Source organism: Azospirillum sp. (assembly GCF_035628975.1).
GTDB lineage: Bacteria > Pseudomonadota > Alphaproteobacteria > Azospirillales > Azospirillaceae > Azospirillum.
Window position 1 is genome coordinate 1 of record NZ_DASPIS010000060.1, and the last position, 57,671, is coordinate 57,671.

The following is a 57,671-nucleotide window of genomic DNA, read 5'->3' on the forward strand; positions in this document are numbered from 1 at the left end:
CCGAATGCAACGCCATGGAATCGATCGCATTTTCGCAATGTTTATCAAGAGGGAGTAACGATTTGTAACGAAGCTTGAGCCATAAGGGGACGCCCACTATGGTGGGATGGCCTCATTCCGCGGATCTGCATGACACCTTCCCCGGGCGCCAAGACCGTTGTTCGACCCCTGAACAATAAGGCGCAGCAAACCAAAAGACAGCCGAACCAGAACAGCCGCCGGTTTTCGCTGCGTTCCGTTCTGCTTTGGATTCTTTTGTTGCTGTCGGCCGGTTTGTTTCTTGCGCTCGCCGCGTTGCCCGTCGGAAGATTTGCCAGCGCCGCGATTTCGGTCGGCGTCGTGGCGGCGGCCTTCGTGCTGGGGCGCTTCGCCCGGCGCTTCTGGCATGCCCGCACGCTGACCGTCCTGCTGCTGGCCTTCGTCACCTTCCGCTATTTCTTCTGGCGGCTGACCGGCACGCTGCCGCCGGTGGACGATCTGGTGAACTTCGTTCCCGGCGTCACCCTGTTCGCGGCCGAAGCGCTGTCCTTCGTGCTGTTCCTGACCTCGCTGTTCGTCATCATCGATCCCGTCGCCCGCGAACCGTCGGAGCCGACGGGCGATCCCGCCTTCTGGCCCAGCGTCGACGTCTACATCCCCTCCTACAACGAGGAGCCGGAACTGCTGGAGACGACGCTGGCCGCCGCGGTCTGCATCGACTATCCGCGCGACAAGCTGCGCGTCTATCTGCTGGACGACGGCGGCACCGACCAGAAGCTGGCCCATGCCAACCCGGAGCAGGCCGCCGCCGCTTCGGCCCGGCGCGAGACGCTGACGGCGCTGTGCGAACGGCTGCAGGTCACCTACATGACCCGGCCGCGCAACGAGCATGCGAAGGCCGGCAACATCAACCACGCCTTCCAGAAGACGTCGGGCGACCTGGTGCTGATCCTCGACGCCGACCATGTGCCGACGGTGGGCATCCTCAAGGCGACGGTGGGTTTTTTCCAGCAGGACCCCGGCCTGTTCCTGGTCCAGACCCCGCATTTCTTCGTCAATCCCGACCCGGTCGAATACAACCTCGGCACCTTCGAACGGATGCCGAGCGAGAACGAGATGTTCTACTACTCGATCCAGCCGGGGCTGGACCGCTGGAACGGCTCCTTCTTCTGCGGGTCCGCCGCCATCCTGCGCCGCGCGGCGCTGGAGGAGGTCGGCGGCTTCAGCGGCGACACGGTGACGGAGGATTGCGAAACCGCGCTGGAGCTGCATTCGCGCGGCTGGCGCAGCGTCTACCTGCCGCGCCCGCTGATCGCCGGGCTGCAGCCGGAAACCTTCGACAGCTTCATCGCCCAGCGTTCGCGCTGGACCCAGGGCATGATCCAGCTGTTCCTGTTGAAGAACCCGCTGTTCAAGCGCGGCCTGACCATCGCGCAGCGGCTCTGCTACACCAGCACGATGCTGTACTGGTTCTTTTGGTTCTGGCGGCCGATCTTCCTGCTGTCGCCGCTGTGCTACGCCCTGTTCGGGCTGGAGATCTACCGCATCAACCTGCCGGACTTCGCCTGCTTCGTCATCCCGCACGTCTTCGCCGCCGCCTTCCTGTCGCAGTTCCTGCACGGGCGGATGCGCTGGCCGCTGTTCTCGGAATTGTACGAGTATCTGCAGTCCTTCCACGTCTCCCGCGCGGCGCTGGCCACCATGATCCGGCCGCGCGACCCGGTCTTCAAGGTCACCGCCAAGGGCCAGTCGGTGGACGAGGACGGCTTCTCCCCGCTGGCCACGCCCTTCATCGTCACCACCCTGCTGCTGGCGGCCGGGCTGGCGGCTTGCGCCTGGCGCTATTCCATCTTCCCGGAACACCGCGCCGCCATCGTTCCGGTGGCGGTCTGGTGTTCGCTCAGCTTCCTGCTGGCTCTCGGCGGTCTCGCCGTCGTCTATGAACGCAAGCGCGTCCGCCGCCAGGAACGCTTCACCGTCGACCGCCCGGCCGTGCTGAATCTCGCGGATGGGACCAGCATCGACCTGACCGTCGCCGACGTGTCGGCCGGCGGCGTAGGCCTGCTGGTCGATCCGAAATGGCGCGAGGACATCTCCCGGCCGGACCAGACCCCGGTCCTCACCATCACCGCGACGGAGACGGAGGCGGCGACCACCACCGGCGTGCGCATCTCCCGCATCGAAATGCGCAGCGGCGAACTGGCGGTCGGCGCCGGTTTCGCCCCGCGCGACCGCCAGGACATCGTGGAGATGGCGCGTTTCGTCTTCGGCAACAGCGTCGGCTGGGACGTCTTCCTCGACCGCAAGCGCGTGGCCGCCCCGACCTTCTTCGGCGGGCTGCTGTTCTTCGCCACGCGGGTGGTGCCGCGGCTGGGGCATGTCCTGCTGGCATTGCCGCGCGCCTTGCGGCGCATACTGAGCTTCCAGGCTCCGTGACGGCCATGGCGGGCATGCGACATCATACCGGCGTCGGCCGGTCCGGCTGGTTCCTGCTGGCTCTGCTGTCCCTGTGGATCGGCTTTGCGGCGCCCTTGCTGGCGGCCGACAAGCGGGTGATCCCGTTGTCGAACCTGCGCGACGGCCAGCCGGAGGTCACCTTGCATGGCGAGACGGAGACGGTGGCCCTGCGCGCCGTCCTGCCGCCCGTGGTCGGCCTGTCCTCCGTCGTGCTGGCGCTGACCTACGAGAACGGCATCGACATCCTGCCCGAAAAGGGATCGATGTCGGTCTACATCAACGGCTCCCCGGTGGCCGACCTGCCGCTGTCCGCCTTCAAGGGTCCGGTCAACGCCTCGATCACCCTGCCGGCCAGCCTGATGCGGCCGGGCGAGAATCAGATCGTCTTCCAGACCAACGCGCAGCACCGCGCCATCTGCACGGTCCGCGGCACCTACGATTTGTGGGCGCGGGTGAATCTCGCTGCCTCGTCGTTGACGCTGGTGTCGGACGGCGGCGTTCCCCAGCCCGACCTCGCCATGATGCGGCAACTGCTGGTCGCCGCCGACCGCGCGCGCGAACCGCTGGCCATCCTCCATCCCGGCAGCGAGATCGATGCCGATCATCTCGGCTGGGGCGCGATGGCGGCGCAGTCCTACGGCCTGCTGCTGGGCGACCAGACCCCGCAGGTGACGGCGGTGCCGGCCCAACCGCCCGCCAAGCCCGCCGCCAAGCCTGGAGCCTCCGGCGCGCCGTCGCTCGAAACCCTTCCGCTGCCGGGCGGCAAGAACGTGCTGATCGGCACCCGCGACCGCATCGCCCCGCTGCTGGGCGAGGCGCGTGCCGCCGCCATCACCGGCCCCTTCCTGGCGGTCTATCCGCTCCCCGCTTCCGGCGGCGGGGCTTTCGTCGCCGTCGCCTCCGGCCGCACGCAGCAGGAGGTCGATCTGGCGGTGATGCGGCTGGCCGACGTTTCCCGGCCGCTGCCGACCCAATCCGCCATGATCGTCACCGACGCGGGCCCGCCGGCACCCCTGCCGCATCCGCCGGTACAGGCGGAGGGACGCTACCGCCTGTCGGAGCTGGGCTTCCAGACCGTCCAGCACAGCGGCTACCGTTATGCCGGCCGCTTCACCCTGACGCTGCCCACCGGCTTCGCCCCGGTCAGCGACCGCTCCATCCTGTTCCACGTCAACGCCGCGTTCGAGGGCAATCTCGGCCCCGGCGCCGTGCTGAACGTCCGGGTGAACGGCAAGTCGGCGGGCGCCATCGAGGTCGACAAGCGGTCCAGCGGCGTGATCGACAATGGCGAGATGCCGCTGCCGATGGCGATGTTCCGCCCCGGCCCCAACGTGATCGAGGTCGAGGCCGAACTGCCGCCGGCCGGCGGCACCGACTGCGTCTTCGCGGTGCGGCGCCCGACCTTCACCCTGCTCGACAGCTCCAGCATCGAAATCCCCGGCTTCGCCCGGCTCGTCACGCTGCCCAGCCTGGGCGGCTTCGCCAACACCGCCTATCCCTATGGCGGGCTTGCCGGCGGGGAGCCGGCGGCCCCCTTCGACCTCGTGGTCGTCGGACGCGAGCCCGCCTGGTTCGGCGCGGCCTGGAGCCTGACCGCCCGGCTGGCGCAGCGGGCGGGCGACCTGATGGCGGTGGTGCCCTACACCGGCTGGGACGGCGCGCCGGACGACAACGCGCTGATCGTCGGCCCGGTCGCGGCCCTGCCGCAGGCCGTCTTCGCCTCCGCCCCCCTTCCCGCCGACCGTCTCGCCGGCCTGCTGGAGGCCGGGGCCCTGATCGCCCAGGCCAGCGCTCGGGGGGAGCCGATGGCGGCGGCCGACCGCCGCGCTCTGGTGGACCGGCTGCGGCTGGGTTGGTCGGGCAGCGCCGCCCGTCCGGGCATAGCGCGGCCCGGTGCCGTGCCGTCGCCGCTGGGCTTCGCCGGGACGGCGCAGGCCGCCGACGGCGGCACCCAGAACCGCTGGCAGAGGATGGCCGGCGAGGTCAAGGACGCCTCGTCCGCCTCCGGCGGCTGGGTTCCCGACTGGGCGCGGCGCGTCATGGCCGCCGCGGCCCGCTACGTCAACCACTGGACGGTGGAGGATGCGCCGGTCGACGTCGTCGCCCTGACCGAGAATGCCGATCAGCTGCCGGAGGCCGCCCTGCTGCAATACCGGGCGCCCGGCACCGATCCGCTGACCTGGACCCTGCTGACCGCGTCGGACCCCCGCTCCATCGACCGTGCCATGCGCAGCCTGGGGGAGGCCGGCCTATGGGACAAGCTGCGCGGCGGCGGGGCGCTGTGGAGCAGTGCGGCGCCGGCTGTCACCACGCTGGAGGCGTCGCGCCCCTACCAGATCATTCTCAATCCCTTTGACATCGGCAACCTGATCCTGATCCTGGCCCGCAACCTGTCGCAGCGGATCGAGCTTCTGTTCGCCCTGCTGCTGGGGACGGCGGTGGTGCTGACGGTCAGCATGCGTCTTCTGCTGAAGCATGGACATCAGGAACGGAGCGGGCCATGACCCCATCGCGGCGTGACGTGCTGATCGGGACGGCATCCCTGGGATTGGCGGCGGCAGGTCTGGCGGCCTTGCCTTCCGCCGCCTTTGCCGCGCCCTTCGACGCGGCGGCATGGCGGCGCTATGCCGACCGTTTCCTGCAGCCGGACGGGCGGATCGTCGACACCGGCAACAAAGGCGTCAGCCATTCCGAAGGGCAGGGCTACGGCATGCTGCTGGCCGTGGCGGCGGGCGACCGCGCCGCCTTCGACCGGATGTGGGGCTGGACCCAGCGCACGCTGATGGTGCGCGGCGACGGGCTGGTCGCGTGGCGCTGGACGCCGGACGGCGGCGTCACCGACCGCAACAACGCGTCGGACGGCGACATGCTGATCGCCTGGGCGCTGCTGCGCGCCGCCGAGCTGTGGAAGACCGAGGCCTACCGCACCGCCGCCGTCGCCATCGTCAAGGCGCTGGAATCCGGGCTGCTGGTGGAGCATGCCGGGCTGACCGTCCTGCTGCCGGGACGCGACGGCTTCCGCAAGGGCGACACGCTGGTCCTCAACCCCAGCTACTGGATCTTCCCGGCCATCCGCGCCTTCGCCGCCCTGCCCGGGGGGGAACGCTGGGGCAAGCTGACCGACGCCGGTCTGGTCCTGCTGTCGAAGGCGCGCTTCGGCGGGTTCCAGCTGCCGCCGGACTGGATGGCGCTGGACGCCGCCGGCATGGTCACCGTCGCCGACGGCTTCAAGAAGCAGTATGGCTACGACGCCGTGCGCGTGCCGCTCTATCTGGCCTGGGACGGCTACCGCGATCCCTATTATTTCCGCCCCTATGCCGATCTGGTGGCGAAGTTCGGCGGATCGACGGTCCCCGCCACCGTCTCGCTGCCGGGCGGCACCACCACGCAGGTGGCGGCCTCCGTCGGCATGCTCGCGGTCTACCGGCTGGCCTGCCGCCTTGCCGGCGCTGGGGCAGGAGCCGGCGAAATGGTGACCGTGCCGCCGCTGGCGCCCGACGAAGACTATTACTCCACCACCCTGTTCCACCTCTCCGCGCTGGCGGCCCAGAGCCTGGGGATCGACCCGTGACCCGTCCCGTCCTTCTTTCGACCCTTCTTCTTGCCGGCATCGCCGTGCTCGGCGGCGGGAGCGGTGCCTGGGCGCAGTCGCATGGCGGCGGCCGCGCGCTCGCCCCCGGCGTGAAGGTGGAGGTGGCGCCGGCCCCCGGCAGCGGCTCCGCCCCCGCCGCCGGCAAGGTGGACGAGACGGCGCTGCGCTATTACGCCCGCATCGGCGACGGCGAAAGGCTGGAGGCGGAGATCGCCCGCCTGCGCGCCCTCGATCCGACCTGGGAACCGCCCAAGGACCTGTTCGCACCGCAGGCGACCACCCCCGGCGTCGACGAGACCCCGTTCTGGAATCTGGTATCGGCCGGCAAGGTGGCGGAGGCGCGCGCCGCCATCGCCGAGCAGCGGCGCAAGTCGCCCTCCTGGCAGCCGTCGGACAAGCTCCTGCAGGAACTCGACCTCGCCGAGAGCGCCGGGCGCATCCGCTCCGCCAGCGACACCAAGCGCTGGCAGGAGGTGGTGGACGCCGCCGCCGCCAATCCGGAGGCGGTGGCCTGCAACCGGCTGGACAATGCGTGGCGCCTCGCCGAGGCCTATGCCGAGCTGAAACAGACCGACCGCGCCTTCGAGACCTACAAGACCATCGTCACCAGCTGCCCCAAGGCCAAGGAGCGGCGCGACACCATCTTCAAGGCGTCGCGCTACCTCAGCCCCGACCGGCTTCGCGAGCTGACGGCGCTCGGCGCCACCGCCAACCCGGCGACCGGGGAGGATTATTCCACCGTCCGTGCCGCCGAGGCGGAACTGGAGACCGGCCGCCTGCTGGAGCGCCTGGGCAACGCCAAGGCCGGTGCCCTTTCCGCCGCCGACCTGTCGCGCGTCCAGGGCATCATCCGCGACAAGCAGGACGCCGACGGCGCCATCGCGCTCGGCTGGTACTTCCAGAAGCAGAAGAACTTTGCCGAGGCGCAGGGCTGGTTCTCCCAGGCCAATGGCTGGGCGCCGTCCGACCGCGCGGCGGAGGGGCTGGTGCTGGCCTACAACGGCCTGGGCGAGAAGGCGCAGGCCCGCGCCGCCGCCGCGCCGTGGAAGGGCAAGTCGAACCGCATCGATCAGGCCCTCAAGGCGGTGGATCCGCCGCGCGGACCCGCCGGCGGCGGGCGCGGCGGTCCGCAGGGGCCGAGCGAGCTGGACCGGGCGCTGGCCCGCCAGGACTACGCCGCCTGCATCGCCATCATCCGCGCCTCCATCGCCAAGAGCGGCCCGACCGCCGCGCTGCTGCAGCAGCGCGGCTGGTGCCTGCTGGAGCTGAAACGTCCGTCGGAGGCCGAAGCCGCCTTCGCCGAGGCGCAGGTGCTGGCCGCGCGCGAGCCGGCAAAAGGCGTCGCGTCGGCTGGCGGTGCGTCGGCCGGTGCCGCATCCCCGCGCACCCCGTCGGCCGGCAGCCTGCCGCAGACGGCGACCCTGGCGCAGGAGAACGCCTACGGGCAGGCCATCGCGCGTCTGGCGACCGGCGATGTCGCCGGGCTGACCCGCGACCTGCCGCGCGCCAACATGACGGCGGCGCAGAAGGCGGAAATCCGCGCCTCGCTGATGGCGACGGAAGCCAACCGGGCGCTGGAGGACAAGCGCTACAACGACGTGCTGCGCCTGCTCGACGCCCGCAAGCAGCTGGAGCCGGAACCGCGCAATCTCGGCATCCTGCGCGGCTGGGCGCTCTACAACCTGATGCGCTACGACGAGGCCTATGACCAGTTCAAGGCCATCGACGACCGGCTGAGCACCGAGGAATCGCGCGAAGGCGTCACCATCACCTGGAAGACGATCTATCATGACTGGTAAAGGAGCCCCGATGCCCGAGACTCCGAAATCCGGTACGGCCCGCACCGTCCTGCTGGCGGCGCTGGCCGCCGTCACCCTGCTGACTTCGGGCTGCGCCGGCTGGGTGCGCGACAACCTGACCCAGGCGCCCACGCCCTGGCGCCGCATTCAGCCGACGGCACTGCCGGTGACGCTGCCGGACAGCCGCGACTTCCCCATCGTCGCCGCCCGCATGCGGGACACCGGCGCCGTCTACAAGAGCTACGTCGTGGCGCTGGGCAACCCCACCGTGCTGCCGGGCGAAAACCGCCTGACCGTGGATGTGCAGACCCTGCCCGACAGCCTGTTCGGCGCCCTGGTCCAGCCGCCGCGCGTCTTCCCGGTCCCGCTCTACACCATGGAGACGCTGACCGAGACGACGAAGCGCGAATTCCCGGACATGCGCATCAAGGTCGCCGACGGCGCCCGCCGCAACCGTTACGGCGACTACGACTACGTGACCGCCCAGGACGGCGAGAACAGCTGCGTGCTGGCGTGGCAGCTGATCACCGACCACAAGCGCACGCTGCCGGAACGGATCGAGGCGATCCGGCTCGACTACCGGGTCTGCGGCGTCGGCTCCAACATCCGCGCCCTGCTGGCGCCGTTCGAGGCGATGACGCTGACCCTGCCGGAAACCGTGCTGGAATCCCTCGACCTGGGCGGCCTGTAGGAGAGGATCACGCCGCCCGCGCTTGGCCCCGCCGCAGCCGCTCCTCCAGCGCCCGCCAGCGCGGCTCGACCGCCTCCCACGCGCGCTGCTTGACCGGCCCGAAGCCGCGGATCTCCTGCGGCAGGGCGGCCAGTTCCACCGCGGTGGCGAGCCTGTCCGCCGACAGCCGCTCCGCGATCTCCGCCACGGTGGCCTCATAGCGGGCGATCAGCGCGCGCTCCATCTTCCGCTCCGCCGTGTAGCCGAACGGGTCGAGCGCCGTGCCGCGCAGCCGTTTGCAAGCCGCCAGCCCGCGGAACACCGGCAGGATCCAGGCGCCCAGCGCCATCTTGCGCGGCTCGCCATAGCCGTTGGTGTCGCGCGACAGCAGGGGAGGGGCGAGGTGGAAGACCGGCTTCCAATCCCCCTCGAACCGCTCGTCCAGGCTTTTGCGGAACGCCGGATCGCTGTGCAGCCGGGCGACCTCGTACTCGTCCTTGTAGGCCATCAGCTTGAAGGCGCTGCGCGCCACCGCCTCCGTCAGCGCGGTCGAACCGGGCGCCGCGCGGTCCTCCGCCTGCCGCGCCCGCTCCACCAGCGCGCGGTAGCGCCCGGCATAGGCGCGGTCCTGATACTCCGCCAGGAACGCCGCCCGCCGCTCCACGATGGCGGCGAGATCGCCGGCCGGCGCCTCCTCCTCCGCCCCCAGCCCCGCCAGAACCTCCGGCCGGTGCGCGGCGAGGCGGCCGAAGGCGAAGGCGCGCAGGTTGGCGGCGACGCCGGTGCCGTTCAGCTTGATGGCGCGGGTCAGCGCTTCCAGCCCGACCGGCAGCAGCCCCTTCTGGAAGGCGACGCCCATCAGGAAGACGTTGGCGAGGATGCTGTCGCCGAACAGCGCGGTGACCACCCGGTTGGCGTCCACCACCTCGACCTGCTCGGCCCCCGCCGCCCGGCGCAGGGCGCGCAGCAGCGCCCCGGCATCCGGCAGCTTGGCGCCGTCGCGGGTGAAGGCCCCGGTCGGCGCCACATGGGCGTTGGCCACCACCCGCGTCCGCCCCAGCCGCACCGTCTTCAGCGCGTCGGGCGAGGCCGCGACCACCGTGTCGCAGGCCAGCACCAGCTGCGCCCGCTTCGGGTCGATCCGCGCCTGATGGAGCAGCGCCGCATCCCCCGCCACCCGCAGATAGCTGTAGACCGCACCGCCCTTCTGCGCGAAGCCCATGAAGTCCAGCACCGAGGACGCCTTGCCCTCCAGATGCGCCGCCATCGCCAGCACCGCGCCGATGGTGACGACGCCGGTCCCGCCGACCCCGACGATCAGGATCTCCGCCAACTCTTCCCCCGCGCCATACCGCGGCAGCGGCAGCGCCGCCAGATCGTCGGCGAAGCGCGCGGCGACCCGGTCCGGCTCCGGCTTGCGCAAACTGCCGCCCACCACCGACACGAAGCTGGGGCAGAAGCCGTCGGCGCAGGAATAATCCTTGTTGCAGCTGGACTGGTCGATCTGCCGCTTCACCCCGAATTCGGTCTGTTTCGGCTGCACCGACAGGCAGTTCGACTTCTTGCCGCAATCGCCGCAGCCTTCGCAGACCAGATCGTTGATGACCATCCGCCGCGCCGGGTCGGCCATGGTGCCGCGCTTGCGCCGCCGCCGCTTCTCCGCCGCGCAGATCTGCTCATAGACGATTGCCGTGACGCCGGGACTCTCGCGCATCTCGCGCTGCACGGCGTCGAGGTCCTCGCGGTGATGCACCGTGGTGAAGGGCGCAAGCCCGCTGCGGCTGTCGTACTTCTCCGGCGCGTCGCTGACCACGGCGATGCGGGTGATGCCCTCCGCCGCCAGCTGGCGGGTGATGGCGTCGACGGAGATCGGGCCGTCCACCGGCTGGCCGCCGGTCATGGCGACGGCGTCGTTGAACAGGATCTTGTAGGTGATGTTGATCTTGGCGGCCACCGCCTGCCGGATCGCCAGCAGGCCGGAATGGAAATAGGTGCCCTCGCCCAGATTCTGGAAGATGTGCGGGCGCTTGCTGAACGGCGCCTGCCCGATCCAGCTGACGCCTTCGCCGCCCATCTGGCTGAGGCCCACCGTGTCGCGGTCCATCCACGACGCCATGAAGTGGCAGCCGATGCCGGCCATCGCCTTGCTGCCCTCCGGCACCTTGGTCGAGCTGTTGTGCGGACAGCCGGAGCAGAAATAGGGAGTGCGCGCCAGAGCAGGATTGATTGCAGGGGCGGCGGGAGCCTCCCCCGGCAGCAGCTCCGCCAGCCGTGCCGAAAAGTCCCGTTCCGGAAAGCGGTGGCGGATGCGCTCCACCAGCGCCTTGGCGACGATCCAGGGCCGCAGCTCCCCGGTGGCGGGCAGCAGCGGGGCACCGAACTCGTCGGTCTTGCCGACCACGGCGCGCGGCCGCTCCCCGGCCGGCAGGTGGAACAGCAGGTCCTTCAGCTGCCCCTCGACGACCGGCGCCTTTTCCTCCACCACCAGCACCTCGTCGGCGCCGCGGGCGGCGGCGAGCGCGAAGTCCGGCTCCAGCGGCCAGGACAGGCCGATCTTGTGGACCGACAGCCCGATCCGCTCCGCCTCCGCCGGCCCGATGCCGAGCAGCCGCAGCGCCTCCATCAAATCGAGATGCGCCTTGCCGGTGGTGACGATGCGCAGCCAGCCGCCCCGGCCGGAACTGCCGCCCATCACGGTGCGGTCGATGCGGTTGACGCGGGCGAAGGCCTTCACCGCCGCGAGTTTGGCGGCCAGCCGTTCCTCGATGGCGAGGCTGGGCAGGTCGGGCCAGCGGTAATGCAGCCCCCCCGGCGGCGGATCGAACTCCACCGGCAGGAAGCCGCCCTCCAGCGCCGGAATCCGCACGGTGCCCGAGCTTTCCACCGATTCCGAGATCGCCTTGAACCCGACCCAGGCGCCGGAGAAGCGCGACAGGGCATAGCCGTACAGCCCGAACTCCAGATAGTCGCGGATGCCCGCCGGGTTCAGCACCGGCATCGACCATGCGATCATGGCAAGGTCGCTCTGGTGCGGCATGCTGGACGACACGCAGCCATGGTCGTCACCGGCCACCGCCAGCACCCCGCCGCGCGGCGAGCTGCCATAGGCGTTGGCATGTTTCAGCACGTCGCCGGAGCGGTCCACCCCCGGCCCCTTGCCGTACCACATGCCGAACACGCCATCGACGGTGCCCTCGCCCGAGGATTCGACCTGCTGGGTCCCCATGACGGCGGTGGCGCCCAGATCCTCGTTGACGCCGGGGACGAAGCGGATGGCATGGGCGTCCAGATGCGCGCGCGCCTGCCACAGCGCCTGATCCAGCCCGCCCAGAGGCGACCCGCGATAGCCGCTGACGAAGCCCGCCGTGTTCAGCCCGGCCCGCCGGTCGCTCTCCGCCTGGAGCAGCAGCAGCCGGACCAGCGCCTGCGTCCCCGACAGATAGACCTGCCCCCCGGCGCGGCTGTAGCGGTCGTCCAGGCGATAGCTGCGGTCGATCCGGTCAGGGGTTTGGCCGGGATCGCGCTCCGCCCGCAGGCCCGTCGGCATGCCGTCCATGTCTCGTTCCCTCGATTATCCTTCGTTGGAACGAGTGTGCGCCCTTTGCAGGCAAATGATTTTGCGGGTTGGGCGCGGAACGGGGGCGTTCGGAAAATCCTGTTGCGGATTGTTGGAGTGCGGAGCGAAATTTTTGCGCGGATCAAATTGGATCGAGTGATGGCAGGCTGGGAAGGGGGCTACGGAGGGTTTGGAGCCTCTACGAAGGCATATTGCAGAGTGAGAAAAATAAGAGGTGTCAGTGGCTTACATGGCTGATTTCGCGTTTTCATCAGGGGCTCTGAGAGTGCTCTACCGCTGGCCTTCGTTGTAGCCTCAGATTGTAGCGGCTGTCAGAAATCAAGCTCTTCCGCTTTCCTGCCGCTTGTTTAACACGTATTCGTTGACTTCCGTTAATTACCATGAACAAATCAAGATCCTGCTGCCGGAGACCGTGGGGGTATGGCTTTAGTGAGTTAGCGTCGTTTCAAGGTGAAAGCCTGCTTCCGTGTAATTGATTTGAGAGGATTGCAGCGATGAGGAATTGGCTAAAAACTGTTCTGCTATTCTCTGCCTTTTCTCCGGCTCTACTTACGTTGGCATATGTTAGATACGATGCGGACCCCAATGATAATGTGGCTATCTATTTGGCAATTGTTGGGGCTTGCGGATTTCTCTCCGTTTTTTTTATATTTCGCGCAGTAAATCATTACGGACAAAGAATGAAATTTGTTGCAAAGAAGGTCAAGCCTAACGATCACTTATTGATCGGATTCTTATTTAGCTATTTTATTCCTATAATAGCTAGAGCTGCGCAGCTGGATGCGCCAAAAACGACACTGCTGACCTTGATACTACTTTTCGCACTTTGGATAGTAAGTTCTGTTCCTGCCCATCCGCTCCTAAGTGTTTTGGGATTTCGGTTCTATGAAGTCGAAGCAGATCACGGTTTCGTTTACACAGTAATAAGCAGGCGTGAGTTGACCCATCCAGCGGATATCAAGGCCGTCAGAAAGATTTCTTCGTCAATGCTTCTGGAGGTGGAGTAAATGTTTGATCTCTTCGCTATAACCGATATACCGGGCCTTCCTGTCGTTAGGTTCAATCTATCTAATGATATTCAACAAGAGATAACGGACTTCTTTAAAGATCAAGAAGCCGCGTTCCGACTCAATGGTTCGCATGAAATTCCATTTGACGGCAATTATAAGCCGGATTTGGGTGAAGTCCTCACAATTAGTAATTTCTCTGATAAATATGGTTTTAAAAGCTGTATTGATGATCCCATGAGCGTTAAAGAAATTCCTCCGAATGCTAGCTCTTTTTCTAAAATAAGAGCTATTTTCACCGGATATAAGGAGGATGGATCGCAATATACCGTTCTGTTTCAGCACTTTGATAAACGAAGGATTCTGTCAACGCGTGGATTCTCTCTTTATCATTCTTCCAACACATATAAGAAAGTGGACGGTATTGGGGTCACTATTGATACAAATCTGACTGCAGTGCTAAAGGGATCTACGTTAAAATTCTGTAGCTTCCATACGGTCCGCCAGTTTTTGGATCTTACTGATCACTATAAAGAGGCCACGGAGCAAGACGTTATAGATTTTGCAGCGCTTCCAAACATACACGTACAAGACGTTAATTCACTGGTCGAGATGGCTGATTCTGCGGTGAGAAGGAAGATATTCCTTATCCGCAAGAACAAAATTCTCGACAAATTTCCGGTATCTGTCCTGAAAGCGGCAGCTATAGATCTGCAACTAGATTTTCCGACAACCAATTATAATGGTGCAGAAGTGATATCACTTCCTTCAGATAAGAAAGATTTGAAGAGGGTTCTTAAGTTTCTCGACGAAGATTTCTATATATCGATACTATCGAAAACGCCGCATGAAACGAACTCAAAACGACCTTTGAAGTAATATTGGTGCTTTTATCGGAAAAATCAGGCGCGCGACTGAATGCGCGCCTGATTTTTCTATAGATAATTTGAATAATATGACAAATAATTCGCTAGTGGTTTGATTTGTTGGGGTGGCATAGGTGTCTTCTGATATAAATATCATTGAACAAGGTTAGGGTTGCGCCAAAGTTAATCTATGAATTAGGGTCAAAATCTCTTCCAATTGTCTGCCTAACATCGCTCAGCGTACAAACGATCCCATAGCTAATTGCGATACAAAAAAAGCGTCAAACCAGAAAAAATTCCTATATCCTCCCCCGCTGGTCCCATCCACCCGCGGAGCCCCGCCATGCCGCTCGACAGCCGCACCCTCTCCGACGACCATTTCCCCTGCTGGGCCGAGGAGCCGCCGGTGCCGGCCGGCGGCTCGCTGGTTCCCAGATCGCAGTTCCATGAGGAGCAATGGATCATGGCCGCCGGCATGCTGGCGCGCGGCAGCAGCTTCCTCTACGTCGCCCGTGCCATGGGATGCAGCCGCACCACCCTGTGGCGGGCCTATTACGGATCGCGGGATTTCCGCCATCGCGTCTGGTGGGAACGGCAGGCGTTGAACCGGGAGGCGGACCTGCGCCTGTCCTCGATCCGCACCCTGGTGGCGGAACAGATCGAGCGGCTGGTGTCGATGGGCGATCCGAAGACGGTGCGCTGGTTGGCCGAACGGCTCGGCCTGTTCGCCGGGCTCGACGCCCCGGCCAGACCGGCGGCGCGCGCTCCCCAGCCCGACCGGCCCGCCCCGTCCCCGGAACCGGCGGCAACGCCGGCCCCGCAATCGCCGCCGCAGCCCGAGCCGGCCGCTCCGCCCCCGACGCCCGCCGGCCCCGGCGGCGACCGTCCCCGCCCGCGGCCCGTGGAGCCGGTCGCCGCTGCGCTCCCCGATCCCGCCCCGGCGCCGGTGGACGGATGGAACAGCGCGCGGAATCCGTTCCACACTGTTCCATCCGCCGCCGCCCCGCCGGCCAAGGCGGGCGGCCGGCGCCGCGTCATCCCCCTCGGATCAGGTCGGAATACCAGCGCGCCGAGTCCTTCGGGGTCCGCGCTTGCGTCGTGAAATCGACATGGACGATTCCGAACCGCGTGCCATAGCCGCCGCCCCATTCGAAATTGTCCAGCAGCGACCAGACGAAATAGCCCCGCACGTCGGCTCCCCGCGCCTTCGCTTCCGCCATCGCGGCGATGTAGTCCTGGAGGTAGGCCAGCCGCTCGGCATCCACCACGCGCCCTTCCGCGTCGGGCGCCTCCGCCGCCTTGGTGCCGTATCCGTTCTCCGTCACATAGATCGGCAGGCGGTAGCGGCGGGTCAGGTCGATCAGCGTGTCGCGGAAACAGCCGGGGTCATAGGGCCAGTCGATGGCCGTCCGCTTCATCCCCGCCGGCGGCGAGCCGAATCCGAAGCCCCAGATCAGGCTGTCGTCCTTGCGGCCATAGACCGGGGCGTAATGGTTCAGCCCGAACCAGTCCAGCGGCCGGGCGATGCGCGCCATGTCGCCGGGCTGCACATAGGGCTCGATGGCCTCGGCGATGCGGCGCGGATAGTATGCCTGCAGCTGGGCGTCGGGGAAGGCGCGGTTCCAATGCTCGTCGAACAGGGCGGCGGCCTCGACATCCTCCGGCCGGTCGGTCTCGGGCCGCATCGGCTGGACGCTGTGCACCGCGCCGATGGAGGCACCCGGCACCAGGGCGCGCAGCACGTCCACCCCGGCGCCATGGGCGAGGTTGACGTGATGGATCGTCTTCAGGTGGCTGGCGCGGTCGGCGATGCTCGGCGCCCCCCAGCCGAAGGCCCAGCCGAACAGGGTGAAGACCGAGAACTCGTTGAAGGTGGCCCAGCGCTTCACCCGGTCGCCATAGCGCCGGGCGCAGAGCGCCGCATAATCGGCGAACCAGCCGGCGCCGTCGCGGGTGGTCCAGCCGCCCATGTCCTGCAAGGCCTGCGGCAGGTCCCAATGATACAGGCACAGCCAGGGCTCGATGTTCTTTTCCAACAGCCGGTCGATCAGCCGGTCGTAGAAATCCAGCCCCTTTTCGTTCGGCGCGCCGCGCCCGCGCGGCAGCACCCGCGGCCAAGACACGGAGAAGCGGTAGGCCTGCAGCCCCAGCCCGGCCATCAGCTCCACATCCTCCGGCATCCGGTGGTAATGGTCGCAGGCGACGTCGCCGCTCTCGCCATTGTCGACCCGGCCCTTCAGCTTGCAGAAGCTGTCCCAGATGCTGGGCGCCCGCCCGTCGGCCTCGGCCCCGCCCTCGATCTGATAGGCGGAGGTGGAGGCACCCCACAGGAAGTCTTTGGGAAAAACCGGACGTTCGGCCATGGCGGATCACCCGAAAGATGGATGATCGAATCCTACCCCTTTCCCGTCCGGGTGGAAGGGGCCAATCGTCGCTGCGCCGACCGTCGGGCGGCACCACCTTCCGGCGGATGGTCCGTCACCATATCGCGGTCGACAGGATGGCGCGCCGCTCCTATGGTCTCGCCGACCGGACGAGCGATTCAGAAAGGAACGGGCGCATCATGGCGAAAAAGGACGGGGTCAACGGCAAGGGCGGTCAGTTCAGCGGGACCCCGGCCGACCGGCTGGTCCGGCTGTGGCGCAACAACGACGAGCGTTTCGGCGCCCTGCTGGACGAGGTGCTGGACGCCAACCGCCAGGGTGTGATCGAAGCCGCCCTGGGCAAGCTGCGCGAGGAGGAAGGCTACGACTTCATGGACGAGGTCGAGGCGTTCTCGGAGACCGCGCAGGGCACCGACGAGCAGGGTGATCCGACGCTCTCCACCCTGTTCTGGCTGGTGCTGGAGGTGGACGGCCGGCTGGACGCGCCGCCGCCGGTGGGCGTGATCGAGGAGGCGCTCGATTCGGCCGGCCTGCTGGAAAAGGCCGCCGACATGCGGCTTCTGCCGTTGTGGCTGGATCCGGAGCCGCTGTCCTACCTGGAGGCCGCCGACCGCCGCACCCTGCTGCGCCGCCTGATCTCCTCGCCGGAGGAGGCGGAAACCTTCGCCCGCGAACAGGATCTGCTGGCCCCCGCCGACGACACCGGCACCCGGCTGGTCGGCGTCGTCGGTCTGGTGATCGAGGAGGATGCGGAGTTGGAGGGCGAGGGGATGCCCGATCCGCTGAAGCTCGGATTCGCCGACGACGGGCAGGAGCTGGAGATCGACCCGATCGAGCAGGAGCGCATCCGCCAGTCGATGGCCGCCTTCGCCGAGGCGGTCGCCGCCGCCGATCCGCGGGTGAAGCGTTGCGAGCCGGTCGGCGGGCTGAACGACCTGCTGGACTTCACCGCCGAGGGCGTCTGGCCGGACGACGTCGACACCAACTTCGACGAGGTCAACGACTTCCTCGACATCGCCGGCAACGAGACCGGGGACGGCGTCCTCGACCTGTCGGTCGCCCAGTCGCCGGAAGGGCTGCTGGTGCGCGCCTACAACTCCGACGGCGTCCTGCTGGACGAGCGGAGCTTCGACCTCTCCGGCGCCCGCGCCGACGAGGCGCTGGCCATGATGAAGCGGCGCTGCCGCCGCCTCACCGAGGAGTAAGGCGGCTCAGCGCCGGGCGGGCCTGACGGCCAGCACGCAGGCGACGGCGGCGAGGATCAGCAGCAGCGCCGCCGCCAGCCGCAGCGTCATCGGCTCGCCCAGCAGCAGCACCGCCCCGCCGACCCCGACCACCGGGATCAGCAGGGTGCTGACCGCCGCCTCTCCCACCGTCAGCCGGCGGACGGTGACGTACCACAGCGCCTGCGCCGCGCAGATCGAACAGACGATGTGCCAGGCGAAGCCGACCCACACCGACGGGTGGATTTCGGCGAGGGCCGGCCTCGCCTCCGTCGCCGCCAGCAGGATCATCGGCGGGGCGCACAGCACATACTGCCAGCCGGTGATGACCATCGGATTGCTGCGCCAGACCCGCCGCTTCATCACGATGGTGCCCATCGCCCAGGCCAGCGCCGACACCAGCATCACCGCCGGGCCGGCCAACTGGGACGGTGGCGCCGACAGCGCCTCCGGCCCCAGCAGGACCATCAGCCCGGCCAGCCCGCAGGCCAGCCCGACGACCTGCCGCAGGCCCGGCCGCTCGCCCAGCAACGGGATCGCCAGCAGCGTCGCCCACACCGGCATGGTGAAGGCGATGATCGCCGCCTGCGAGGTCGCCATCAGGCTCTGGCCCAGCGCCGTGCACAGGTTGAAGACCAGCACATTGCACAGCCCCGCCGCCGCCAGCGCCGGCCATTCCGCCCGCTCCACCCGCAGCCGGTGCCCGGCCAGCCGCGCCGCCCCCAGCAGCAGCACCGCCCCGGCGGTGAAGCCGATGGCGCGCAGGCTGAAGATCGGCATCTGCGTCAGGATCGTCTTCACCGCCGGCCAGTTCATGCCCCAGAACAGGCTGATGGCGACGATCAGCAGATACTTCACCGGATCGCGGCCGGCACCGGTGGCGGCGATGGCGGTCATCAGGCCGTCTTGCCTTCGAAGCCATCCAGGAAGCTCGACAGGTTGGCCGACAACGCGTCGATGGCGTATCCGCCCTCCTGCACCAACACCGTCGGCAGGCCGGCGGCGGCGAGCAGCGCGCCCATGCGGGCGAAGCCCGGGGTGGTGACGCCGAAGGCGGCCAGCGGATCGTCGATGAAGGTGTCGAAGCCCAGCGAGACGAACAGCATGTCCGGCCCGAAGCGCCGGATCTCCTCCAGCCCCTTGCCGATCGTCGCCAGCACCGTCGCCTCGTCGCTGCCGATGGGCAGCGGCAGGTTCAGGGTGTAGCCCTCGCCGCGGCCGGTCCCGCGCTCCTGCGCATAGCCCGCCATGTGCGGATAGAACTCCGCCGGGTCGGCATGGACCGAGACGAAGAACACGTCGTCGCGCTCGTAGAAGATGTCCTGCGTGCCGTTGCCGTGATGGACGTCCACGTCGATGATCGCCACCCGCGCCGCCCGGCCCTGGGCACGCAGGATCGGCAGCACCGATTCCGCCGCAACTGCGACATGGTTGAGGTAGCAGAAGCCGCCGGCCATATCGCGGGTGGCATGGTGCCCCGGCGGCCGGCACAGCGCGTAGGCGGAGCGGTCCGCCCCGGTGGCGACCAGCTTGGCCGCATGGATGGCGGCGTTGGTCGCGGCGCAGGTGGCGGTCCAGGTCTCCGCGCCGATGGGGCAGGCGGTGTCGAACATGTGCCAGCCGGCCTGCCCGACGATGCAGGTGGGATAGTTGGGCGCGGCCTGCATCCGGTGGACGTTGGGCAGCACCACGTCGCCCATGTCGCCCTTCGCCACCCAGCGCGCATGGGCGGTCTCCAGAAAGGCGAGATATGCCGGCGTGTGGACGGCGGCACGCGGGGCGGAGCCGTAGTCGTCGGGCCGGATCAGCGTCTCGCCGCGCTTTTCGATCAGCGAGGCCAGCGCACCGACCCGCTCCGGCTTCTCCGGCAGGGCGCGCAGCAGGCCCTTGTTGAAATAGGTGGCGGGGCGGTGAAGGGCGGCGTCGGGGTGATGGACGAACTTCATGGGGACTCCGGGAGGGCTTATGCGCTCAGGGCCTTCCAGCCGTGGCGACCAGCGTTTCGAACAGCACGGCGGCGCCGCGGGCACCGTCGGCGGGGGAGATGTTCTCGACCTCGTTGTGGCTGATGCCGTCCTCGCAGGGGATGAAGATCATCGCCGTCGGGACCTTGCCCGCCACATACACGGCGTCATGGCCGGCGCCCGACACGATGTCGCGGTGGCTGAAGCCGAACCCGGCGGCGGCGTCGCGCACCCGGTCGACCAACGGCTTGGCGAAGGGCGTCGGCGGGAAGTGCCAGAAATCGGCGATCTCGGCGCTCACCCCCTGCTGTCCGGCGATCTCGGCGACGGCGGCGCGGAAGCGGCGGTCCATGTCGGCCAGCGTGTCGGCATTGGGATGGCGCAGGTCGACGGTGAAGAAGACCCGGCCGGGGATGACGTTGCGCGAATGCGGGTGGACGTCGAGGATGCCGACGGTGGCGCAAGGATCGCCCGCCGTCTCCAGCCCGACCCGCTGCACCGCCTGCACCATGGCAGACGCGGCGACCAGCGCGTCGCGGCGCAGGCGCATCGGGGTCGGGCCGGCATGCGCCTCCACCCCCGTCACCGTAACCTCATACCAGCGCTGGCCCTGCGCGCCGGTGACGACGCCGATCTCCTTGCCCTCGACCTCCAGCACCGGCCCCTGTTCGATGTGGGCCTCCAGATAGGCGTGCATCGGATGATCGACCGGAGCCTCGCCGGCATAGCCGGTGCGGACCAGCTCGTCGCCCAGACGGGCACCGTCCTGCGCCACCTTGTCGAGGATCTCCTCCAGCGTGAAGACGCCGGTGACGACGCCCGATCCCATCATCGGCGGCGAGAAGCGCGAGCCTTCCTCGTTGGTCCACACCGCGACCTCGACCGGGTGCAGGGTTTCCACCCCGCGGTCGTTCAGCGAGCGCACCACCTCCAGCGCCGCCAGCACGCCGAACACGCCGTCGAAGCGTCCGCCGGTGGGCTGGGTGTCGAGATGGCTGCCCATCACCACCGGGGGCAGGCTGTCGTCGCGGCCCTTGCGGCGGGCGAAGATGTTGCCGATGCGGTCGATGCCGACGGTGCAGCCGGCGGCTTCGCACCAGGAGACGAACAGGTCGCGTCCGGCCTTGTCCTCGTCCGACAGGGCAAGGCGGCAGCTGCCGCCCTTGGCGGTGGCGCCGATCTTCGCCATTTCGGCGAGGCTGTCCCACAGGCGGTCGGCGTCGATCGGCAGGTTGGAGGGGAGGGGCATGGTGGCTCCGAGTGAGGATATCGGTTTCTTGGGGGGTGGAGGTTGCGATTGCCCCCTCCCTAACCCTCCCCCGCTTCGCGGGAGAGGGAACTCCGCCGCTTCGTGATTAGCTCACGTCGACAAAGGTCCTACCCCCTCTCCCGCGAAGCGGGGGAGGGATGGGGAGGGGGCAAGTGGCTAACGGAAAAGGCACCTAAGCCGCCGCCTCCCGCCGCTCCCGCGCCCTGAGGTCGACCATCGCCGACACCGCGCGCAGCATCGGCACATGCACGCCGGTCCGCTCCGCCAACTCGATGACGGAACCGAGGATCGCCTCCAACTCCAGCCGGCGGCCGGCCTCATAGTCCTGCAGCATCGATGTCTTGAAGTCGCCGACGCCGGCGGCCATGGCGATGCGTTCGTCCACGCTGGTGGTGAAGACCACGCCCAGCTTTTCCGCCACCGCCTTGGCCTCCAGCATCATGGCGCGGCCGGTCTCCCGCGTGCCGGGGTCGTTGCACAGGCGGCCCAGCGTCGATCCGGTCAGCACGCTCAGCGGGTTGAAGGCGAGGTTGCCCCACAGCTTCACCCAGATCGCCTGCCGGATGTCGGCGGTCTTCGCCGGCTGGAAGCCTGCCTGCCCGAACAGCGTCACGATGCGGTCCACCGCCGGGTTGTCGTGGCCAGCCAAATCGCCGAAGACGAAACGCTGGTCGCTGACATGGCGCAGGCGGCACGGGCCGTCGCCCTCCACCGCGACGAAGGTCGTCGCCCCCACCACCCGGTCGGGATCGATGGAGCGCCAGAGCAGCCCGTCGGGATCGACGCTGGCGAGCGGCCGGTCGGCCAGCGGCTTTGGCTGGCGGTGCGGATACCACCAGGGAATGCCATTGATCATCGGAACGATTGCGGTTTCCGGCCCCAGCAGCGGGGTCAGCGTGTCAATGGTCCCGCGCAGGGCATGGGCCTTGACGCATAGGAACACCACGTCCTGTGGCCCCAGCGACAGGCTGTCGTCGGTGACGCGGGGGCTGAGCCGGGAGACGCGGTTCAGTGGCGTCACCATGGTCAGGCCGTTGCGGCGGATGGCGGAGGCCGCGTTCGGCCGGGCGACCAGCGTCACCTCCGCCTCGGTGGCGCCCAGCCGGGCGGTCAGCAGCCCGCCGACCGCCCCGGCCCCGATGATGGCGACCTTCATTCAGTGCGCTCCCGCCCGGACTTGCTGAAGGTCGTCCGGGATGTGCCAGGCCTTGCCGGGAATGGCGTCGAGCAGGCTGCGGGTGTAGGCGTCGCGGGGATTTGTGAACACGTCGCGCGCGGTGCCCAGCTCCACGATCCTGCCGCGGCGCATCACCGCGATGGTGTCGCAGACCTGGGCCGCCACCCGCAGATCGTGGGTGATGAACAGCATGGCGAGGTTCAGCCGCTTGCGGATGTCGTCCAGCAGCTCCAGCACCTGCCCCTGGACCGAGACGTCGAGCGCCGAGACCGGCTCGTCCGCCACAAGCAGCTTCGGTTCCATGGCGAGCGCGCGGGCGATGCCGATGCGCTGGCGCTGGCCGCCGGAGAACTCGTGCGGATAGCGGTCGGCGGCCGACCCGTCGAGGCCGACCATCGCCAGCAGTTCCCGCGCGCGGGCCAGCGCCTTGGAACGGTTCTCGCCGAAGGCCACCGGCCCCTGGGCCACGATGTCGCCGACGCGATGGCGCGGGTTCAGCGAAGCGTAGGGGTCCTGGAACACCATCTGCACCGCCCGGCGATAGGGGCGGAAGCCCTTGCGGTCGAGCGCCAGCAGGTCGGTTCCCTCGAACAGGATGCGCCCCGAATCCGGCTTGATGAGGCCGACGATGGAGCGGCCGAGCGTCGATTTGCCCGACCCGGACTCGCCGACCAGCCCCACCGTCTCGCCGGGATGGATGGTCAGCGACAGGTCGTCGCCGGCCACCACCTCCTTGGATTTCTTGAACAGGCCTCCACCGACATGGAAGACCTTGCGCACCTTGTCGGCAACCAGCAGCGGCGCGCCCGCCTTGGTGTGGTCGTCGCGGTGCTCGATGTAGTGCGGCACCGAGGCGATCAGCTGCCGGGTGTAGGGATGCTGCGGCCGGTTCAGCACGTCGGACGCCGGGCCGTACTCCACCAGCTTGCCGTGGCGCATCACCGCCACCCGGTGGGCGATCTCCGCCACCACGCCGAAGTCGTGGGTGATGAACATCATGCCCATGTGGCGTTCGGCCTGGATCGAACGGATCAGGTCGAGGATCTGCTTCTGGGTGGTGACGTCCAGCGCCGTGGTCGGCTCGTCGGCGATCAGGATGTCGGGCTGGCAGGCGAGCGCCATGGCGATCATCACGCGCTGGCGCTGGCCGCCCGACAGGCGGAAGGGATAGGCTTCGGCCAGTTCGGCCGGGTTGGGCAGCCCGACCTGGGCCAGCAGCTCCACCACGCGGGCGCGGCGGGCGGGGGCGGGCAGGTCGGTGTGCTCGCGCAAGGACTCGCCGATCTGGCGGCCGACCCGCATCAGCGGGTTCAGCGCCGTCATCGGCTCCTGGAACACCATGGCGATGCGGCCGCCGCGCAAAGACCGCTGTTCCGCCTCCGGCATGGTCAGCACGTCCTTGCCCTTGAACAGCAGGCTGCCGCCGGCGACACGGACATGGGGGGCCGGCAGCAGGCCCATCATCGCATGCGCGGTCATCGACTTGCCGGAGCCGGACTCGCCGACCACGCAGAGAATCTCGTCCGGGTTCAGGGTGAAGGTCAGATTGTCCACCGCCAGCGGGCGGTCGGCGCCCGGCGGCAGCGCGATGCTGAGGCCGCGCACATCGAGAAGAGGCGTGGTCGTCATGGCTGCGGTCTCCGTCGGGATGCGGGTCAGTTCGGACAGGCTCATCGGATCACCCGCGCGACCGGGCGAGCTTCGGGTTCAGGGCATCGTTCAGCCCCTCGCCGACGAGGTTCAGCGCCAGCACGGTCAGCACGATGGCGAGACCGGGGAAGACGCTCATCCACCACGCCTGCCGGATCACCGTGCGGGCCGCGCCGATCATGTAGCCCCAGCTCATCGCGTTCGGATCGCCCAAGCCCAGGAAACTCAGCGAGCTTTCCAGCAGGATCGCCGTCGCCACCATCAGCGAGGCGGAGACGATGATCGGCGACAGGCTGTTGGGCAGGATCTGGCGCAGGATGATGCTGGTGTTGCTCTGCCCGGTGGTGATGGCGGCCTGGACGAACTCGCGGGTGCGCAGGCTGAGGAACTCGGCGCGGGCGAGGCGTGCCAGCGGCGGCCAGCTGACGATGGCGATGGCGGCGACGATGGTGGTCAGGCTGGGCGTGAAGATGGCGACCAGCACCACGGCCAGCACGAAGTTCGGGATGGTCTGGAACAGCTCGGTGAAGCGCATGATGGCGTCGTCCACCCGGCCGCCGTGGAAGCCGGCCAGCGCCCCCAGCGTGACGCCGATGGCGAGTGCGGCGGCGGTGGAGGTCAGGCCGATCAGCAGCGACACCCGCGCCCCGTGGGCGATGCCGGCGGCGATGTCGCGGCCGAGCATGTCGGAGCCCAGCAGCGCGTCCTCCGACAGCGGCGGCTGGAACGGGGCGGTCGCCATGTCCCACGGATCGTTGGGGAACAGGATGGAGGCGAAGGCCGCCAGCACGACGATGGCCGCCAGGATGACGAGGCCCAGGACCGCGCCCTTGTTGCGGGCGAAGGCCCGCCAGAATTCGGACTTCATCATTGGGACACCTGGATGCGCGGGTCGACGAGGCCGTAGAGGATGTCGGTCAGGATGTTGAAGAGGATCACCATGATCGACGTGACCAGGAAGATGCCCAGCAGCACCTGATAGTCGCGCTGCAGCACCGCCTCGAAGGCCAGCCGGCCGATGCCGGGCCAGGCGAACACCGTTTCGATCAGGATGGAGCCGCCGACCAACTGCCCGGCCTGGATGCCCGCCACCGTGATGACCGGCAGGATGGCGTTGCGCAGGACATGGCGGGTGACGATGCGGCTCTGCGACAGGCCCTTGGCCTTGGCGGTCTTGATGAAATCGAGGCCGCGCACCTCCAGCATCGAGGCGCGGGTGAGGCGCGCGTAGCTCGCCATGTAGAACAGGGCCAGCGTGATGACCGGCAGGATCAGGTGCTTGCCCACGTCGGCGACATGCGCCAATCCGGTATAGCCCGCCCCGACCGTCTCGTAGCCGAAAGCCGGCAGCCATCCCAGCTGGATCGAGAACAGCAGGCTCAGCATCAGCCCGATCCAGTAGATCGGCGTGGCGTAGGCCAGCAGCGCCACGACGGTGATGGCGCTGTCGGCCCAGGTGCCGACCGTGACGGCGGCCAGCGTGCCCAATGCCACGCCCAGCGCCAGCGCCAGCAGGAAGGCGGTCAGCGTCAGCACCAGGGTGGCCGGCAGCCGTTCCGCCAGGATGTCCCAGACGGGCCGCTGCTGCCGGTAGGAGAAGCCGAGATCGCCCTGCACGACCTTGCCGACATAGGTGCCGAGCTGTTCGAGAATCGGGCGGTCGAGCCCGAACTGCTCGCGCAGCTGCGCCACGAACTTCTCGTCGGCGGCCCCCGCCTCGCCCGCCATCACCATGGCCGGGTCGCCGGGGGCGGCATGGACGAGGAAGAAGTTCATCACCACGATGGCGATCAGGATCACGGCGGCCTTGACCAGGCGGCTCGCGAAGATTTGGGCGAATCCCAGCATGGGCAGATTCCTACTTGCGGAGGGTGCCCCCTCCCTCCCGCTCTGGCGAGCGGGTCCCTCCCTCCCCCGCCCTCGGCCGGCCAAAGGCCGGTCCGATCGCGGTGGAGGGCAAGATTGCGGCAGTCCCCTCTCCCGCGAAGCGGGGGAGGGCTAGGGAGGGGGCCGCGTCAGCGTCTCGTTACTTCGCCAGCCAGACGTCTTCGTACGTCTCGTTCACGCCGATTGCGGTCTTGTTGGCGTTCTTGACCCGCTTGTCGAGGAAGGTCGGGAACTCCATCTCCAGCAGCCACACGACCGGCAGCTCGTCGGCCAGAATGCGCTGCACCTCGCTGTACTGCTCCTGGCGCTTGGCCGGGTCGTTCTCCTGCGACGCCTTGGCGAACAGCTCGTCCACCTTCGGGTTGGAATAGCCCATGGTGTTGGAGAACATCACGCCCTTGCGGATGTTGGACGAGATGTAGGTGCGGGCGACACCCAGCGCCGGATCGCCGTACTGGTAGACGAAGTTGGTGGTGATCTCGTAGTCCCAGTTGGCGACGCGCTGGCTCCAGCCGGCGGCGTCGGTGCTTTCCAGGACGACGGCGATGCCGACCTTGGACAGCGACTGCTTCAGATACTCGCCCAGGCGGGTCCAGGTCTCGCCATAGGGCATCGGCATGATCTTGACGGTGGCGCGCACGCCCTTGCCGTCGGGTTTCAGGCCCATCTCGTCCAGCAGGGCCTTGGCCTTGGCGAGATCGGGCTCGTAGGTGGTGACCTTCGGATCGTAGAACTTGACCACCGAGTTGACCGGACCGGTCGGCACGCGCCCCAGCCCGAACCAGATCTTGTCGCGGATGAACTTGCGGTCGATGGCGTAGGCGATGGCCTTGCGGAAGCGCTTGTCGTCCAGCGGCTTGACGCGGTGGTTGATCTCGAGCCACGACAGCGGCGCCACGAACTCGTAGCCGGCGGTGGTCATGGTCAGGTTGGGCAGCGCCTTCATGCGCGGAACCTCGAAGGGCTCCAGATCGCTGTACTGGGTCTGCTGCACCTGTCCGCTCTCCAGCGCCAGCGAGCGGCTGGCGGCGTCCGGGATCACGCGGAAGGTGATGCCGTCGAGGTAGGGCAGGTCCTTCTTGTAATAATCCTCGTTGCGGACGAGCTGGATGTAGCTGCCCTTGACCCATTCCTTCAGCTTGAAGGGACCGGTTCCGATCGGCGTGGCATTGGCCGGGTTGGCGCGGAACTCCGTCCCCTCATAGAGATGGGCCGGCACCATCGGGGCGGAGGACACCTCGAAGGCCTGGATGAAGGCGGGGAAGGCTTCCTTCAGCTTGAACTCGACGGTGTAATCGTCCAACGCGGTGATGGACTCGCAGCGGCTGAAGACGGCACGGGCGCGCGGGTGGACCTCCATCAGGAACTTGGAGGTGGAGAAGACGACGTCCTTCGCGGTGAAGGGCTTGCCGTCATGCCACTTGACGTTCTGGAACAGCTTGAAGGTGTAGGTCAGCCCGTCCGGCGAGACCGTCCAGCTTTCGGCCAGCGACGGCATCGGGTTCAGCTTCTGGTCGTAGGTCAGCAGACCCTGGTAGATCTTGCCGGCGACGGTCTGGGTCGGCCCCTGCTGGTTCAGGCCCAGCATCAGGGTCGGCGGCTCCGGCTGCACGATGGAGTTGAGGACACCGCCGCGCACCGGCGTTTCCTGGGCCATGGCCGGGGCGGCGACCAGTGCCGCGGTGCCGGGAACGGCGAGCACGGCGGCCAGCAGGCCTGCCGCGGCGGCGCGGTGGAACCCGCGGGTGAAACCGCCCTGAAAACTGCGGCGGAAGCTGGCGGGGATACCGGTAAGGCGTCTGGTCATCGGGTGTCCTCGTCTCCAGAAGTTGTCGGTGGTGTCAGCGACCCTGTCGTGTCGGTGTTTTTTGTTGGGAGGGTGGGGGCAAGTGCCTGCCACTCACCGCGGCCCCACCGGCCCGGACGTGCCGTCCAGCCAGCGCAGCATGGCGTCCCATTCCAGGACGCCGGCCCGCGGATAAGCACGCTCGTACTGCTGCGCCGTATGCTCGCAGACCTCGGGCGAGGGGTAGACCAGCGGACGGCCGCCGGCCAGCGCCATGATCTGCTGCTTGCAGGCCTGCTCCAGGTAGTACATCAGCACCGCCGCTTCGGCGACGTCCTGGCCGGCGGTCAGCAGGCCGTGGTTGCGCAGGATCATGCTGTGATGGCTGCCGAGATCGGCGATCAGCCGCTCCCGCTCCGCCAGATCGAGCGCGATGCCCTCGTAGGTGTGATAGGCGATGCGGTTGTACCAGCGCAGCGAATGCTGGGTGATCGGCAGCAGCCCGTCGGCCTGCGCGCTGACCGCCATGCCGGCGTCGGTGTGCAGGTGGATGACGGCGCCGACGTCGGGGCGGGCGTGGTGGACGGCGCTGTGGATGGTGAAGCCGGCGGGGTTGATGGCGTCACCCTCGCGCCCGTCCACCAGATTGCCGTCGATGTCGACCTTCACGAGGTTGTCGGGCGTCACCTCGTGGAACATCAGGCCATAGGGGTTGATCAGGAAATGGTCGGGCGTGTCGGGAATCCGCGCCGACATGTGGGTGTAGATCAGGTCGGTCATGCCCAGCCGGTCGAACAGCTTGTAGGCGGCGGCCAGATCGGTGCGCACCTTCCACTCCACGTCGGAGCAGTCGCGGGTGGCGCGCGGGGCATGGGTGGCGGTGGCGGCGGCGTTGGCGGTCAGCGTCTCGGCGATCATCGGGCGGGTCTCGTCGGGAAGGAAGGGGTCAGATGGGTTCCAGGCCGCACCAGCCGGCGATGAACAGCGCCAGCACGCGGGTCACGTCGCGCAGGCTGTCCAGCGACACCGATTCGTCGATGCCGTGGATGCGCGTCGCCTCGGGGCCGTAGCAGGTGGCGGGCGTGTCGCCGTAGAGCTGGAAGAAGCGGGCATCCGTGGTGCAGGTCAGCGCCACCAGCTCCGGGTCACCGCCGCGCACGGCGCGGTGGCTGTCGGCCAGCATGGTCACCAGCGGATGGGCCGGGTCGATCTCGCAGCCGGCGGCCTGGAAGCCGTTCCACTGCAATTCGACGCCCACGTTGGAAAGAGCCGGGTCGGTGGAGCGCGCCTGCTCCACCGCCCGGGTCACCTCGGCGCGGACCGCCTCCGGCTCCTGCCCGGGGAAGAAGCCGAGCCGGAGGTCGAGCGCGCAGCGCGTCGGGACTGACGACGGCCACTCGCCGCCCTCGATCCGGCCGAGATTGACGTTGACGGGATGGGCATGGCCGCAGAAGGCGGGATGGCGGCAGGCCGGCTCGTTCCAGCGCATCTCCAGCGCCTTCAGATGCGCCGCCAGCGCATAGGCCGCCTCGATGGCGTTCACGCCGGCCGAGGTGTCGAGCACATGGGCCGGCGTGCCGGTCAGCACCAGCCGAACCCACATCACGCCGACCTGGGCGACGGAAATGGAATGGTTGAACGGCTCCGGGATCACCGCGGCGTCGGCGCGATAGCCGCGGTGCAGGCAGGCGAGCGCGCCGTTGCCGGTGCACTCCTCCTCGATCACCGACTGCAGATAGACGGGGGCTGCCGGCCGGTAGCCCAGTTTGCGCAGAGCGTCGAAAGCGGAGGTGTAGGCGGCGATGCCCGCCTTCATGTCGCCGGCCCCGCGGCCGTAGAGCCGTCCGTCGGCGATGCGCGGCTCGAAGGGCGGGGTGGTCCACAGTTCCGCCGGGCCGGCCGGCACCACGTCGATGTGGCCGTTCAGGATCAGCGAGCGGCCCTTCGCCTCGCGCGGGCGATGGACGCCGACCACATTCTCGCGCCCGGCATAGGCGCCCGGCCGCACCGGCGGCGAGAAGCCCGGCATGCGGGAAATCGCCTCCTCGTCCACGTCGAACCGGTCGACCTCCAGACCCAGCGCGGCGAAGCGGTCGGCCATCAGCGCCTGTGCCCCGGATTCGTCCCCCAGCAGCGACGGCTGGCGCACGAGGTCGGACAGCATGGCCACGCACTCCCCCTGCGCCGCGTCGGCGGCGTCGAGGATCGCGGCGCGCAAGGCCGGGTCCGGCAACGCATGGTCGAGACGGTCTGCCGTTTCTCGTGTCATTCCGAATCCTCTTCGCCGCTGCGGCAGGATTGCGCGGTCGGTTGAAAAAAGACAAAGCGGCTGGCTTGCGGACTATCCCAAATGGATATGACCGCTATAATGCGACGTTATGCATGTCCGGCTTGGCGATGTTTGCAGGCCGCCATGTGTCGATTAGGCGATGACGAAAGCGACGTGGCAAATAAGCAATTTTCATTTGGCCCATGAGTTTGATTTATGCCGCAGTTGCTCACAGCGCATTCATGTGCGTAGAATTTGGGCGGCAGAACGAATGCACCGGAATCGGGCGCCGATGGAGAGGGCAGGGGAGTGAACGAAACCGAGGCGGAACGGCAGGCTTTGGCCCGTCTGGGTCAGCAGATGGATTGGAACCTGCTGCGCACCTTCATGGTGATCGTGCAGGAGGGGAGCATCACCAAGGCTTCCGTCCGCCTGTTTTTGACGCAGCCCGCGGTCAGCCTCGCCCTGAAGCGGCTGGAGGAGCAGCTTGGCCGCACCCTGATCGACCGCGGTCCCGGCCGCTTCGCCGTCACCGCCGCCGGCGAGCAGGTCTATGACGAGGCGGTCGCGATCCATGCCACCGTGTCACGCCTGGGCGCCCTGGTGCGCGACGCCAAGGACGAGATCAGCGGCCATGTCCATATCCTGATGACCAGCCGCATCCAGACGCCGCTGCTCGACCGGTCGCTGCGGGAATTCCACCGGATGTACCCGCAGGTGACCTTCCGCATCGACGTGATGGCCTCGGCCGATGCCCACATCGCGTTGCAGCAGCGGGTCGGCGCGATGGCGATCTGCCTGTTGCGCGAACCGATTCCCGGATTGTCCGCCCAAGTGTTCCTGCGCCAGACCTACCGCCTCTATTGCGGCCCCGACTTCCGGCTGTTCGGGCAGCGCGACATCGACATTGCCGAGTTGCGGCACGAGAGTTTCGTCTCCTTCACCTCCGACCAGATCGACGGCGCCCTGTCGCCGCTGACGCTGTTCCGTGCGCGGGAAGGCTTCGCCGGCCGCGTCGTGGCGTCCTCCGCCAATCTGGAGGAGGTGCGCCGCATGATCGTCTGCGGTCTTGGCATCGGCCCGCTGCCGGAACACATCGCCGCGCGCGACGTGGACGACGGCTTGCTGTGGGAACTGCCGCCCTACGAGGGAATCGCCCCGGTCAACGTCCACCTGATCTGGAACGAACAGGCCAAGCTGAACCGCGCCGAGCGCGCCTTCCTGGACTATCTGCAAACAGCGCTCGCCACCGCCCCGGCGCGGGATCTGGCGGGGGCAAGTGGGTAAGGGGGAAGCGAGGTGGCACCCGTAACCCTCACTGCATCTCCTCCAGCCGCAACGGCGTTTCCACCAGCAGCCGGAACCGCCCGCGCCCGGTCTTCTCGATCCGCAACGGTCCGCGGCGGTCGTCCAGCCGGCGCTGAAGCAGGATCAGCCGCGCTTCCAGATTCTCGGCGAAGTCCGGCAACGGGATGTCGGGCGCCAGCCGCAGTTCACGGTTGGTGAAGTCGGTGCGCCCCAGCGTGGTGTGGTCGCGCACCAGCTTCCACAGGATCGCCCCGGCCACGCCCTTGATCAGATAGTCGTGGTCGAGGAAGACGCTGTCGTCGGTGGCATAATGGCGCACGGTGATCGGCGGCCCGCCCGCCGGTGCCGCCATGGTCTCGACCGGCGTGTCCTCCACCTCCGTCGCCGGGGCCATGGGCAGGCTGCGCATCAGTGCGCCCAACTGTGCGGCGAGCGTCGCCAGCGCATCCTCGTCGTCGTAGGTGAAGCGCATCTCCTGCGCGCTCTCCACGAAGAGCACTCCGGCCAGCACCCCGGCCAGCGCGCCACCCGGCTTGCCGCGGGCGTCGCCGGCCTGATGCGCCAGGATCGGCACCGCCAACTGGCTGTGCGGCCGCTCCAGACCGGGGAAGGGGATCTCCCGCAGCGGTCCCGCCGCCGTCCCCTGCCGCATCGCCATGCTGTAGGCGACGTCGGTGGTCATATGGGTGATACGGATCGGCACCCGCTCGCGCGCCGCCACCCCGATGACGCCGTCGCCGGGCGCCACCTCCCACCCGATGCCGCTGCCCCGTCCGCTCGCCTCCCCGCTTGCCTCGTAACCCAGTGCAGCAACGGTGAACAGCCGTCCGCTGGCGGCGTCCGGCAGCAGGATCAGCGCATGCTCCACCCCGAACAGGTCGCGCAGGGCCATGATGGCGCGGTCGAGCAGATCGGACAGGTCGGCGCAGCCGTGCAAGCCTTCGCAGGCGCGCCGGACGGCCGAGAGCAGGCTGCGCGGGCGCATGCGCGCGGGCAGGGGACGGCCGCCGGGGACCGCCTCGATCTCCGTCACCCGGAACAGGTCGGCGCCGCGCAGCCGGAACACCTCCGCCATCCCGACATGCGAGGCGATGCCCGACAGCTTGGCCTTCATGCTCTCGAACAGCGGTCCGTCGGTCTCGGTCCGCAGATAGTCCAGCCTCAGCCGGTACTGCGCGCCCGTCGACGGGTCGATGACCTCCAGAAGCGCGTCCCGGCAGTCCAGGATGTTGGCCCGCGTCTTGTTGAAGAACTGATAGGACAGGGCGATATGGCCGGGATCGACGTAATGGACCTGCGACAGTTGCGAAACGTTGGGCGTGCCGTCCGGCGCCACCGTGGCGATGGTGGCGGGGATGACCCCCTCCAGGCAGGTCCGGATGGCATCCAGCGTCAGCGTGCCGTGGGTTTGAGGGTCGCTCATGCCGGCACCGGTTCGCCGGCCTTCGGGCCCGGCGTCTGGTCGAACACCGCCGCCGGGCGGACATGCAGCGCCACCAGATCGGCCGGATCGCAGGTCATCACCGCCCGGATGAAGGGCTCGGTGAAGCCGATGCCGGTCAACTCGGCGATGAAGCCGTCCAGGTAGGGGCCGGTAAGCGCCGCCTCCTCCGCCGTCGGGGCGGCAACGATGGCGCCGTCGCCCTTGACCTGGAGCGAGCGGTGGGTGCTGGGTTCGGAAAAGACCACGGCCAGCCGGCCGGTGTCGGCGACGGCGGCCACCAGTTCGGCATTGGCCCGCCCGTCGAGCAGAACGGTCAGCCGCTCTCCCCCGCAACTCGCCCGTGCCGCCACGGCCCGCGCGACCAGGGGCCGGTTCGCGCGGTCGCTGCTGGCGACGTTGACGCTGAGGCTGCGGTCCAGGAAGCGCAGGACCGCAGCGCCCACTCCCGTCCCAAGCTGAAGACCGTCCGGCTCCGCCACGCCCGCCCCCTCAGCGCCCCTAAGCGCCCCTAAGCGCCATTGCTCGGGGATCAGGATAGCAGGGGCACCGGCCGGGCGGCAAACCAACCGATGGGCGTCATCCATGCGGCAGGGACTTGCCCGGCCATGCCGGTCACGCCCCCGGCGCCACCACGAAGCAGGCCATGCCGATGGTGACCAGCCCGTTGCAGGCGCTGGCCGCATCCTGTTGCGACAGGCCGGACAGGCGGGCGCGGTAGAGCGGACCGGTCTGGGTATCCACCGCCTGCACCACCCGTTGCGAGCGCGACAGCACCGGCATGGAATTGCGGGCGCGGTCGATCACGCGCTGGCTGTCGTCGGGCGAGCGGAAGGCGCCCAACTGCACCGTCCACACCCCGCCGCCGGCCGTTGCCGGCCCGGCCATCGTCGCCACCGGACGCGGCGCCGGAGCGTCGGGGGTGGAGGTGTCGGGCGCCACCACCCGCACCGTAGGCGCCGCCGCCGCCGGGGCAGGGGAGGGCAGCGCCGCCACGGCGATCGGAGGACGGCTTGCCGCCGGGCGGCTGTTCGCCGGCGGCGCGTAGGAGGGCGCCTGATAGGAGGGGGTTGGCCGCGACGATGAGTAGGATGATCCGAAGTCCGGCGGCGAATCGGAGGACGGCGCGCTGACCAGCACGATGTCGGCGCCGTTGGGGGCCGGGGTGCGGTTCAGCCGCGGGCCGACCGACGCGATGTAGCGCCGCGTCTCGCCGGGCAGGCTGCGCTTGCCGGCCAGATAGTCGCCGTAACAGCCCGGCCCGCAGTTGTAGGCGCCGAGGAAGCCCGGCGCGCCGAACAGGTTGTACATCTCGCGCAGATACGCGGTGCCGGCGATGATGTTGTCATGCGGATCGAACGGGTCGGAGCCCAGGTCGTGCTTGCGCCGCATCTCCTCATAGGTGCCGGGCATCACCTGCATCAGGCCCATGGCGCCGGCCTTGCTGACGATCGGCTTGCCGTTGACGGTGGTGCGCCCGCCGCTTTCCTGGCGGATGACCTCGCGGATCCACAGCTCCGGCATGTCGAAGCGCTTGGAGGCTTCGGCGACGTGGGCGTCGATCTCCGCCGGGGTGGCGGTACGGTGCGATCCGCTCCCGCTGGCGCAGGCGCTCAGCAGGGCGGTCAGGGCGGCGCAGGTCAGCAACGGCTTCAGGCGACGCACGGAACCCCCGGTCATCGTTCAGTTACAACGTCAGGATAAGCCCGATTTGGAGGTAGCGACCTTTGCACATTCCCGCTCCGCCGTAAACCGTCCCGGCTGTGACCTTCGACGCGGCCGGAGAACGCGGAGGGGGGAGGGTATCGGAGCCCTTCGGACGGACAAGCGGCCGGACGGGCATCTGCCGTCCGGATCGTCCTCTACCGGGATTGCCCTTGCCCGGGTCTTTCGGCGATCAGGTCTTCAAATCTCCCGGTCATCGTCCGGGTCGCGGCGGGTGGTGAGTTCGCGCATCAGCCGTTCCTTGGCGGTCTTCCGGCTCGGCCGCCCTCCCGCCCGTCCGAACAGCCCGCCCAGCAGCCCGCCGGATTTCGGCTCGTCCTCCGGTTCCGCGGTCACCTGCGCGCGCTCCGCCTCGCGCCGGGCCAGCATGGCGGCGCGGTCGACCAGCGGGTTGCGCAGCCGGTGCGGCAGCGCCTTGAAGGCCAGGTTGGCGCGTTCCAGGTCCGCCACCGACTCGGTGGACCGGGCGATGCGCAGCGCGACCCGGAACAGGTCGAGCCGCCACGCATCCTCCGGCGCATGCGGCAGCGTCTCCGCCGCCGCCAGCAGGGTATCCAGCCCCTTCCCGGTCAGTCCGCTGGTGGATTGCCCGCCGGTCGATCGTTCGGTGTCGCGGTCCCGTCCCATTCCGTCATCGAAGCTGTCGCGCTGAAGGCGGACTTTAGGACGGCTCGACAGGATTTGTCTGCCCCCATGCGGAGACCACACCATTCGGGTGGGGGAGGGGGAGGAATGGGCACGAAAAAAAGCCCTCCCCCCGTCGCCGGGAAGAGGGCTGCCAAGTCAATCGGGGAAATGCGCGGCTGGATGCCGGCAATCATGCCGCCGCCCAGGGGGATGGGCGCGGCATCTCGAAACCGGCCCCCCGCAAACCCGCGGAAGGGCCGGGAAACTCACCTCACTCCGCGGCCTGCGCCACGGTCAGGCCCAGGCGCCTGGCGACGCCCTCGCCATAGGCCGGGTCGGCGGCCAGGAAGTGCTTCAGCTGGCGCTGCTGGATGAACAGCGGGACCTTGCCCAGGCTGCCGGCGATGTTGTCCATCAGGCGGTCCTGAGCCTCCCTGCCGATCAGGCGGAACAGCGCGCCGGCCTGGGCGTAGTCGTCGTTGCCCTCGCGGTGGTCGTAGTGGGCGGCGTCGCCGCGGATGCGCAGCGGCGGCTCGCTCGCCACGCCGGTCTGGGTCGGGCCGCCGAAGCTGTTCGGCTCGTAGTTCGGCCGCCCGCCGCCGTTACCATCGGTGCGCATGGCGCCGTCGCGCTGGTAGTTGTGGACCGGGCAGCCCTGCGGCTTGTTCACCGGGATCTGGGCGTAGTTGCCGCCCAGCCGATAACGGTGGGCGTCGGCATAGGCGAACAGCCGGCCCTGCAGCATCTTGTCCGGGCTGAAGGAGATGCCGGGCACCACGCTGGCCGGGCTGAAGGCGGCCTGCTCGGTCTCCGCGAAGAAGTTCTCCGGATTGCGGTTCAGCACCAGCTCGCCGATCTCGATCAGCGGATAGTCGGCATGCGGCCAGACCTTGGTCAGGTCGAACGGGTTGATGCGGTAATTGTCGGCCTCGGCCTCCGGCATGATCTGCACCGAGACGGTCCAGGCCGGGAAGTCGCCGTCCTCGATCGAGGCGAACAGGTCGCGGGTGGCGTGGTCGGGGTCGATGCCGCCCATCACCGCTGCCTGCTCGGCGGTGAGGTTCTGGATGCCCTGGCGGGTCTTGAAGTGGTACTTGATCCAGAAGCGCTCGTTCGCCGCGTTGATCCACGAGAAGGTGTGGCTGCTGAAGCCGTCCATGTGGCGATAGCTGCGCGGCGTGCCACGGTCGCTGAACAGGATGGTCAACTGGTGCATCGTCTCCGGCGACAGCGAGAAGAAGTCCCACATGGCGGTGGGGTCCTTCAGGTTGGTGGCCGGGTTGCGCTTCTGGGTGTGGATGAAGTCCGGGAACTTCAGCGGATCGCGCAGAAAGAAGACCGGCGTGTTGTTGCCGACCAGATCGTAATTGCCCTCTTCCGTATAGAACTTCACCGCGAAGCCGCGCGGGTCGCGCTCGGCATCGGCGGAGCCCTTCTCGCCGCCGACGGTGGAGAAGCGCAGGAAGACCGGCGTCTCCTTGCCCACCGACGACAGGAAGGCGGCCTTGGTCCAGCCGGTCACGTCGCGGGTGACGCGGAAGCTGCCATAGGCGCCGGCGCCCTTGGCGTGGACCACGCGCTCCGGAATGCGTTCGCGGTTGAAATGGGCCAGCTTCTCGATCAGGTGGAAGTCCTGCAGCAGCAGCGGACCGCGCGGCCCGGCGCTCAGCGAATTCTGGTTGTCGGGAACGGACTGGCCGAAGCTGGTGGTCAGGGTGCTCATCCGGGTCATCCTCGTTGGGGCGGTGTCGCTTGAAGCGGCGTCATTGTCTCGCCCCTGGTTATCCGGCGTCTTGAACGATATATCCAAGACATTGAAGAAAATGCTCCCATAGGCATCGTCTATGAATCTCTCCGCCCTGTCCCTGCGTGACCTGGAGTATGTCGTCGCCGTCGCCGAGCTGCGTCATTTCGGCCGGGCCGCCGAACGTTGCGCCGTCAGCCAGCCGTCGCTGAGCGCCCAGATCCGCAAGCTGGAGGAGGCCCTCGGCCTCTCCCTGTTCGAGCGGACCAGCCGCAAGGTCCTGCTGACCCCGCGCGGCGAGGCCATCGTCGCCCAGGCCCGCGTCGTGCTGGAGGAGGCGCGGCGCCTGCTGTCCTTGGCCGACGGGTCGGGCGGCGCGCTGACCGGCCGGCTGCGGCTGGCGGCGATCCACACGCTGGGTCCCTACCTGTTCCCGCACATCCTGCCGGCGATGCGCGATGCTTGGCCCGACCTGACGCTGATCCTGTCGGAAGGGCGGACCGACAGCCTGCTGGAGGAACTGCGCGACGGCCGGCTCGATGCCGTGCTGCTGGCCCTGCCGGTGGAAACCGATGGGATGGTGGCGGAGCCGCTGTTCTTCGAACCCTTCCTGCTCGCCCATCCCGCCGGCCATCGCCTCTGTGCGGCGCCCAACCTGTCGCTGAACGACCTCGACCCGTCCGAGCTTCTGCTGCTGGAGGAGGGGCACTGCCTGCGCGATCAGGCGCTGGCCGCCTGCGGCCTCAGCGCCCGCGGTGGGGGCGTCCACGCCACCGGGCTGGAGACCCTGCGCCACATGGTGGCCGCCGGGGCCGGCTGTACGCTGATGCCGCTGCTGGCGACCCGGGGGGACACCGGCCGGACCGCCAGCGTAGGCGGGTTGGTGGATTACCGCCCCTTCGATGCGTCCTCCGACGGCTCTTCCAATGGCTCCCGCCCGCCCGGCCGCGTCATCGGCCTCGTCTGGCGGGCCAGCGATCCGCGCGACCGCGGCCTGCGCGACTTGGCGGCCTTGCTGCGCCGCGGGATGCCGGCGGGCACCAGCCCGGTCCTATCCTGAAGGGCTGAGGAATTTCGGGAAGGAACAAGCGCCCATCGGCCGGGTTGAAGGCTCGGCCCGCGCTTCTCACTGTCCAGGAGCGAGGGCACGACTTTCGATCCAGGCGGAGAAGTGGGCGATCATGGCAAACATCCTGAAACAGGCAACGCGGCTCGGTGAAGGATTGCCTTTTCCGCTGGGCGCGACATGGGACGGCCTCGGCGTCAACTTCGCCTTGTTTTCCGCGCATGCCACCAAGGTGGAACTGTGCCTGTTCGATGAAAACGGCGAGGAGGAACTCGAGCGGATCGAGCTTCCGGAATTCACCAACGAGATCTGGCACGGCTACCTGCCCGACGCCCGCCCCGGCCTGCTCTACGGCTACCGCGTGTACGGCCCGTACGAGCCGGAGCAGGGCCACCGCTTCAACCCGAACAAGCTTTTGCTCGACCCCTACGCCAAGGAACTGGTCGGCGAGATCCGCTGGAACCCGGCCCATTTCGGCTATGTGATGGAATCGGGCGACGACCTGACCTATGACGAGCGCGACAGCGCGCCCTTCATGCCGAAATGCAAGGTGATCGATCCGGCCTTCACCTGGGGCCGCGACCACAAGCCCGGCACCGCCTGGGACCGCACCATCTTCTACGAAACCCATGTGAAGGGTTTCACCAAGCTGCATCCCGCGGTGCCCGACAGCCTGCGCGGCACCTATGGCGGCATGGCGGTGAAGGAGGTGGTCGACTACATCAAGTCGCTCGGCGTCACCTCGGTGGAGCTGCTGCCGGTCCATGCCTTCGTCCAGGACCAGCATCTGGTCGACAAGGGGCTGGCGAACTACTGGGGCTACAACTCCATCGGCTTCTTCGCGCCGGAACCGCGCTATGCCGCGTCCGGCAACGCCATCAAGGAATTCAAGGAGATGGTCGCCCATCTCCACAATGCCGGGCTGGAGGTGATCCTCGACGTTGTCTACAACCACACGGCCGAGGGGAACGAGCGCGGGCCCACCCTGTCCTTCAAGGGCATCGACAACGCCTCCTACTACCGCCTGATCCCGGACCAGAAGCGCTACTACATCAACGAGACGGGGACCGGGAACACCGTCAACCTCAGCCACCCGCGCGTCCTGCAGATGGTCACCGATTCGCTCCGCTACTGGGCGACGGAGATGCATGTCGACGGCTTCCGCTTCGATCTCGCCACCATCCTCGGCCGCGAGCCCTACGGCTTCGACGAAGGCGGCGGCTTCCTCGACAGCTGCCTGCAGGACCCGATCCTGAACAGCGTCAAGCTGATCGCCGAGCCGTGGGACTGCGGCCCCGGCGGCTATCAGGTCGGCAATTTCCCGCCGGGCTGGGCGGAGTGGAACGACCGCTACCGCGACACCGTCCGCGCCTTCTGGAAGGGCGACGAGGGCAAGCTGCCGGAGGTGGCGCCGCGGCTCTGCGGCTCCGCCGACCTGTTCGACAAGCGCGGCCGCAAGCCCTGGGCCAGCGTGAACTTCATCACCGCCCATGACGGCTACACGCTGAACGACCTCGTTTCCTACAACGACAAGCACAACGAGGCGAACGGCGAGGACAACAACGACGGCCACTCCCACAACCTGTCCTGGAACCATGGGGTGGAGGGGCCGACCGACGACCCGGAGATCAAAGAACTCCGCGAACGGCAGAAGCGAAACATGCTGGCGACGCTGCTGCTGTCCCAGGGCTCGCCGATGCTGCTGGCCGGCGACGAGTTCGGCAACACCCAGCACGGCAACAACAACGCCTATTGCCAGGACAACGAGACGGCGTGGCTGAACTGGGACGGCATCGACGAGGACGGGCAGGCCCTGATCGAGTTCGTCCGCCGCGTGGTGGCGGTCCGCCAGTCCTTCCCCATGCTGCGGCGCGGCCGCTTCCTGTCGGGCGAATACAATGCCGAGTTCGACGTGAAGGACGTCACCTGGCTGACCCCCGGCGGCGACGAGATGGAGGAGGGCAACTGGCACGACGGCAACGCCCGCTGCCTCGGCATGCTGCTGGACGGCCGCGCGCAGGCCAGCGGCATCAAGCGGCCGGCGATGGACGCCACCCTGCTGCTGGTCATCAACTCCCACCATGACGTGGTGGAGTTTACCCTGCCGGAGGTGACCGGCGGCAGCGTCTGGCGCTGTCTGGTCGACACCAACCTGCCCGACCCCGACGAGGTGCCGCGCGTCAACACCGGCGACGGCTACATGGTGACCGGCCGCTCGCTGCTGCTGCTGGCCCTGGAGCCGGACGGCAAGACCTCCTTCGCGCTCCGCCGCGCCGCCCGCGCTCTGCGCAGCGTCGCCGAAAGCCCGACCCTGTCCTTCGGCGAGGAGAGCACGGAAGTGGAGAAGCCGGCGGAGCCGGTGGAGGCCGAAGCCGTGGCGAAGGAGGCGGTGAAAGAACCGGAAAAGGTGGAAGCGGCTGCAGAGGCCAAGCCCGAAGCGAAGAAGCTCACCTGAACCGACGCTCAATCCCCCTCTCCCCCCCCGGGGGGGAGAGGGGATCCCCCCGGCCCCCGGATCCCCGCCATGAAACTCTTCGAATGCCAGAACTGTCACCAGCCGCTCTACTTCGAAAACACGCTGTGCGAGCGCTGCGGCTACCGGCTGGGCTATCTGCCGGATGTGGGCACCCTGTCGGCCATCGACCCGACCGACCATGACGGGGTGTGGAGCGCGCTCGCTACCACCGAACCGCTCTACAAATTCTGTGCGAACGCCGAACTGGATGCCTGCAACTGGATGCTGCCGGCCGACTCATCCGACACCCATTGCGCCGCCTGCCGGCACAACCGCACCATCCCCGACCTGTCCGACACCGCCAACCTGACGCTCTGGCGCAAGCTGGAGATGGCGAAGCACCACCTGTTCTACACCTTGACCAACCTGAAACTGCCGCTTCAGACCCGGATCGAGAACCCGGAGGAAGGTCTGGCCTTCGACTTCCTGTCCGACACCGTCGGTCCCGACGGCACGGTGACGCCGGTGCTGACCGGCCACGCCAACGGCCTGATCACCATCAACGTCGCCGAGGCCGACGATGCCGAGCGCGAGAAGCGCCGCACCGACATGGGCGAGCCCTATCGCACACTGCTCGGCCATTTCCGGCACGAGATCGGCCATTATGTCTGGGACCGTCTGGTGCGCGACGACCCGGCCCTGCTGGAACGATTCCGCGCTTTGTTCGGCGACGAGCGCGAGGATTACGGCGAGGCGTTGAAGCGCCACTACGCCAACGGCGCGCCGCCCGACTGGCAGGCGAACTTCGTCAGTTCCTACGCCACCGCCCATCCGTGGGAGGATTTCGCCGAGACCTGGGCGCACTACCTCCACATCGTCGACACGCTGGAGACCGCCCGTGCCTTCGGCCTGCGGATCCGCCCGCGCATCAGCGAAGGGGCGGAACTGGAATCGGAGATCGACTTCAACCCCCACAAGGCCCGGCACATCGAGGATCTGATCGAACCCTGGCTGCCCCTGACCTACGCGGTGAACAGCCTGAACCGCAGCATGGGCCAGCCGGACCTCTACCCCTTCATCCTGTCGGCCTCGGTGATCGAGAAGCTGGGATTCATGAACGGGATGGTCCGGGGGTTGTAGCGTGATGCCCCCTCCCCAACCCTCCCCCACCTTCGGTGGGAGAGGGGGCAAGCGCAGGGCGGCGGCAGTCCCCTCTCCCGCGAGAGCGGGGGAGGGTTAGGGAGGGGACATCGTCAGCCGAAATCTCCCAACTCTACCCCTCCGCCCCCACCTCGACCCTGGCCCAGCGCACCGCGCGGTTGCGCCCGTCGCGCTTGGCCTTGTAGAGCGCGGCGTCGGCATGGCGCATCACGGTTGCTATGTCGCTGTCGTCCTCCGGCCAGGAGGCAATGCCGATGGAGCAGCCGACACGCACCTTCTCGCCATTGATCGAAACCGGCTCGTTCACCGCGGCGATGATGCGGGACGCCAGTTCCCCGGTATCGGGGGCAGGACGGCCGGCGCGGCGCGGCAGAACGGCGGCGAATTCGTCGCCGCCCAGCCGGGCGATCACGTCGTCGTCGCGGAAGATGCTGGCAAGCCGCCCGCCGATCTGCCGCAGGACGGCGTCGCCGGCATCGTGACCCAGCCGGTCGTTCACCGGCTTGAAACCGTCCAGGTCGATGTACATCATCGTCGCAGATCCGCCGCCGCTGCCGGTCGACGCCTCGACATATTGTTCGAAATAGCGGCGGTTCGGCAGCGCGGTCAGCCGGTCCTCGTAGGCGATGTCCTCCAGCCGCATCAATGCGGCGTCCTTGTTGGTCAGGCTGTCCACCATGTCCCGCAGCGAGACGGACAGCCGGCGGATCTCCGCGGCACCGCCGACATCGGGGATGGTGACGCCGCGCTCGCCATCGCCGATCCGTTCGGCGGCGCCGGCGATGGAGCCCAGCGGGCGGGCGATCCGCCCGGCGGCGAACCACCCGATCACGCTGAACAGCAGGGCCAGCAGGATGCCCGATCCGATGATGGACAGCCGGAGCCGGTTGGTCTCGGCGAACACCACGTTGGCCGGCTGGCGGGCGATCACGGTCCAGCCGAGCCCGGCATAGTCATGCAGCCCCCGGCCATGCGCCACGCCGGTCACATAGGTGACGCCGTCCGGCCAGCGGTCGGCGCTCCAGCCGTCGCGCAGCTTCGCGGTCAGGGTCGGGACCGGCAGAGGCTTTCCCACCGTCTGATCCGGACCGATCAGGACGCTGCCGTCGGCCGACAGGATATAGAGCGTCAATCCCTTGTGGTCGGACAGCGGCTCCGCCAACTGGCGGATCGAGGCGTAGGCCCACTCCCAGCTGTAATGGGCGGCCAGCACGCCCACCGGGGTGCCGTCGGCCTTCTGCAGCGGGGCGGAAACATCGACGAATTTCGGCGTTTCGCCCTCCAGGTACGGCACCTTGCCGCGCAGGGCCACCGCCTCGTGCACGTCGCCGACGAACAGACCCTTCATGCCTTCCTGATGTACCGGCCGTCGGGAAATGTCGGCGCCCAGCAGCAGCCCGCCGGAGGCCGCCATCACCCGGCCGTCGGCATTGGTCATGCCGATCCAGGCGATGGTCGGGTCGCGCCGCTTCAACTCGTCGATGGTCGATTGCGCCACCGCCGGGTCCTTCAGCGCTTCGATTCGCGACAACGCGGCGATCTGGTTGGCGCGCGCCCACATGGTCGAATCGAGCTGCCGCGCCAGCGACTGCGCCAGTCCGGTCATCGAATCGCCGATCTCCTGCTCCAGGGCATCGGCGGCGCCATCGCCGACGACCAGCCCTTTCACCATCGTCGATCCAAGAACGAGAATCGCCACGGTGACGGCGACCGTGGCGCGCAGGCCAAGCACCCAGCTGTGGCGTTGGGCCTTGCCGCTTGGCTGTCCAAGGGGCGTCATCGCGGCATCGTCCTTTCGGGAATCACAAGGGGTGGGCAGGGATCGACCAGTGAAGACACTGTATCATCCCAGCCCTTTATAAAGCGCCAAGCAAAACAGGCGCGGATATTCACAATGTAAGGGCGTGCCGGTTCTGGCGTTTGGCACGTGCCAGTCGTGCGTTTGCCAAAAAAGTTTGCAAAGCTGACTTTCAGCATATTGCAGAAAAAGGAAAAGGCCGCTAGCTATTGAGCCGCGGCCCGAGTTTAGGGAGGAAACGCCTGAAAGGCGATCGAAACAACAAATAATGCTGCGTCGCCGAAAATCCAGCCCAATGCGGCTGGATTTTTCGTTTCCGGCGCAAGGATCTTCCGCACATTCCGTGTTGCCCCGGTGGAAGGGGGATTCCCCGAACGGTTGGTTACGCTATCATGTCGGCCCAACGAACCATACAGTCGGGAAGATTCGTCATCATGAAACGGCGTGCGTTCCTCTCCAGCGCCGGCGTCGGCCTTGCCGCCGCCGGAACCGTCGGGACCATTGCGGCCCCGGCCATCGCCCAGGGCTCCCAGCCCGAGATCAAGTGGCGCATGGCGTCGAGCTATCCCAAGAGCCTCGACACCATCTATGGCGCGGCGGAGTTCATCGCCAGGCGCGTGTCCGACGCCACCGACGGCAAGTTCCAGATCCGCACCTTCGCCGCCGGCGAGATCGTTCCGGCGCTGCAGGTGCTGGACGCGGTGCAGAACGGCACGGTCGAGTGCGGACAGTCGGCGGCCTATTTCTATGTCGGCAAGGATCCGACCTTCTGCTTCGACACCGCCATGCCCTTCGGCCTGAACACGCGCCAGCACATCGCCTGGATGATGCATGGCGGCGGGCTGGAGCTGATGCGGGAGGTGTTCAAGGATTACAACATCCACCACATCCCCGCCGGCAACACCAGCGCCCAGATGGGTGGCTGGTTCCGCAAGGAAATCAAGAGCCTGGAGGATCTGAAGGGCCTGAAGATGCGCATCGGCGGTCTGGTCGGCCAGATCCTGACGCCCTTCGGTCTGGTTCCGCAGCAGCTCGGCGGCGGCGACATCTATCCGGCGCTGGAACGCGGCACCATCGACGCGGCGGAGTTCGTCGGCCCCTACGACGACGAGAAGCTCGGCTTCCACAAGGTCGCCAAATACTACTACTACCCCGGCTGGTGGGAGGGCTCGGCCCAGATCCCGCTGATGTTCAACATGCAGGCGTGGGAATCGCTGCCGAAATCCTACCAGACCATCCTGGAGCAGGCCTGCTGGGAGGCCAACACCTGGATGATCGCCAAGTACGACACGCTGAACGCCGCCGCGCTGAAGCGGCTGGTCGCCGGCGGCGCCATCCTGCGCCCCTTCCCGCGCGACATGATGCAGGCCTGCGAGAAGGCGGCGTTCGAATTCTACGACAAGCTCGCCGCCGGCAACCCGCGCTTCAAGAAGGTCTATGACGGCTGGAAGCCCTTCCTGGAGCAGGAGCGGCTGTGGTTCCGCGTGGCCGAGAACGGCTTCGACAGCTTCGTCTACTCCCAGGCTGCCCAGCAGCGCTGAGCTAACCCGGGGGCGGATCGCCTGCGGCGATTCGCCCCCTCTCTTCGCGGCAGGAGCTGATTTTCATACTTCCGTCTGTCCGCGATATCGATCATTGGTCTTCTCAATCGCATGCGAATGGAGCACACTGCCGGTCGAAGCGTGGGCAGGGCCTTCGCATTTGCACAAAAAATCGGCAGACTGTTGAATTGATCAAGTCATAGTCATTCCTCTTGTCTATTTTCTTAAACGCGTGTTACCGTCAGGGCCACAAAGACGGACCGGGCCGGGGTGGCGTACCCGGTTCCAGGTCGCCTGTGACGGGAGCGGACGGATGGACGGCGGGATGATCGCGACGACAGATACCCTGGTGCGCTTCACCGGGGTGCAGAAGACCTACGATGGCGAGCATCTGGTGGTGAAAAGCCTCGATCTCGACATCCGCAAGGGCGAATTCCTGACGCTTCTCGGGCCGTCGGGTTCCGGCAAGACCACCACGCTGATGATGCTGGCCGGGTTCGAGGTGCCGACCCATGGCGACATCTTCATCGGCGACCGGCCGATCAAGAACGTGCCTCCGCACAAGCGCGACATCGGCATGGTCTTCCAGAACTACGCCCTGTTCCCCCATCTGACGATCGAGGAAAACGTCGCCTTCCCGCTGTCGGTGCGCGGCGTTTCCAAGGCGGAAACCAAGGAACGCGTGGCCGCCGCGCTCGACATGATCAAGCTCGGGAACCTGGCGTCGCGCCGCCCCGGCCAGCTGTCCGGCGGCCAGCAGCAGCGCGTGGCGCTGGCCCGCGCCCTGGTGTTCAATCCCGCCCTGGTGCTGATGGACGAGCCGCTGGGCGCCCTCGACAAGCGCCTGCGCGAGCATATGCAGCTGGAGATCAAGCGCCTGCACGAGACGATGGGCCTGACCGTCGTCTACGTCACCCATGACCAGGGGGAGGCGCTGACGATGTCCGACCGCATCGCGGTGTTCAACGACGGCATCGTCCAGCAGATCGACCGCCCGGATGCGCTGTACGAGCGGCCGGTGAACAGCTTCGTCGCCAACTTCATCGGCGAGAACAATGTTCTGAGCGGGGTTGTTGAAAATATCGAACACGGCTGGGCGCGGGTCGCGCTGGATGCCGGCGGCTCCGTGGTGGCGCAGGCGGTCAATGTCGGCGGTGCCGGCAGCCGCACCTCTCTGTCCATCCGTCCGGAGCGCGTGGCGATCGAGACCGGCGACAGCGGCGATGCGACCACCAACCGCCTGCCGGCCTCGCTGACCGACCTGATCTATGTCGGCGACCACACGCTGGCGATTCTGTCCACGCCTTCCAACCCGGAATTCATGGTCAAGCTGCCGGCCGGCTCCTATGCCGGTCTGGCGCCCGGCCAGGACGTCTACATCGCTTTCCGCCCGGAGGACTGCCGGGCGCTCGATCCGGTCTGAGGACGTGGTTCCTCAGGCGCCAGGGTGCCTTACCAGCAACAACAACCACGACGAATAAGGACGGGGATCATGTCGAAGATTAAGGTGGCTCTCGGTTTCGCTGCGACCTTCACCGCCCTCACGGCTTTGGCTTCGGCCGCCAGCGCCCGCGACCTGACCGTCGTGTCGTGGGGCGGCGCCTATCAGGAAGTCCAGAAGAAGGTCTATTTCGAGCCGTTCAAGGCCACCGGCACGGCGATGAACGACGAATCCTGGGACGGTGGCGTCGGCGTCCTGCGCGCCAAGGTCCAGGGCGGCGCCTCCACCTGGGACGTGGTGCAGGTCGAGAGCGAGGAGTTGGCGCTCGGCTGCGACGAAGGTCTGTACGAGAAGCTGAACTATTCCAAGATCGGCGGCGAGGATGCCTACCTGCCGTCCACCGTCAACGCCTGCGGCGTCGGCGCCATCGTCTATGACTTCGTGCTGGGCTACGACAAGGACAAGCTGAAGGACGCGCCGAAGAGCTGGGCCGACTTCTTCGACACCAAGAAGTTCCCCGGCAAGCGCGGACTGCGCCAGGGCGCCAAGACCACGCTGGAAATCGCGCTGATGGCCGACGGCGTGGCCCCGGCCGACGTCTACAAGGTTCTGGGCACCGAGGCTGGCGTGGAGCGCGCCTTCAAGAAGCTGGACACCATCAAGAACGACATCGTCTGGTGGAAGGCCGGCGCCCAGCCGCCGCAGCTGCTGGCGTCCGGCGAAGTCGCGATGACCTCGGTCTACAACGGCCGCATCGACGCTGCCAACAAGAACGAGAAGAAGAACTTCGGCATGGTGTGGAACGGCGCGCTCTACACCATCGACAGCTGGGTGATCCTGAAGGGCAGCCCCAACCAGGAAGCCGCCTACAAGTTCCTGAGCTTCGTCGGCAAGGCGGAGAACCAGGCCAAGCTGTCGGAAGGCATCGCCTACGGCACGTCGAACAAGAAGGCTCCGTCGCTGCTGTCCAAGGCGGTCCTGACCGACCTGCCGACCGCGCCCGACAACATGAAGAACGCGATCGAGATCAACACCGACTTCTGGCTGGAGAACATCGACCGCCTGACCGAACGCTTCAACAAGTGGGCGGCGAAGTAAGCTTACCCAGCGACACCCCGGAAAACCCCCTCTCCCCCCCGGGGAGAGGGTCGGGGTGAGGGGGATGCACAGCGTGATGCATCCGGGCGCAAAGCGCTCCCCCACTACAGTTTTATGGCGGATCACTTCCCGCCCTTCGGTGACCGGACGCCCTGCGTCCCCCTCACCCTGACCCTCTCCCCGCTTTCGGCGGACCTATGGTCCGCCTGTCGCGGCAGCGCAAACTTCGTTTGCGCGTAAGCGGGGGGGAGAGGGGATGGCGTCCAAGCGCCTTCTGCGTCTTCTCTACAGGACAATGCCGATGACAGCCGCATTCGTTGCCGGCGCCGACGTGCCGTTGAAGCGTCGATTGAAACGGGCCGAGCGCGCCCGGCAGTTCCGTGCGCTGGGTCTGGTGCTGCCGCTGCTGGCCTTCCTGCTGTTCACCTTCGTCGTGCCGCTCGCCGGCATGATCTGGAAGTCGGTGGACGACTGGGAAGTGCCGCAAGTAATGCCGCAGACCGTCGCGGCGTTGGAGCGGTGGAACGGCCAGGGCCTGCCCGACGAGGCCGCCTTCGCCGCGCTCGCCGCCGACATCCGCACCGCGCGCGAGGCCGGAACGCTGGCCGTCGCCGCCAAGCGGCTGAACTATGTCGTCAACGGCTTCCGCACCACGCTGCTGTCGACCGGCCGCAAGCTGAAGGAGCAGCCCGCTCCCGGCACCGCCAAGGCGACGATGATCGAGATCGCCCCGGCCTGGGGCGAGCGCGAGAGCTGGGCGGCGATCAAGAGCGCCAGTGGTCCGGTCACCAGCTATTACCTGCTGGCGGCGGTCGACCTGACGCGCAACCCGGACGGCGACGTCATCCATGCCCCGGCGGACCAGTCGATCTACCGCGACGTCTTCCTGCGCACCTTCGAGATCGGCTTCGGCGTCACCGCGCTCTGCCTGATCCTGGGCTTCCCGGTCGCCTTCATGCTGGCGAGCCTGCCGACCGGCCGGTCGAACCTGCTGATGATCTTCGTGCTGCTGCCCTTCTGGACCTCGCTTCTGGTGCGCACCTGCGCCTGGATCGTGATCCTGCAGAGCGAGGGCATCGTCAACGGCTCCCTGCAATGGCTGGGCATCATCGAAGAGCCGATGCGACTGATCTACAACCGCTTCGGCGTCTACATGGCGATGACCCATGTGCTGCTGCCCTTCATGATCCTGCCGCTGTACAGCGTCATGCGCGGCATCTCGCCGGCCTACATGCGGGCCGCGGCCTCGCTGGGCGCGCCGCCGGTCACCGCCTTCCTGCGCATCTACCTGCCGCAGACCATTCCGGGCATCGGCGCCGGCTGCCTGCTCGTCTTCATCCTGGCCATCGGCTACTACATCACGCCGGCGCTGGTCGGCGGGGCGGCCGACCAGATGATCTCGTCCTTCATCGCCTTCTACACCACGGAAACGGTCAACTGGGGCCTCGCCTCGGCGCTGGGTGCGGTGCTGCTGCTGTCCACGCTGGTGCTGGCGCTGCTCTACGGCAAGCTGGCGCTCGGCCGCCAGACGACGGGAGGTCTGAAGAATTGAGCGCGAACCATTCCCCCCAGACCGCCAGCCAGCGCATCGCCTGGATCACGACGGTCGTCGTCGGCACGCTGGTGCTGTTCTTCCTGATGGCGCCGATCCTGGCGATCGTGCCGCTGTCCTTCAGCTCCAGCACCTACCTGACCTATCCGCTTCCGGGCTTCTCGCTGCGCTGGTACGAGGATTTCCTGGGATCCGCGCGCTGGATGAACGCGCTGAAGAACAGCGTCATCATCGGCGTGGCCTCGGCCATGCTGTCGATGGTGCTGGGCACGCTGGCCTCGCTGGGGCTGGCCCAGTGGAAGAGCAAGTGGAAGCCGCTGGTGCTTGCCCTCGTGCTGTCGCCGATGGTGGTCCCGGTCGTCATCACCGCGGTCGGTGTCTATTTCTTCTTCGCGCCGCTCGGCCTGACCGGCAATTATCTCGGCCTGATCCTGGTCCACACCGCGCTGGCGACGCCCTTCGTCGTCATCACCGTGTCGGCCACCCTGCAGAGCTTCGACATGACGCTGGCCCGCGCCGCCGCCTCGCTGGGTGCGCCGCCGCTGCTGACCTTCCGCAAGGTGATCCTGCCGCTGATCCTGCCGGGTCTGGCGTCGGGCGCGCTCTTCGCCTTCGCCACCAGCTTCGACGAGGTGGTGACGGTCCTGTTCCTCGCCGGGCCGGAGCAGCGCACGCTGCCACGCGAGATGTTCAGCGGCATCCGCGAGAACATCAGCCCCACCATCACCGCGGTGGCGGTGGTACTGACGGTGATCTCGGTCTGCATGCTGTCGACGCTGGAATACCTGCGCCGGCGCAACGAGCGGCTGAAGGGGAACGTGGGGTAGGGGGGTGGTGAGGGGAGATGTACTGGTGCCCCCTCCCTAACCCTCCCCCTCTTCGAGGGAGAGGGAACTGCCGCCGCTCTGCTAATCCACCCTCTCCCGCGGTCGGATCGGCCCTTGGCCGACCGAGGGCGGGGGAGGGAAGGGGCCCGCGGCGCAGCCGTGGGAAGGGAGGGGGCACCACGCCACCACTCACAAATACGGCGGCGTGCAGGCGCTGATCAGCACGCACTCCACGTCGCCGATGTTGCGGAACCGATGGGGCACGCGGCTGTCGAAGAAATAGGCGTCGCCGGGGCCGAGCAGCTGTTTGCGGTCACCGACCGTCAGCTCGATCTGGCCCTTGATGACGATGCCGCCTTCTTCGGATTCATGCTGAAGCATGGTGCGGCCGGTGTCGGCGCCGGGAGCGTAGCGTTCGTGGAGGATCTGCAGGTTGCGGCTGCGCAGGTCGCCCACCTGCCGGAAGGAGACCTGGCCGACGGTGCCCTTCAGCTCGCCGGCCAGTTCGATCAGTTCGTCGCCCTTGAAGAAGATCTGCTCGGGTGGCGGCAAATCGTCGGAGGAGAAGAATTCGGCAAGAGTCATCGGGATGCCCTGAAGCACCTTGCGCAGCGACGAAACGGACGGGCTGCTGCGGTTCTGCTCGATCAGGGAAATTGTACCGTTTGTCACTCCGGCTCGCTGGGCGAGCGCCCGCTGAGACAGCCCATGCTGCTCGCGGATCTGCTTCAACCTTGCGCCGACGTCGAATTCCATCATCGGACTCCTGCTCCACACCCGTCTAGGCAATAGCTCATCCGCGCAACCCCGTCATCAGAATATGAACAGTTAAACAGGGGTTGTTTAATTTATTAAACATGGTACGCTTCTTTCCATGGTCCAGGCCCCCGGAAGGAAGCCCTTGATGTGCAAGGGGAATTTCGCCGGGCGCGGCCGGACGGTTCCACAATCCTTCATCCAGGGCGGATCGAACATGCTGTCGTTGAACGACCAGGGCCTTCTCCGAACCAAGGGCTACGTGAACGGTGCGTGGCGTGCGGCCGACTCCGGGAAGAGCTTCCCGGTCACCAACCCCGCCACCGGCGCCGTCATCGCCGAAGTGTCCGACATGGGTGCCGCCGAGACGCGCGAGGCGATCGACGCCGCCAACGCCGCCCTGCCGGCCTGGAAGGCCAAGACCGCCAAGGAGCGCGCGGCCATCCTGCGCCGCTGGTACGACCTGATCCTCGCAGCCCAGGAGGATCTGGCCCAGCTGATGACCGCCGAGCAGGGCAAGCCGCTGACCGAATCGCGCGGCGAGGTCGTCTATGGCGCCTCCTTCATCGAGTGGTTCGCGGAAGAGGGCAAGCGCGCCTATGGCGACGTCATCCCCAGCTTCGCCGCCAACAAGCGCATCGTCGTCCTGAAGGAGGCCATCGGCGTCGTCGCGGCGATCACGCCGTGGAACTTCCCGAACGCCATGATCACCCGCAAGGTGGCCCCGGCGCTGGCCGCCGGCTGCACCGTGGTGGTCAAGCCGGCCGAGGACACGCCCCTGTCGGCGCTGGCGCTGGCCGAGCTGGCGGAGCGTGCCGGTTTCCCCGCCGGCGTCTTCAACATCGTGATGGGCCGCGACCCGGCCGCCATCGGCCATGAGCTGACCCACAGCCCGATCGTCCGCAAGGTCAGCTTCACCGGCTCGACCGAGGTCGGCAAGCTGCTGATGCGGCAGGCCGCCAGCACGGTCAAGAAGGTGTCGCTGGAACTCGGCGGCAACGCCCCCTTCATCGTCTTCGACGACGCCGACCTGGACGAGGCGGTCAAGGGCGCCATGGCGTCCAAGTACCGCAACGCCGGCCAGACCTGCGTCTGCGCCAACCGCCTGCTGGTCCAGGCCGGCGTCTACGACGCCTTCGCCGCCAAGCTGGCCGAGGCCGTCAAGGCGCTGAAGGTCGGCAACGGTGCGGAGGCCGGCGTCACCCAGGGTCCGCTGATCAACGCCGATGCCATCGCCAAGGTGGAAGAACTGATGGGCGACGCGCTGGAGAAGGGCGCTAAGGTCGCGCTGGGCGGCAAGCGCCACGCGCTGGGCGGCACCTTCTTCGAGCCGACGATCCTGACCGGCATCACCACCGAGATGCGCGTGGCCCGCGAGGAGATCTTCGGCCCGGTCGCCCCGCTGTTCAAGTTCGAGACGGAAGAGGACGCCATCCGCATGGCGAACGACACCGAATTCGGTCTCGCCGCCTATTTCTACAGCCGCGACATCGGCCGCGTCTGGCGCGTGGCGGAAAAGCTGGAATACGGCATCGTCGGCATCAACGAGGGCATCATCTCGACCGAGGTGGCTCCCTTCGGCGGCGTCAAGGAGTCCGGCATCGGCCGCGAAGGCTCCAAGTACGGCCTCGATGATTTCATGGAAGTCAAATATCTCTGCGTCGGCCTCGGCGCCTGACCCCCAAGGGAAAAGACAAAGGAAAACAGACCATGACCACCAACCAGTCCTTCGTCGCCCGTCGCGAGGCCGCCGTCTCCCGTGGCATTTCCGCCGGCATGCCCTTCTACATCGACCGCGCTGAAAATGCCGAGATGTGGGACATCGAAGGCAAGCGCTTCATCGACTTCGCCGGCGGCATCGCCGTGCTGAACACCGGCCACCGCCATCCGAAAGTGATGGAGGCGGTGAAGGGCCAGCTCGACCGCTTCACCCACACCTGCGCGATGGTCACGCCGTACGACAGCTTCGTCGAGCTGGCGGAGAAGCTGAACGCGCTGGTCCCCGGCCCGACGCGCAAGAAGACCGCCTTCTTCACCACCGGCGCCGAGGCGGTGGAGAACGCCGTCAAGATCGCTCGCGCCTCCACCGGCCGTCCCGGCGTCGTCGCCTTCTCCGGCGGCTTCCACGGCCGCACGCTGCTGACTATGGGCCTGACCGGCAAGGTCGTGCCCTACAAGGTCGGCTTCGGTCCCTTCCCGGCCGAAATCTTCCATGTGCCGTTCCCCAACGCCTATCGCGGCATCAGCGAGGCGGAAAGCCTGAAGGCGCTGGACAATCTGTTCAAGTCCGACGTCGATCCGGCCCGCGTCGCCGCCATCATCATCGAGCCGGTGCAGGGCGAGGGCGGTTTCAACATCGCTTCGCCGTCCTTCCTGCAGGCGATCCGCGCGGTCTGCGACAAGCACGGCATCGTCATGATCGTCGACGAGATCCAGACCGGCTTCGCCCGCACCGGCAAGATGTTCGCCGTCGAGCATGCCGGGATCGAGCCGGACCTCGTCACCATGGCGAAGAGCCTGGCCGGCGGCTTCCCGCTGTCGGCGGTGACCGGCAAGGCCGCCCTGATGGACGCGCCGATCCCCGGCGGCCTCGGCGGCACCTATGCCGGCAGCCCGCTGGCGACCACCGCCGCGCTCGCCGTCATCAACGTCATCGAGGACGAGAAGCTGATCGAGCGCGCCGAGAAGCTCGGTGAGCGCATCGCCGGCCGCTTCCGCACCATGGCCCAGCGCAACAGCCTGTCGGTGATCGGCGACGTCCGCAACCTGGGCGCCATGGTCGCCATGGAACTGGTGACCGACCGCGAGACCAAGGAGCCGGCCGCCGACCTGACCAAGGCGCTGGTCGCCAAGGCGGCGGAGAAGGGCCTGATCCTGCTGTCCTGCGGCACCTACGCCAACGTCATCCGCGTCCTGGTCCCGCTGACCGCCTCCGACGCCCTGGTCGACGAAGGCCTGGACATCATCGAGCGTTCCCTGGAAGAACTGGTGTCGGCGTAATAGGCTCCCTCCCTCCCATATCCCCTCTCCCCCCCGGGGAGAGGGAAGGGGCCCAAGCGAAGCTTGGGAAGGGTGAGGGGGACGCGTGGCGAGGATTTTGAAGGAACGCGGAGCGCCGGCACCATCACCGGCGCTCCGCAACGCATCCCCCTCACCCTGACCCTCTCCCCAGGGGGGAGAGGGGACTTAAGGGCGGGGGAGTGCCAATTATAACAGGAGGAAGTGACCTTGGCCGGACCCTTGTCGCATATCCGGGTGCTGGAGCTGTCGCGCGTGCTGGCCGGGCCGTGGTCGGCGCAGACGCTGGCCGATCTCGGCGCCGACGTGATCAAGGTGGAACGGCCGGGCGCCGGCGACGATACCCGCGCCTGGGGTCCGCCCTGGGCCGGCGACCAGTCGGCGTACTTCCTGTCGACCAACCGCGGCAAGCGCTCCATCACCATCGACTTCGAACGGCCGGAGGGGCAGGAGCTCGTCCGCAAGCTCGCCGCCCAGGCCGACGTCGTCATCGAGAATTTCAAGGTCGGCGGGCTGGTCAAATACGGCCTCGACTATGACAGCCTGAAGGCGGTCAACCCGCGGCTGGTCTACTGCTCGATCACCGGCTTCGGCCAGACCGGGCCGTACCGCAACCGTGCCGGCTACGACTTCATGATCCAGGGCATGGGCGGGCTGATGAGCATCACCGGCCAGCCCGACGGCGAGCCGGGCGGCGGTCCGGTCAAGGTCGGCGTCGCGGTGACCGATATCTTCACCGGCCTCTACGCCACCATCGGCATCATGGGCGCGCTGGCCCACCGCGACCGCACCGGCGAGGGGCAGCAGGTCGACTTGGCATTGCTCGACGTCCAGGTGGCGGTTCTGGCGAACCAGGCGATGAACTGCCTGGTCGGCGGCAAGGCGCCACAGCGGCTCGGCAACGCCCATCCCAACATCGTGCCTTATCAGGCCTTCGCCACCCGCGACGGCTACATCATCCTGGCGGTCGGCAACGACGGCCAGTTCGCCAAGTTCTGCACGGTCGCCGGCCGTCCCGATCTGGCCAAGGACGAACGCTACGCGACGAACCCGGCCCGCGTCGCCAACCGCAAGGATCTGGTGGGATTGCTGGAGGAGCTGATCCGCACCCGCGACAGCCACGACTGGCTGAGCGCGCTGGAGCAGGTCGGCGTTCCCTGCGGCCCGATCAACGACCTGACCGCGGTCTTCGAGGACCCACAGGTGAAGGCCCGCAACATCCACCAGGATCTGCCGCACCCGACCCAGGGCAGCGTGCCGACGGTGGCGAGCCCGATCCGCTACAGCGGCACGCCGCTGGTCCACGACACCGCCCCGCCGACGCTGGGCCAGCACACCGACGCCGTGCTGGCGGATCAGCTGGGCTTGAGCGAGGCCGATATCGCGTCCTTGCGGGACAGGGGTGTGATCTGAGGGTGTGAAAGCGGGGCGGTGCTTCGGTTACTCTGCCGCCCCCATCGATCACACACTCAACCATCTCCGGGCGATTCCATGACCGCGGCACCCGCGACCGACACCCGCCTCGGCATCCTGATGATGCTGGGCGGGATGACGCTTTTCACGCTGAACGACGCGCTCGGCAAATGGCTGGTGGCCGACCATTCCGTCGCCATGCTGATCGCCGTGCGCAGCCTGTTCGGGCTGGCGGTGCTGGCGCCGATGATCCGGCGCGAGGGGCTTGCCTCGGTTTTCGCCGTCGACCGGCTGCCGCTGCACATCCTGCGCGTGTTCTTGATGACGGTGGACGTCGCCTGCTTCTACTGGGCGGTGGGCTATCTGCCGCTCGCCGACGTGATGACCATCTACATGTCGGCGCCGCTGATCGTCACCGCGCTGTCGGTGGTGATCCTGCGGGAAAGTGTGGGCTGGCGCCGCTGGGCGGCGGTGCTGGTGGGGTTCGTCGGCGTCGTCATCGTGCTGAATCCGACCGGCCGCTTCGATCTGTGGCCGTCGCTGGTGGCGCTGCTGGGCGCCGTCATCTTCTCCGGCGGCGTGATCTCCACCCGCGTCCTGCGCTCCGCTTCCAGCCTGACGCTGGTCGGCAACCAGATGGTCGGCGGCATCCTGATCGGCGGTGCGGCGCTGCCCTGGTCCTGGTCGGCGCCGGGCTGGCTCGGCTTCTTCCTGCTGGGGCTGCTGGGCATCACCGCACTGGCCGGCCACGCGATGATGAACCGCTCGCTGCAGCTCAGCCCGGCCGCGGTGGTGGTGCCGTTCCAGTATGTGTCGATCCTGTGGGCGGTGATCCTCGACCTCGCGGTCTGGGGCACCGCGCCGACCGCCCGCATGGGGGTGGGGGCCGCGCTGATCATCGGCAGCGGCCTGTTCATCGTCTACCGCGAACAGCGCCTCAAGCGCGGCGTCGCGGCGGAAGGGGTGGCGGAGGTGCCGTGAGGGGGGTTGGCAGTGAAGGCCCCCCTCCCCATCCCTCCCCCGCTTTGCAGGAGAGGGGGCAGGGCCCTTGCGGGAGTGCGGCGGCAGTCCCCTCTCCCGCGTTAGCGGGGGAGGGTTAGGGAGGGGGCACCCGCCGTGACCACTCTCCTCACCGCCCGAAGAACCGCGGCACCAGCCTGATCGTCACCGGCTCCACCGGGCGCCAGCCATAGTCGCGGATGACGTCGTTGGACTCGACCGCCCGCCGCCCGGCGGCCAGCGACCATGTGATGTGGTAGGTCGATCCGTCGGGCCGGTCGCTGGTGCCGTCGATGGCGACGACGACCGCCTGCACCCCCTCGCCGTCGTCGGCGCAGCCGATCACCTCCGCCTCGGTGGCGGTCGGCAGCGGCTCATGCTGGCCGGCGCCGAACTTCTGGGTCACATGGTCGGCGACGAGCCGCTCGTAACGTTGCGGGATCAGCGCCAGCAGCCGGCCGCGCTCCTCCGCAGGCAGTTCCCAGCCGGTGTATCCCGCTCCCATCGCCCGACCCTCCGATCCGCAAACGCCCGACTGACTCAACGCCGGCCGCCGTTCATGATCCCGTCCATGATCTTATTCGCTTCGGCGGGGCCGGCAATCAGCTCGATCATGCGGATGGCGGTGTAGCCGGTGCGCGCGTTGCCGGCGGGGCCGCCCAGTGCCTGCTGCGCCTTTTCCGTCAGCGAGGCGGTGGTCTTCTGCGTCATCTCCCGCAGCTCGCCGCGCAGCCCCAGCGAATCGGCGATCGTCGCGCATTTGCGCAAGGCCCGCGCCTGGTTCTCCGCCTGGGCCAGCTGGGCCCGCCCGTCGGCGCCGCCGTCCAGTGCGCCGATGGCGGCGACGATGCCGGCGTCGGCGTCCTGCAGGACCTGGGTCTTCACCATGGCGTGGACGGAGTTGCGCACCACCTTCAGCCGCTGGTCGAAATCCTTGTTGCGGCTGTGCTCCATCGCCGCGCGGGTGGCGTCAAGGCTGGCGACGAGGTCGAGGGCGAGGTCGGCCACCGCCATGCGGTCGGTGCCGGTGCCGGGCGCGCTCTGGAAGGCGCGCGAGCGGTCCTCCATCTGGGCGACCATCGTTCCGCTCAGCGCCATGAACAGGGCGGCGCGGTCGGCCGACTTCTGCCCCAGATCCATGTCCCACAATCCGCTCAGCAGGACCGTCGGGTCGCTGAGGCGCGAGGTGGCGATGAGGACGAAGATCTTCAGCGCCTCCGGCCGGGCGCGGGTGACGCGGCGGCCGACCGCCTGGATCGCCTCGACATGGTCGGCGTGCAGCTTCGGCACCGGCTTGGGCGACAGCGCCGCCTTCATCTCCGCCACCTCGGGTGCGATGGACAGGATGGTGGCGATATCGGTCAGCGCCCGCATCCGCGCCGGATTCATCCGCAACTCGAGCGCGTCGCTGTAATGGCCGGCGACCGCACCCTCGGCGATCCGCGCCACCGCGGACCCGCACTCCGCCCAGAAGGCCTCCGTCAGCGCCTTGCGTTGCGGCCCGTCCTGCAGGGCGGGGCGGAAGCTGCGCAGCCGGTCCTTGCCGATCTCGGCCTCCACCAGCGGCCACAGGCTGTTCATCAGCGACCGCTCGATCACGCTCAGCGGTACCGGGTCGGCCTTGCCCAGCGCTTCGAACAGATCCTCGAACGGGTCGCAGAACAGGCGCTTCAGGGTGGGGCGGCGGTGCAGCCGCAACTCGACCAGCCGGGGACGGATGACGGCGATGGTGCGCTGGATGTCGGGATGCTCGTTCATCTGCTCCAGCAGCTCGACCACCTGACGGAACTTGGCCTCGTCGATGTCCAGAAGCTTGTCGCCCAGCGCGACCAGATCCCTCATCTCCATGGTCAGGCCGCCTTCCCTTTGAGCGTCTCGATGCGCATGACGAGATCGACATCCAACTGGCCGCTGCGCCAGTCGACATAGGCGCGCACCGACCGCTTCTGGCTGGTGATCAGCTTGTCGGCCATCAGCGACTGGTCGATCCGCCCCTCGTCCCGGGGCAGCAGCGGGATGACGCGGAAGATGTCGTGAACGGCCATGTCCTGGGTGTGGCGGTCCTGGGTCAGCGCGTCGCTCCACAGCAGGATCAGGTATTCCCAGCCGTCCAGCAGCCAGGACAGACGGCTGCACGCCTTGCG

44 protein-coding genes (1 of these 44 running past the window's edge) are annotated in these 57,671 nt (G+C 67.7%); 22 read left to right on the forward strand and 22 right to left on the reverse strand.

Annotation, left to right across the window (positions count from 1 at the left end; genetic code table 11):
• Positions 1-129: 129 nt before the first annotated feature.
• The 5 genes from bcsA to bcsN are packed head-to-tail and all read left to right on the forward strand — an operon-like array spanning position 130 to position 8,518.
• Positions 130-2,415: a UDP-forming cellulose synthase catalytic subunit gene (gene bcsA, locus VD964_RS13880; protein WP_324869161.1), complete on the forward strand. Its 2,286-nt coding sequence runs from the start codon at positions 130-132 to the stop codon at positions 2,413-2,415.
• A 14-nt stretch (positions 2,416-2,429) separates the two neighbouring features.
• Entirely contained in the window at positions 2,430-4,940 is a 2,511-nt protein-coding gene (locus VD964_RS13885) for a cellulose biosynthesis cyclic di-GMP-binding regulatory protein BcsB (RefSeq protein ID WP_324869162.1), read from the forward strand.
• The gene (locus VD964_RS13890; RefSeq protein WP_324869163.1) at positions 4,937-6,007 is read left to right on the forward strand and encodes a glycosyl hydrolase family 8; all 1,071 of its coding nucleotides are present in this window, start codon (positions 4,937-4,939) and stop codon (positions 6,005-6,007) included. The genes VD964_RS13885 and VD964_RS13890 overlap by 4 nt, the downstream gene beginning before the upstream one ends.
• On the forward strand, positions 6,004-7,827 hold the full coding sequence (locus VD964_RS13895) for a hypothetical protein (RefSeq protein WP_324869164.1): 1,824 nt from the start codon (positions 6,004-6,006) through the stop codon (positions 7,825-7,827). Before VD964_RS13890 ends, VD964_RS13895 begins: the two co-directional genes overlap by 4 nt.
• 10 nt (positions 7,828-7,837) lie before the next feature.
• Complete coding sequence (gene bcsN / locus VD964_RS13900; RefSeq protein WP_324869165.1) at positions 7,838-8,518, forward strand: cellulose biosynthesis protein BcsN; 681 nt, start codon at positions 7,838-7,840, stop codon at positions 8,516-8,518.
• A gap of 7 nt (positions 8,519-8,525) precedes the next feature.
• Here bcsN and VD964_RS13905 read toward each other — a convergent pair whose 3' ends face one another.
• Complete coding sequence (locus tag VD964_RS13905; RefSeq protein ID WP_324869166.1) at positions 8,526-12,053, reverse strand: indolepyruvate ferredoxin oxidoreductase family protein; 3,528 nt, start codon at positions 12,051-12,053, stop codon at positions 8,526-8,528.
• Between the two features lie 515 nt (positions 12,054-12,568).
• Between VD964_RS13905 and VD964_RS13910 the strand changes: the two genes are divergently transcribed.
• The 3 genes from VD964_RS13910 (at position 12,569) to VD964_RS13920 (ending at position 15,049) form a co-directional block, all read left to right on the forward strand.
• Complete coding sequence (locus tag VD964_RS13910) at positions 12,569-13,081, forward strand: hypothetical protein (protein ID WP_324869167.1); 513 nt, start codon at positions 12,569-12,571, stop codon at positions 13,079-13,081.
• The gene (locus VD964_RS13915; RefSeq protein ID WP_324869168.1) at positions 13,082-13,960 is read left to right on the forward strand and encodes a hypothetical protein; all 879 of its coding nucleotides are present in this window, start codon (positions 13,082-13,084) and stop codon (positions 13,958-13,960) included.
• Between the two features lie 330 nt (positions 13,961-14,290).
• A complete protein-coding gene (locus VD964_RS13920; RefSeq protein ID WP_324869169.1) occupies positions 14,291-15,049 on the forward strand; it encodes a hypothetical protein in 759 nt (252 codons plus the stop codon).
• Here VD964_RS13920 and VD964_RS13925 read toward each other — a convergent pair.
• Positions 14,982-16,310: a GH1 family beta-glucosidase gene (locus VD964_RS13925; RefSeq protein ID WP_324869170.1), complete on the reverse strand. Its 1,329-nt coding sequence runs from the start codon at positions 16,308-16,310 to the stop codon at positions 14,982-14,984. The two genes, VD964_RS13920 and VD964_RS13925, sit on opposite strands and share 68 nt — an antisense overlap.
• A 200-nt stretch (positions 16,311-16,510) precedes the next feature.
• Here VD964_RS13925 and VD964_RS13930 point away from each other — a divergent pair, with 200 nt between their 5' ends.
• Positions 16,511-17,536: a hypothetical protein gene (locus VD964_RS13930; RefSeq protein ID WP_324869171.1), complete on the forward strand. Its 1,026-nt coding sequence runs from the start codon at positions 16,511-16,513 to the stop codon at positions 17,534-17,536.
• 6 nt (positions 17,537-17,542) lie between these two features.
• Here VD964_RS13930 and VD964_RS13935 read toward each other — a convergent pair whose 3' ends face one another.
• The 10 genes from VD964_RS13935 to VD964_RS13980 all read right to left on the reverse strand — a co-directional run bounded on the left by VD964_RS13935 (position 17,543) and on the right by VD964_RS13980 (position 29,557).
• Complete coding sequence (locus tag VD964_RS13935; RefSeq protein WP_324869172.1) at positions 17,543-18,451, reverse strand: DMT family transporter; 909 nt, start codon at positions 18,449-18,451, stop codon at positions 17,543-17,545.
• On the reverse strand, positions 18,451-19,500 hold the full coding sequence (locus VD964_RS13940; protein ID WP_324869173.1) for a histone deacetylase family protein: 1,050 nt from the start codon (positions 19,498-19,500) through the stop codon (positions 18,451-18,453). Before VD964_RS13940 ends, VD964_RS13935 begins: the two co-directional genes overlap by 1 nt.
• Before the next feature lie 25 nt (positions 19,501-19,525).
• Entirely contained in the window at positions 19,526-20,767 is a 1,242-nt protein-coding gene (locus VD964_RS13945; protein ID WP_324869174.1) for a Zn-dependent hydrolase, read from the reverse strand.
• Between the two features lie 193 nt (positions 20,768-20,960).
• Positions 20,961-21,944: a 2-dehydropantoate 2-reductase gene (locus VD964_RS13950; RefSeq protein ID WP_324869175.1), complete on the reverse strand. Its 984-nt coding sequence runs from the start codon at positions 21,942-21,944 to the stop codon at positions 20,961-20,963.
• The gene (locus VD964_RS13955; RefSeq protein WP_324869176.1) at positions 21,945-23,639 is read right to left on the reverse strand and encodes an ABC transporter ATP-binding protein; all 1,695 of its coding nucleotides are present in this window, start codon (positions 23,637-23,639) and stop codon (positions 21,945-21,947) included.
• Positions 23,640-23,643: 4 nt separating this feature from the next.
• On the reverse strand, positions 23,644-24,486 hold the full coding sequence (locus VD964_RS13960) for an ABC transporter permease (RefSeq protein WP_324869177.1): 843 nt from the start codon (positions 24,484-24,486) through the stop codon (positions 23,644-23,646).
• Positions 24,483-25,463 carry an ABC transporter permease gene (locus VD964_RS13965; protein ID WP_324869178.1) on the reverse strand — a complete coding sequence of 327 codons (981 nt, stop codon included), beginning with the start codon at positions 25,461-25,463 and terminating at the stop codon, positions 24,483-24,485. The genes VD964_RS13960 and VD964_RS13965 overlap by 4 nt, the downstream gene beginning before the upstream one ends.
• Positions 25,464-25,641: 178 nt before the next feature.
• The gene (locus tag VD964_RS13970; RefSeq protein ID WP_324869179.1) at positions 25,642-27,309 is read right to left on the reverse strand and encodes an ABC transporter substrate-binding protein; all 1,668 of its coding nucleotides are present in this window, start codon (positions 27,307-27,309) and stop codon (positions 25,642-25,644) included.
• Positions 27,310-27,402: 93 nt separating this feature from the next.
• The gene (locus VD964_RS13975; protein ID WP_324869180.1) at positions 27,403-28,206 is read right to left on the reverse strand and encodes a class II aldolase/adducin family protein; all 804 of its coding nucleotides are present in this window, start codon (positions 28,204-28,206) and stop codon (positions 27,403-27,405) included.
• Between the two features lie 28 nt (positions 28,207-28,234).
• On the reverse strand, positions 28,235-29,557 hold the full coding sequence (locus VD964_RS13980) for an ArgE/DapE family deacylase (RefSeq protein ID WP_324869181.1): 1,323 nt from the start codon (positions 29,555-29,557) through the stop codon (positions 28,235-28,237).
• 309 nt (positions 29,558-29,866) lie between these two features.
• Here VD964_RS13980 and VD964_RS13985 point away from each other — a divergent pair, with 309 nt between their 5' ends.
• The gene (locus VD964_RS13985) at positions 29,867-30,844 is read left to right on the forward strand and encodes a LysR family transcriptional regulator (protein ID WP_324869182.1); all 978 of its coding nucleotides are present in this window, start codon (positions 29,867-29,869) and stop codon (positions 30,842-30,844) included.
• Between the two features lie 28 nt (positions 30,845-30,872).
• Here the strand turns inward: VD964_RS13985 and VD964_RS13990 are convergent, their stop codons facing one another.
• From VD964_RS13990 to VD964_RS14010, 5 genes are all read right to left on the reverse strand, one after another.
• Positions 30,873-32,288 carry a GAF domain-containing protein gene (locus tag VD964_RS13990; protein WP_324869183.1) on the reverse strand — a complete coding sequence of 472 codons (1,416 nt, stop codon included), beginning with the start codon at positions 32,286-32,288 and terminating at the stop codon, positions 30,873-30,875.
• Positions 32,285-32,752: a hypothetical protein gene (locus tag VD964_RS13995; RefSeq protein ID WP_324869184.1), complete on the reverse strand. Its 468-nt coding sequence runs from the start codon at positions 32,750-32,752 to the stop codon at positions 32,285-32,287. Before VD964_RS13995 ends, VD964_RS13990 begins: the two co-directional genes overlap by 4 nt.
• A 169-nt stretch (positions 32,753-32,921) precedes the next feature.
• The gene (locus tag VD964_RS14000) at positions 32,922-33,986 is read right to left on the reverse strand and encodes a transglycosylase SLT domain-containing protein (protein WP_324869185.1); all 1,065 of its coding nucleotides are present in this window, start codon (positions 33,984-33,986) and stop codon (positions 32,922-32,924) included.
• A 225-nt stretch (positions 33,987-34,211) separates the two neighbouring features.
• Positions 34,212-34,658 carry a hypothetical protein gene (locus VD964_RS14005; RefSeq protein ID WP_324869186.1) on the reverse strand — a complete coding sequence of 149 codons (447 nt, stop codon included), beginning with the start codon at positions 34,656-34,658 and terminating at the stop codon, positions 34,212-34,214.
• Between the two features lie 271 nt (positions 34,659-34,929).
• Complete coding sequence (locus tag VD964_RS14010) at positions 34,930-36,381, reverse strand: catalase (protein ID WP_324869187.1); 1,452 nt, start codon at positions 36,379-36,381, stop codon at positions 34,930-34,932.
• A 121-nt stretch (positions 36,382-36,502) separates the two neighbouring features.
• Between VD964_RS14010 and VD964_RS14015 the strand changes: the two genes are divergently transcribed.
• The 3 genes from VD964_RS14015 to VD964_RS14025 all read left to right on the forward strand — a co-directional run bounded on the left by VD964_RS14015 (position 36,503) and on the right by VD964_RS14025 (position 41,063).
• The gene (locus VD964_RS14015; RefSeq protein ID WP_324869188.1) at positions 36,503-37,462 is read left to right on the forward strand and encodes a LysR substrate-binding domain-containing protein; all 960 of its coding nucleotides are present in this window, start codon (positions 36,503-36,505) and stop codon (positions 37,460-37,462) included.
• Positions 37,463-37,583: 121 nt separating this feature from the next.
• Positions 37,584-39,923: a glycogen debranching protein GlgX gene (gene glgX, locus VD964_RS14020; protein WP_324869189.1), complete on the forward strand. Its 2,340-nt coding sequence runs from the start codon at positions 37,584-37,586 to the stop codon at positions 39,921-39,923.
• Positions 39,924-39,992: 69 nt separating this feature from the next.
• Positions 39,993-41,063 (forward strand): putative zinc-binding peptidase, encoded by a 1,071-nt coding sequence (locus VD964_RS14025; protein WP_324869190.1) that lies wholly within the window; start codon positions 39,993-39,995, stop codon positions 41,061-41,063.
• Positions 41,064-41,196: 133 nt separating this feature from the next.
• Here the strand turns inward: VD964_RS14025 and VD964_RS14030 are convergent, their stop codons facing one another.
• Entirely contained in the window at positions 41,197-42,864 is a 1,668-nt protein-coding gene (locus tag VD964_RS14030) for a GGDEF domain-containing protein (protein WP_324869191.1), read from the reverse strand.
• A gap of 452 nt (positions 42,865-43,316) precedes the next feature.
• Between VD964_RS14030 and VD964_RS14035 the strand changes: the two genes are divergently transcribed.
• From VD964_RS14035 to VD964_RS14055, 5 genes are all read left to right on the forward strand, one after another.
• Positions 43,317-44,423: a TRAP transporter substrate-binding protein gene (locus VD964_RS14035; RefSeq protein WP_324869192.1), complete on the forward strand. Its 1,107-nt coding sequence runs from the start codon at positions 43,317-43,319 to the stop codon at positions 44,421-44,423.
• A gap of 313 nt (positions 44,424-44,736) precedes the next feature.
• Positions 44,737-45,846 carry an ABC transporter ATP-binding protein gene (locus tag VD964_RS14040; protein ID WP_324869193.1) on the forward strand — a complete coding sequence of 370 codons (1,110 nt, stop codon included), beginning with the start codon at positions 44,737-44,739 and terminating at the stop codon, positions 45,844-45,846.
• A gap of 69 nt (positions 45,847-45,915) precedes the next feature.
• Complete coding sequence (locus tag VD964_RS14045; RefSeq protein ID WP_324869194.1) at positions 45,916-46,962, forward strand: ABC transporter substrate-binding protein; 1,047 nt, start codon at positions 45,916-45,918, stop codon at positions 46,960-46,962.
• 301 nt (positions 46,963-47,263) lie between these two features.
• The gene (locus VD964_RS14050) at positions 47,264-48,514 is read left to right on the forward strand and encodes an ABC transporter permease (protein WP_324869195.1); all 1,251 of its coding nucleotides are present in this window, start codon (positions 47,264-47,266) and stop codon (positions 48,512-48,514) included.
• Positions 48,511-49,341, forward strand: coding sequence for an ABC transporter permease (locus tag VD964_RS14055; RefSeq protein ID WP_324869196.1), 831 nt, complete (start codon positions 48,511-48,513; stop codon positions 49,339-49,341). Before VD964_RS14050 ends, VD964_RS14055 begins: the two co-directional genes overlap by 4 nt.
• A gap of 189 nt (positions 49,342-49,530) precedes the next feature.
• On the opposite strand, the gene VD964_RS14060 is transcribed toward VD964_RS14055, so the two are convergent.
• A complete protein-coding gene (locus tag VD964_RS14060; protein ID WP_324869216.1) occupies positions 49,531-50,097 on the reverse strand; it encodes a cupin domain-containing protein in 567 nt (188 codons plus the stop codon).
• 217 nt (positions 50,098-50,314) lie between these two features.
• Between VD964_RS14060 and VD964_RS14065 the strand changes: the two genes are divergently transcribed.
• The 4 genes from VD964_RS14065 to VD964_RS14080 all read left to right on the forward strand — a co-directional run bounded on the left by VD964_RS14065 (position 50,315) and on the right by VD964_RS14080 (position 55,509).
• The gene (locus VD964_RS14065; protein ID WP_324869217.1) at positions 50,315-51,775 is read left to right on the forward strand and encodes an NAD-dependent succinate-semialdehyde dehydrogenase; all 1,461 of its coding nucleotides are present in this window, start codon (positions 50,315-50,317) and stop codon (positions 51,773-51,775) included.
• A gap of 32 nt (positions 51,776-51,807) precedes the next feature.
• On the forward strand, positions 51,808-53,097 hold the full coding sequence (gene gabT / locus VD964_RS14070; protein WP_324869197.1) for a 4-aminobutyrate--2-oxoglutarate transaminase: 1,290 nt from the start codon (positions 51,808-51,810) through the stop codon (positions 53,095-53,097).
• A 228-nt stretch (positions 53,098-53,325) separates the two neighbouring features.
• Positions 53,326-54,528 (forward strand): CaiB/BaiF CoA-transferase family protein, encoded by a 1,203-nt coding sequence (locus VD964_RS14075; protein WP_324869198.1) that lies wholly within the window; start codon positions 53,326-53,328, stop codon positions 54,526-54,528.
• A 78-nt stretch (positions 54,529-54,606) separates the two neighbouring features.
• Positions 54,607-55,509, forward strand: a complete 903-nt coding sequence (locus VD964_RS14080) for a DMT family transporter (protein WP_324869199.1) — start codon at positions 54,607-54,609, stop codon at positions 55,507-55,509.
• A gap of 148 nt (positions 55,510-55,657) precedes the next feature.
• Here the strand turns inward: VD964_RS14080 and VD964_RS14085 are convergent, their stop codons facing one another.
• The 3 genes in view from VD964_RS14085 to VD964_RS14095 are tightly spaced (at most 35 nt apart) and all read right to left on the reverse strand, a layout consistent with a single transcriptional unit that may run on beyond the window.
• A complete protein-coding gene (locus tag VD964_RS14085; RefSeq protein ID WP_324869200.1) occupies positions 55,658-56,032 on the reverse strand; it encodes a hypothetical protein in 375 nt (124 codons plus the stop codon).
• Between the two features lie 35 nt (positions 56,033-56,067).
• On the reverse strand, positions 56,068-57,375 hold the full coding sequence (locus VD964_RS14090; protein WP_324869201.1) for a hypothetical protein: 1,308 nt from the start codon (positions 57,373-57,375) through the stop codon (positions 56,068-56,070).
• Positions 57,376-57,377: 2 nt separating this feature from the next.
• On the reverse strand, positions 57,378-57,671 hold the 3' end of the coding sequence (locus VD964_RS14095; RefSeq protein WP_324869202.1) for a hypothetical protein. Its footprint extends 810 nt past the window's final position; the window shows 294 of its 1,104 coding nt (coding positions 811-1,104); the start codon falls outside the window, past its right edge; it ends in the stop codon at positions 57,378-57,380.

What these genes read in the sequence shown, in the direction of transcription:
- gabT (WP_324869197.1), top strand. Translation starts at nt 51,808, where the DNA reads ATGACCACCAACCAGTCCTTCGTCGCCCGTCGCGAGGCCGCCGTCTCC.
- VD964_RS14065 (WP_324869217.1), top strand. Translation starts at nt 50,315, where the DNA reads ATGCTGTCGTTGAACGACCAGGGCCTTCTCCGAACCAAGGGCTACGTG.
- VD964_RS14060 (WP_324869216.1), bottom strand. Translation starts at nt 50,097, where the DNA reads ATGGAATTCGACGTCGGCGCAAGGTTGAAGCAGATCCGCGAGCAGCAT.
- VD964_RS14085 (WP_324869200.1), bottom strand. Translation starts at nt 56,032, where the DNA reads ATGGGAGCGGGATACACCGGCTGGGAACTGCCTGCGGAGGAGCGCGGC.
- VD964_RS13935 (WP_324869172.1), bottom strand. Translation starts at nt 18,451, where the DNA reads ATGACCGCCATCGCCGCCACCGGTGCCGGCCGCGATCCGGTGAAGTAT.
- VD964_RS14025 (WP_324869190.1), top strand. Translation starts at nt 39,993, where the DNA reads ATGAAACTCTTCGAATGCCAGAACTGTCACCAGCCGCTCTACTTCGAA.
- VD964_RS14090 (WP_324869201.1), bottom strand. Translation starts at nt 57,375, where the DNA reads ATGGAGATGAGGGATCTGGTCGCGCTGGGCGACAAGCTTCTGGACATC.
- VD964_RS13905 (WP_324869166.1), bottom strand. Translation starts at nt 12,053, where the DNA reads ATGGACGGCATGCCGACGGGCCTGCGGGCGGAGCGCGATCCCGGCCAA.
- VD964_RS13945 (WP_324869174.1), bottom strand. Translation starts at nt 20,767, where the DNA reads ATGCCCCTCCCCTCCAACCTGCCGATCGACGCCGACCGCCTGTGGGAC.
- VD964_RS14080 (WP_324869199.1), top strand. Translation starts at nt 54,607, where the DNA reads ATGACCGCGGCACCCGCGACCGACACCCGCCTCGGCATCCTGATGATG.
- VD964_RS13950 (WP_324869175.1), bottom strand. Translation starts at nt 21,944, where the DNA reads ATGAAGGTCGCCATCATCGGGGCCGGGGCGGTCGGCGGGCTGCTGACC.
- bcsN (WP_324869165.1), top strand. Translation starts at nt 7,838, where the DNA reads ATGCCCGAGACTCCGAAATCCGGTACGGCCCGCACCGTCCTGCTGGCG.
- VD964_RS14030 (WP_324869191.1), bottom strand. Translation starts at nt 42,864, where the DNA reads ATGACGCCCCTTGGACAGCCAAGCGGCAAGGCCCAACGCCACAGCTGG.
- VD964_RS13885 (WP_324869162.1), top strand. Translation starts at nt 2,430, where the DNA reads ATGCGACATCATACCGGCGTCGGCCGGTCCGGCTGGTTCCTGCTGGCT.
- bcsA (WP_324869161.1), top strand. Translation starts at nt 130, where the DNA reads ATGACACCTTCCCCGGGCGCCAAGACCGTTGTTCGACCCCTGAACAAT.
- VD964_RS14010 (WP_324869187.1), bottom strand. Translation starts at nt 36,381, where the DNA reads ATGAGCACCCTGACCACCAGCTTCGGCCAGTCCGTTCCCGACAACCAG.
- VD964_RS14000 (WP_324869185.1), bottom strand. Translation starts at nt 33,986, where the DNA reads ATGACCGGGGGTTCCGTGCGTCGCCTGAAGCCGTTGCTGACCTGCGCC.
- VD964_RS14005 (WP_324869186.1), bottom strand. Translation starts at nt 34,658, where the DNA reads ATGGGACGGGACCGCGACACCGAACGATCGACCGGCGGGCAATCCACC.
- VD964_RS14035 (WP_324869192.1), top strand. Translation starts at nt 43,317, where the DNA reads ATGAAACGGCGTGCGTTCCTCTCCAGCGCCGGCGTCGGCCTTGCCGCC.
- VD964_RS13960 (WP_324869177.1), bottom strand. Translation starts at nt 24,486, where the DNA reads ATGATGAAGTCCGAATTCTGGCGGGCCTTCGCCCGCAACAAGGGCGCG.
- VD964_RS13915 (WP_324869168.1), top strand. Translation starts at nt 13,082, where the DNA reads ATGTTTGATCTCTTCGCTATAACCGATATACCGGGCCTTCCTGTCGTT.
- VD964_RS13890 (WP_324869163.1), top strand. Translation starts at nt 4,937, where the DNA reads ATGACCCCATCGCGGCGTGACGTGCTGATCGGGACGGCATCCCTGGGA.
- VD964_RS13920 (WP_324869169.1), top strand. Translation starts at nt 14,291, where the DNA reads ATGCCGCTCGACAGCCGCACCCTCTCCGACGACCATTTCCCCTGCTGG.
- VD964_RS14015 (WP_324869188.1), top strand. Translation starts at nt 36,503, where the DNA reads ATGAATCTCTCCGCCCTGTCCCTGCGTGACCTGGAGTATGTCGTCGCC.
- VD964_RS13955 (WP_324869176.1), bottom strand. Translation starts at nt 23,639, where the DNA reads ATGAGCCTGTCCGAACTGACCCGCATCCCGACGGAGACCGCAGCCATG.
- VD964_RS13980 (WP_324869181.1), bottom strand. Translation starts at nt 29,557, where the DNA reads ATGACACGAGAAACGGCAGACCGTCTCGACCATGCGTTGCCGGACCCG.
- VD964_RS13925 (WP_324869170.1), bottom strand. Translation starts at nt 16,310, where the DNA reads ATGGCCGAACGTCCGGTTTTTCCCAAAGACTTCCTGTGGGGTGCCTCC.
- VD964_RS13940 (WP_324869173.1), bottom strand. Translation starts at nt 19,500, where the DNA reads ATGAAGTTCGTCCATCACCCCGACGCCGCCCTTCACCGCCCCGCCACC.
- VD964_RS14050 (WP_324869195.1), top strand. Translation starts at nt 47,264, where the DNA reads ATGACAGCCGCATTCGTTGCCGGCGCCGACGTGCCGTTGAAGCGTCGA.
- VD964_RS13930 (WP_324869171.1), top strand. Translation starts at nt 16,511, where the DNA reads ATGGCGAAAAAGGACGGGGTCAACGGCAAGGGCGGTCAGTTCAGCGGG.
- VD964_RS13965 (WP_324869178.1), bottom strand. Translation starts at nt 25,463, where the DNA reads ATGCTGGGATTCGCCCAAATCTTCGCGAGCCGCCTGGTCAAGGCCGCC.
- VD964_RS13910 (WP_324869167.1), top strand. Translation starts at nt 12,569, where the DNA reads ATGAGGAATTGGCTAAAAACTGTTCTGCTATTCTCTGCCTTTTCTCCG.
- VD964_RS13970 (WP_324869179.1), bottom strand. Translation starts at nt 27,309, where the DNA reads ATGACCAGACGCCTTACCGGTATCCCCGCCAGCTTCCGCCGCAGTTTT.
- VD964_RS14040 (WP_324869193.1), top strand. Translation starts at nt 44,737, where the DNA reads ATGGACGGCGGGATGATCGCGACGACAGATACCCTGGTGCGCTTCACC.
- glgX (WP_324869189.1), top strand. Translation starts at nt 37,584, where the DNA reads ATGGCAAACATCCTGAAACAGGCAACGCGGCTCGGTGAAGGATTGCCT.
- VD964_RS14045 (WP_324869194.1), top strand. Translation starts at nt 45,916, where the DNA reads ATGTCGAAGATTAAGGTGGCTCTCGGTTTCGCTGCGACCTTCACCGCC.
- VD964_RS13990 (WP_324869183.1), bottom strand. Translation starts at nt 32,288, where the DNA reads ATGAGCGACCCTCAAACCCACGGCACGCTGACGCTGGATGCCATCCGG.
- VD964_RS13975 (WP_324869180.1), bottom strand. Translation starts at nt 28,206, where the DNA reads ATGATCGCCGAGACGCTGACCGCCAACGCCGCCGCCACCGCCACCCAT.